This is a genomic window from Arthrobacter sp. 10N44_2 (assembly GCF_056394385.1).
In genome coordinates this window covers 115,344-173,014 of the sequence record NZ_JBFTHT010000003.1, presented here as the reverse complement: position 1 = coordinate 173,014, position 57,671 = coordinate 115,344, and the positions used below count along the sequence as shown (strand labels likewise).

At 63.8% G+C, this 57,671-nt stretch carries 51 protein-coding genes, 1 other RNA gene, 1 pseudogene and 1 riboswitch (2 of these 54 cut by a window edge); of the genes and pseudogenes, 26 read left to right on the top strand and 27 right to left on the bottom strand.

Annotated features, from left to right (window positions below; translation table 11 throughout):
• Positions 1–843, bottom strand: partial view of a hemolysin family protein gene (locus tag AC1DBX_RS05300; RefSeq protein ID WP_476856718.1) — the 5' portion only. Its footprint begins 495 nt before the window's first position; only the first 843 of its 1,338 coding nucleotides appear in the window; its start codon is at positions 841–843; its stop codon lies off the left edge, out of view.
• A gap of 318 nt (positions 844–1,161) precedes the next feature.
• The gene (locus tag AC1DBX_RS05295; protein WP_476931226.1) at positions 1,162–2,640 is read right to left on the bottom strand and encodes a GuaB1 family IMP dehydrogenase-related protein; all 1,479 of its coding nucleotides are present in this window, start codon (positions 2,638–2,640) and stop codon (positions 1,162–1,164) included.
• A gap of 353 nt (positions 2,641–2,993) precedes the next feature.
• Between AC1DBX_RS05295 and AC1DBX_RS05290 the strand changes: the two genes are divergently transcribed.
• The 5 genes from AC1DBX_RS05290 (at position 2,994) to AC1DBX_RS05270 (ending at position 9,313) form a co-directional block, all read left to right on the top strand.
• Entirely contained in the window at positions 2,994–6,797 is a 3,804-nt protein-coding gene (locus tag AC1DBX_RS05290; RefSeq protein ID WP_476931225.1) for a multifunctional oxoglutarate decarboxylase/oxoglutarate dehydrogenase thiamine pyrophosphate-binding subunit/dihydrolipoyllysine-residue succinyltransferase subunit, read from the top strand.
• A gap of 112 nt (positions 6,798–6,909) precedes the next feature.
• The gene (locus AC1DBX_RS05285) at positions 6,910–7,509 is read left to right on the top strand and encodes a GDSL-type esterase/lipase family protein (RefSeq protein ID WP_079553040.1); all 600 of its coding nucleotides are present in this window, start codon (positions 6,910–6,912) and stop codon (positions 7,507–7,509) included.
• A 149-nt stretch (positions 7,510–7,658) separates the two neighbouring features.
• The gene (locus AC1DBX_RS05280; protein WP_230011482.1) at positions 7,659–8,486 is read left to right on the top strand and encodes a DUF4097 family beta strand repeat-containing protein; all 828 of its coding nucleotides are present in this window, start codon (positions 7,659–7,661) and stop codon (positions 8,484–8,486) included.
• A complete protein-coding gene (locus AC1DBX_RS05275; protein ID WP_476848820.1) occupies positions 8,486–9,124 on the top strand; it encodes a PadR family transcriptional regulator in 639 nt (212 codons plus the stop codon). Before AC1DBX_RS05280 ends, AC1DBX_RS05275 begins: the two co-directional genes overlap by 1 nt.
• Positions 9,125–9,238: 114 nt before the next feature.
• Positions 9,239–9,313 carry a 50S ribosomal protein bL37 gene (locus AC1DBX_RS05270; protein ID WP_104061284.1) on the top strand — a complete coding sequence of 25 codons (75 nt, stop codon included), beginning with the start codon at positions 9,239–9,241 and terminating at the stop codon, positions 9,311–9,313.
• Between the two features lie 77 nt (positions 9,314–9,390).
• On the opposite strand, the gene rsrA is transcribed toward AC1DBX_RS05270, so the two are convergent.
• Positions 9,391–9,651 (bottom strand): mycothiol system anti-sigma-R factor, encoded by a 261-nt coding sequence (gene rsrA / locus AC1DBX_RS05265; RefSeq protein ID WP_018775287.1) that lies wholly within the window; start codon positions 9,649–9,651, stop codon positions 9,391–9,393.
• Positions 9,648–10,400: a sigma-70 family RNA polymerase sigma factor gene (locus AC1DBX_RS05260; RefSeq protein ID WP_476871299.1), complete on the bottom strand. Its 753-nt coding sequence runs from the start codon at positions 10,398–10,400 to the stop codon at positions 9,648–9,650. The genes rsrA and AC1DBX_RS05260 overlap by 4 nt, the downstream gene beginning before the upstream one ends.
• A gap of 248 nt (positions 10,401–10,648) precedes the next feature.
• On the opposite strand from AC1DBX_RS05260, the gene AC1DBX_RS05255 reads away from it, so the two are divergent.
• From AC1DBX_RS05255 to AC1DBX_RS05190, 14 genes are all read left to right on the top strand, one after another.
• Positions 10,649–11,197 carry a DoxX family protein gene (locus AC1DBX_RS05255; protein WP_028277492.1) on the top strand — a complete coding sequence of 183 codons (549 nt, stop codon included), beginning with the start codon at positions 10,649–10,651 and terminating at the stop codon, positions 11,195–11,197.
• Between the two features lie 7 nt (positions 11,198–11,204).
• Positions 11,205–12,626: a 3-phosphoshikimate 1-carboxyvinyltransferase gene (gene aroA, locus AC1DBX_RS05250; RefSeq protein WP_476931224.1), complete on the top strand. Its 1,422-nt coding sequence runs from the start codon at positions 11,205–11,207 to the stop codon at positions 12,624–12,626.
• A complete protein-coding gene (gene rsgA, locus AC1DBX_RS05245) occupies positions 12,610–13,725 on the top strand; it encodes a ribosome small subunit-dependent GTPase A (protein WP_223916089.1) in 1,116 nt (371 codons plus the stop codon). Before aroA ends, rsgA begins: the two co-directional genes overlap by 17 nt.
• 76 nt (positions 13,726–13,801) lie before the next feature.
• Complete coding sequence (gene hisN / locus AC1DBX_RS05240) at positions 13,802–14,632, top strand: histidinol-phosphatase (RefSeq protein WP_028277489.1); 831 nt, start codon at positions 13,802–13,804, stop codon at positions 14,630–14,632.
• A gap of 77 nt (positions 14,633–14,709) precedes the next feature.
• Positions 14,710–14,823, top strand: a riboswitch (SAM riboswitch).
• A 34-nt stretch (positions 14,824–14,857) separates the two neighbouring features.
• Positions 14,858–16,297 (top strand): aminotransferase class V-fold PLP-dependent enzyme, encoded by a 1,440-nt coding sequence (locus tag AC1DBX_RS05235; RefSeq protein WP_476858858.1) that lies wholly within the window; start codon positions 14,858–14,860, stop codon positions 16,295–16,297.
• 80 nt (positions 16,298–16,377) lie between these two features.
• Positions 16,378–17,172 (top strand): class I SAM-dependent methyltransferase, encoded by a 795-nt coding sequence (locus AC1DBX_RS05230; RefSeq protein WP_476931223.1) that lies wholly within the window; start codon positions 16,378–16,380, stop codon positions 17,170–17,172.
• A 167-nt stretch (positions 17,173–17,339) separates the two neighbouring features.
• The gene (locus tag AC1DBX_RS05225) at positions 17,340–18,626 is read left to right on the top strand and encodes an Nramp family divalent metal transporter (protein WP_476848814.1); all 1,287 of its coding nucleotides are present in this window, start codon (positions 17,340–17,342) and stop codon (positions 18,624–18,626) included.
• Positions 18,627–18,642: 16 nt separating this feature from the next.
• Complete coding sequence (locus tag AC1DBX_RS05220; RefSeq protein WP_079553023.1) at positions 18,643–19,356, top strand: metal-dependent transcriptional regulator; 714 nt, start codon at positions 18,643–18,645, stop codon at positions 19,354–19,356.
• Positions 19,357–19,806 (top strand): fluoride efflux transporter FluC, encoded by a 450-nt coding sequence (locus AC1DBX_RS05215; RefSeq protein ID WP_476931222.1) that lies wholly within the window; start codon positions 19,357–19,359, stop codon positions 19,804–19,806.
• Positions 19,806–20,174 (top strand): fluoride efflux transporter FluC, encoded by a 369-nt coding sequence (locus AC1DBX_RS05210; protein WP_476931284.1) that lies wholly within the window; start codon positions 19,806–19,808, stop codon positions 20,172–20,174. Before AC1DBX_RS05215 ends, AC1DBX_RS05210 begins: the two co-directional genes overlap by 1 nt.
• Before the next feature lie 87 nt (positions 20,175–20,261).
• A complete protein-coding gene (locus AC1DBX_RS05205) occupies positions 20,262–20,633 on the top strand; it encodes a hypothetical protein (RefSeq protein ID WP_223916096.1) in 372 nt (123 codons plus the stop codon).
• Between the two features lie 47 nt (positions 20,634–20,680).
• Positions 20,681–20,815 carry a hypothetical protein gene (locus tag AC1DBX_RS05200; protein WP_018775274.1) on the top strand — a complete coding sequence of 45 codons (135 nt, stop codon included), beginning with the start codon at positions 20,681–20,683 and terminating at the stop codon, positions 20,813–20,815.
• Between the two features lie 300 nt (positions 20,816–21,115).
• Positions 21,116–21,580, top strand: a complete 465-nt coding sequence (locus AC1DBX_RS05195) for a DUF6325 family protein (RefSeq protein ID WP_223916098.1) — start codon at positions 21,116–21,118, stop codon at positions 21,578–21,580.
• A gap of 39 nt (positions 21,581–21,619) precedes the next feature.
• The gene (locus AC1DBX_RS05190; RefSeq protein ID WP_230007703.1) at positions 21,620–21,964 is read left to right on the top strand and encodes an SHOCT domain-containing protein; all 345 of its coding nucleotides are present in this window, start codon (positions 21,620–21,622) and stop codon (positions 21,962–21,964) included.
• A 142-nt stretch (positions 21,965–22,106) separates the two neighbouring features.
• Here AC1DBX_RS05190 and ssrA read toward each other — a convergent pair.
• The 9 genes from ssrA to AC1DBX_RS05145 form a co-directional block, all read right to left on the bottom strand.
• Positions 22,107–22,475, bottom strand: a transfer-messenger RNA (tmRNA) gene (gene ssrA / locus AC1DBX_RS05185).
• A 111-nt stretch (positions 22,476–22,586) separates the two neighbouring features.
• On the bottom strand, positions 22,587–23,057 hold the full coding sequence (gene smpB, locus AC1DBX_RS05180) for an SsrA-binding protein SmpB (RefSeq protein ID WP_026266743.1): 471 nt from the start codon (positions 23,055–23,057) through the stop codon (positions 22,587–22,589).
• Between the two features lie 116 nt (positions 23,058–23,173).
• A complete protein-coding gene (locus AC1DBX_RS05175) occupies positions 23,174–24,577 on the bottom strand; it encodes a peptidoglycan DD-metalloendopeptidase family protein (protein ID WP_476931283.1) in 1,404 nt (467 codons plus the stop codon).
• A gap of 26 nt (positions 24,578–24,603) precedes the next feature.
• Positions 24,604–25,518: a permease-like cell division protein FtsX gene (ftsX, locus tag AC1DBX_RS05170; protein WP_028276034.1), complete on the bottom strand. Its 915-nt coding sequence runs from the start codon at positions 25,516–25,518 to the stop codon at positions 24,604–24,606.
• Positions 25,515–26,336 carry a cell division ATP-binding protein FtsE gene (gene ftsE, locus AC1DBX_RS05165; RefSeq protein WP_043435207.1) on the bottom strand — a complete coding sequence of 274 codons (822 nt, stop codon included), beginning with the start codon at positions 26,334–26,336 and terminating at the stop codon, positions 25,515–25,517. Before ftsE ends, ftsX begins: the two co-directional genes overlap by 4 nt.
• A 193-nt stretch (positions 26,337–26,529) precedes the next feature.
• Positions 26,530–27,645, bottom strand: a complete 1,116-nt coding sequence (prfB, locus tag AC1DBX_RS05160) for a peptide chain release factor 2 (RefSeq protein ID WP_223916104.1) — start codon at positions 27,643–27,645, stop codon at positions 26,530–26,532.
• Between the two features lie 160 nt (positions 27,646–27,805).
• Positions 27,806–28,219, bottom strand: a complete 414-nt coding sequence (locus tag AC1DBX_RS05155) for a pilus assembly protein TadG-related protein (protein ID WP_476856708.1) — start codon at positions 28,217–28,219, stop codon at positions 27,806–27,808.
• Between the two features lie 35 nt (positions 28,220–28,254).
• Complete coding sequence (locus AC1DBX_RS05150; RefSeq protein ID WP_476856707.1) at positions 28,255–28,707, bottom strand: hypothetical protein; 453 nt, start codon at positions 28,705–28,707, stop codon at positions 28,255–28,257.
• On the bottom strand, positions 28,688–29,113 hold the full coding sequence (locus AC1DBX_RS05145) for a TadE family protein (RefSeq protein WP_476856706.1): 426 nt from the start codon (positions 29,111–29,113) through the stop codon (positions 28,688–28,690). Before AC1DBX_RS05145 ends, AC1DBX_RS05150 begins: the two co-directional genes overlap by 20 nt.
• Positions 29,114–29,255: 142 nt before the next feature.
• Between AC1DBX_RS05145 and AC1DBX_RS05140 the strand changes: the two genes are divergently transcribed.
• The 3 genes from AC1DBX_RS05140 (at position 29,256) to AC1DBX_RS05130 (ending at position 33,255) form a co-directional block, all read left to right on the top strand.
• On the top strand, positions 29,256–30,881 hold the full coding sequence (locus AC1DBX_RS05140; RefSeq protein WP_476931221.1) for a recombinase family protein: 1,626 nt from the start codon (positions 29,256–29,258) through the stop codon (positions 30,879–30,881).
• 481 nt (positions 30,882–31,362) lie between these two features.
• Positions 31,363–32,751, top strand: coding sequence for an AAA family ATPase (locus AC1DBX_RS05135; RefSeq protein ID WP_476931220.1), 1,389 nt, complete (start codon positions 31,363–31,365; stop codon positions 32,749–32,751).
• Between the two features lie 174 nt (positions 32,752–32,925).
• Positions 32,926–33,255 carry a hypothetical protein gene (locus AC1DBX_RS05130; protein WP_476931219.1) on the top strand — a complete coding sequence of 110 codons (330 nt, stop codon included), beginning with the start codon at positions 32,926–32,928 and terminating at the stop codon, positions 33,253–33,255.
• Between the two features lie 627 nt (positions 33,256–33,882).
• Here AC1DBX_RS05130 and AC1DBX_RS05125 read toward each other — a convergent pair.
• The 3 genes from AC1DBX_RS05125 to AC1DBX_RS05115 form a co-directional block, all read right to left on the bottom strand.
• The gene (locus AC1DBX_RS05125; RefSeq protein WP_476931218.1) at positions 33,883–34,434 is read right to left on the bottom strand and encodes a recombinase family protein; all 552 of its coding nucleotides are present in this window, start codon (positions 34,432–34,434) and stop codon (positions 33,883–33,885) included.
• Between the two features lie 193 nt (positions 34,435–34,627).
• Complete coding sequence (locus tag AC1DBX_RS05120) at positions 34,628–36,097, bottom strand: hypothetical protein (RefSeq protein ID WP_476931217.1); 1,470 nt, start codon at positions 36,095–36,097, stop codon at positions 34,628–34,630.
• Between the two features lie 60 nt (positions 36,098–36,157).
• Positions 36,158–40,915 carry a DEAD/DEAH box helicase gene (locus AC1DBX_RS05115; RefSeq protein ID WP_476931216.1) on the bottom strand — a complete coding sequence of 1,586 codons (4,758 nt, stop codon included), beginning with the start codon at positions 40,913–40,915 and terminating at the stop codon, positions 36,158–36,160.
• Between the two features lie 485 nt (positions 40,916–41,400).
• Here AC1DBX_RS05115 and AC1DBX_RS05110 point away from each other — a divergent pair, with 485 nt between their 5' ends.
• From AC1DBX_RS05110 to AC1DBX_RS05100, 3 genes are all read left to right on the top strand, one after another.
• Complete coding sequence (locus AC1DBX_RS05110) at positions 41,401–41,925, top strand: putative zinc finger protein (protein WP_476931215.1); 525 nt, start codon at positions 41,401–41,403, stop codon at positions 41,923–41,925.
• A 148-nt stretch (positions 41,926–42,073) separates the two neighbouring features.
• On the top strand, positions 42,074–42,772 hold the full coding sequence (locus AC1DBX_RS05105) for a Helicase associated domain protein (RefSeq protein WP_476931214.1): 699 nt from the start codon (positions 42,074–42,076) through the stop codon (positions 42,770–42,772).
• A complete protein-coding gene (locus AC1DBX_RS05100) occupies positions 42,756–42,995 on the top strand; it encodes an excisionase family DNA-binding protein (protein ID WP_476931213.1) in 240 nt (79 codons plus the stop codon). The genes AC1DBX_RS05105 and AC1DBX_RS05100 overlap by 17 nt, the downstream gene beginning before the upstream one ends.
• A 175-nt stretch (positions 42,996–43,170) precedes the next feature.
• Here AC1DBX_RS05100 and AC1DBX_RS05095 read toward each other — a convergent pair whose 3' ends face one another.
• From AC1DBX_RS05095 to AC1DBX_RS05060, 8 genes and pseudogenes are all read right to left on the bottom strand, one after another.
• Positions 43,171–44,343, bottom strand: a complete 1,173-nt coding sequence (locus tag AC1DBX_RS05095) for a hypothetical protein (protein ID WP_476931212.1) — start codon at positions 44,341–44,343, stop codon at positions 43,171–43,173.
• Positions 44,344–44,594: 251 nt separating this feature from the next.
• Positions 44,595–45,455 carry a hypothetical protein gene (locus AC1DBX_RS05090; RefSeq protein WP_476931211.1) on the bottom strand — a complete coding sequence of 287 codons (861 nt, stop codon included), beginning with the start codon at positions 45,453–45,455 and terminating at the stop codon, positions 44,595–44,597.
• A gap of 92 nt (positions 45,456–45,547) precedes the next feature.
• A pseudogene (locus AC1DBX_RS05085) lies at positions 45,548–45,683 on the bottom strand (type II secretion system F family protein); the annotation flags it as partial.
• Between the two features lie 92 nt (positions 45,684–45,775).
• The gene (locus AC1DBX_RS05080) at positions 45,776–46,876 is read right to left on the bottom strand and encodes a hypothetical protein (RefSeq protein ID WP_476931210.1); all 1,101 of its coding nucleotides are present in this window, start codon (positions 46,874–46,876) and stop codon (positions 45,776–45,778) included.
• A gap of 140 nt (positions 46,877–47,016) precedes the next feature.
• Positions 47,017–47,673, bottom strand: coding sequence for a hypothetical protein (locus tag AC1DBX_RS05075; protein WP_476931209.1), 657 nt, complete (start codon positions 47,671–47,673; stop codon positions 47,017–47,019).
• Positions 47,674–48,819: 1,146 nt separating this feature from the next.
• Positions 48,820–49,761 (bottom strand): type II secretion system F family protein, encoded by a 942-nt coding sequence (locus AC1DBX_RS05070; RefSeq protein WP_476887400.1) that lies wholly within the window; start codon positions 49,759–49,761, stop codon positions 48,820–48,822.
• Positions 49,758–50,612: a type II secretion system F family protein gene (locus AC1DBX_RS05065; protein WP_476931208.1), complete on the bottom strand. Its 855-nt coding sequence runs from the start codon at positions 50,610–50,612 to the stop codon at positions 49,758–49,760. Before AC1DBX_RS05065 ends, AC1DBX_RS05070 begins: the two co-directional genes overlap by 4 nt.
• Positions 50,612–51,835 carry a TadA family conjugal transfer-associated ATPase gene (locus tag AC1DBX_RS05060; RefSeq protein WP_026266742.1) on the bottom strand — a complete coding sequence of 408 codons (1,224 nt, stop codon included), beginning with the start codon at positions 51,833–51,835 and terminating at the stop codon, positions 50,612–50,614. The genes AC1DBX_RS05065 and AC1DBX_RS05060 overlap by 1 nt, the downstream gene beginning before the upstream one ends.
• Before the next feature lie 291 nt (positions 51,836–52,126).
• Between AC1DBX_RS05060 and AC1DBX_RS05055 the strand changes: the two genes are divergently transcribed.
• Entirely contained in the window at positions 52,127–54,613 is a 2,487-nt protein-coding gene (locus AC1DBX_RS05055) for a lysozyme (protein WP_476931207.1), read from the top strand.
• A 95-nt stretch (positions 54,614–54,708) separates the two neighbouring features.
• On the opposite strand, the gene AC1DBX_RS05050 is transcribed toward AC1DBX_RS05055, so the two are convergent.
• The 3 genes in view from AC1DBX_RS05050 to AC1DBX_RS05040 are tightly spaced (at most 31 nt apart) and all read right to left on the bottom strand, a layout consistent with a single transcriptional unit that may run on beyond the window.
• The gene (locus AC1DBX_RS05050) at positions 54,709–56,118 is read right to left on the bottom strand and encodes a sugar nucleotide-binding protein (RefSeq protein WP_476931206.1); all 1,410 of its coding nucleotides are present in this window, start codon (positions 56,116–56,118) and stop codon (positions 54,709–54,711) included.
• A gap of 3 nt (positions 56,119–56,121) precedes the next feature.
• Positions 56,122–57,120: a dTDP-glucose 4,6-dehydratase gene (gene rfbB / locus AC1DBX_RS05045; RefSeq protein WP_243181211.1), complete on the bottom strand. Its 999-nt coding sequence runs from the start codon at positions 57,118–57,120 to the stop codon at positions 56,122–56,124.
• Positions 57,121–57,151: 31 nt separating this feature from the next.
• Positions 57,152–57,671, bottom strand: the 3' portion of a protein-coding gene (locus AC1DBX_RS05040; protein ID WP_476931205.1) for a glycosyltransferase family 2 protein. Its footprint extends 236 nt past the window's final position; only the last 520 of its 756 coding nucleotides appear in the window; its start codon lies beyond the right edge, outside the window; it ends in the stop codon at positions 57,152–57,154.

The window sequence follows — 57,671 nt, the reverse complement described above, 5'->3', positions numbered from 1 at the left end:
CTGCAGCTTGGCGCGGCGGTCCGCGGGCACGGCAATGGCCTTCTTGATGTGGACCACGCCGCGGATGTCATCGGAGGACTCGCCGATCACGGGGAACCGGGAGTATCCGGTGCGCTTGGCGGCCTCGACGATATCCGAGACCGGCTGGTCGGCGTCGATGGTCTCCACGCGGATGCGGGGGGTCATGACGTCCGCGGCGGTCCGCCCGGAGAACTTCAGGGTTCGGGCGATGAAGTTGGCCGTTCCGGCGTCGAGGGTGCCCATGGCCGCGGAGCGGCGCACAAGCGAGGCCAGCTCGGCCGGGGTGCGGGCGCCGGAGATTTCTTCCTTGGCCTCCAGGCCGAAGACGTTGAGGACCTTGTTGGAGAAGCCGTTGAGCACCACGATGGCGGGCTTGAAGATGGCGGTGAACACCAGCTGGGGCCGGGCCACGGCCTTGCCGATCGGGAACGACAGCGCAATGGCCATGTTCTTGGGCACCAGCTCGCCGATCACCATGGAGAGCAGGGTGGCCACCGCCATTGCCAGGACCAGGGACAGCGAGGCAGCCGCCGCGGGCGGGACGCCGAGCGCGGTGAGCGGGCCTTCGAGCAGCTTGCCCACGGACGGTTCCATGACATAGCCGGTCAGCAGCGTGGTCATGGTGATGCCCAGCTGGCAGCTGGAAAGCTGGGTGGAGAGTGACTTGAGACATCTGAGCAACGGCTCGGCGGCGGTGTCGCCGGTGTCAACGGCGCGCTGCACGGTGGCCTGGTCCAGGGCGACCAGGGAAAATTCCACGGCGACAAAGAAGCCGGTGCCGAGGATGAGCAGGAGGCCTGCTGCGAGGAGTAGCCATTCCATGTCAGCGGCCTGCTTCCGCAGCAGCGCATGGCATGTGCCGCGTCAGGGGACGCAAATGCGGGAAAGCCCGGCCTGGCGGAGGATGGTCGGTGGCGGCCGACCCTGTTTCCTGGATAGCTCCGGAATGGCGTGCGGCCGGAGAGTGATGGGCGCGTGAACGGGGTTTGCCGGCTCTGCGGGTGGACTGGGCGGGAACGGTTTCCGTACTCCGCTGACAGCCCCCAGGCCGGCACCTAGATTTACTGTCCATAAGAATTTCAGTCTACAGGAGCAACCGCTGCCAGCCCCGGACCGCCCGCGTCACCGGCCGCGCCGGGTTCACCAGCTCTGCGGGACGGGCCGGCCCTCCTCGTACCCGGCCGCCGACTGGATGCCTGCCACGGCGCGTTCCCGGAAAGCGGCGAGATCGGCAGCGCCGGCGTAGCTCATGGAACTGCGCAGGCCCGCGGTGATCATGTCCAGCAGGTCCTCAACGCCGGGCCGGGCCGCATCGACGTACATGCGGGAGGTGGAGATGCCCTCCTCGAAGAGGGCCTTGCGGTCCTTTTCGAAGGCGCCCTCGCGTTGGTTGCGGTTCTGCACCGCCCGGGCGGACGCCATGCCGAAGCTCTCCTTGTACTGCCGGCCCGAGGCGTCGAGCTGCAGGTCCCCGGGGCTCTCGTGAGTACCGGCAAACCAGGAGCCGATCATGACCTGGCTGGCCCCGGCGGCCAGGGCCAGGGCGACGTCGCGCGGGTAGCGGACCCCGCCGTCGGCCCATACCCGGCCGCCGGCTTCCCGGGCCGCGGCGGAGCATTCCAGGACGGCACTGAACTGGGGGCGGCCCACGGCCGTCATCATGCGCGTGGTGCACATGGCGCCGGGGCCCACCCCGACCTTGACGATGTCCGCCCCGGCCTCGATGAGCTCACGTGTGGCGTCGCCGGTGACGACGTTGCCGGCGACGACCGGCACGCCGGGGTTGAGACCCTTCACGGCGGCGAGGGCGTCGAACATTTTCTGCTGGTGCCCGTGTGCGGTGTCGAGGACCAACACGTTGACGCCGGCCGCCAGCAATTCGGCGGCCCGCCCGGCCACGTCACCGTTGATTCCGACGGCGGCAGCGACCTTCAGCCTGCCGTCGTCGTCCAGGGACGGCCTGTAGAGCGTGGAGCGCAGGGCGCCCTTACGGGTGAGCACGCCGGCCAGGACCCCGCCCTGCTGCACCGGCGCGTAGTCGGTTCCGGCGGCGTCCATCGCTTCAAAGGCGCGGCGGAGGGCCTGCGCAGCATCGGCCGCCGACCCGCCCCCAAACAATCCACCGGCGAGCGGTCCGGCGTCGAGCACCAGCGGCTGGTGGCGGATGACGGAGGCCAGTGACGCGAAACGGTCCTGGCCCTCGCAGTCGGCGGCCCGGACAACACCGGTGACCGCGCCGGAGTCGTCCACCACCACAACGGCCCCGTGCGGCCGCTTGCCCATCAGGTGGAGGGCATCAATGACGGTGTCCGTGGGCGCGAGCGTGACGGGGGTTTCCAGGACCGGGTGGCGTCCCTTGATCCAGGCCGTGACGTCACGGATGACGTCGAGCGGGACGTCCTGCGGCAGGACTCCAAGGCCGCCGCGGCGGGCCATGGTCTCGGCCATCCGCTTCCCCGTGACCGCCGTCATGTTCGCCGCCACCAGCGGGATCGCGGAGCCGGTCCCGTCGTCGGCCGCGAGGTCGACGTCCAGGCGGGAGGTGACATCGGACCGGGAAGGGACCAGGAAGAGGTCCGAGTAGGTCAGATCGGTGGTGGGCTCATTCAGGAAACGCACTGCTGCTCCTTTGCTGGCACCCGCAGCTGGCACCGTCGGCGACAAACGGGTTCTTACTGCATTCTAGGGCGGTTTCCGGCGGGGCCGGCACCGGGGCCGGCACCCCGTCCGGCCTCGCGCAGGGCACCGCATGTGGGCCGCATCCGGGGCCGATTCTGCAACTCTTCTTCGCCGCAATTCGGCGGCTGCCGGGGCGGATCATGATTTGGGTCACGCTTATTGGCGGTTTGGCAAGAATCCTCACTAGACTGGCATGGGTCTGGGTTCACTGGACGCAGAGACTGGCTCAATCGTTGTGCCGAGGCACCGTGGAAGCCAGAGGGAATCAAACTCACGGAAGAGGCGTATTTCAAGTGCCAGAGCAGCCTAGCCACCGTCTACCAGAGGAATTTGGCGGAAACGAGTGGCTCGTTGACGAACTGTATGAGCGTTACCAGCAGGACAAGAACACGGTCGACTCCAAGTGGTGGCCCCTGTTCGAATCCTTTGAAGCTAGTGACGCCTCTCCCGCCAACGGAACGTCCGGCACCGCGACAGCTGTGCATCCTGCCACCCGTGAACTTCCCGTTGTAGCGCCCGCCGCCGCTCCGGCAGCACCTGCTCCCGCCGCCCCCGCAGCTCCCGCCGCCACGGCTGCGCCCGCACCGGCTGCGCCCGCCGCCAAGAAAGCCCCGGCCACCGTCGCCCGGGACGGCTCCAAGACTTCCGACGCCGGCCCCGGCACCGCGCCGATCCCGGCGCAGCTGCCCAAGAACCTCAAGGCCCCGACGGCTCCCGAAGAAGACGTCGTCTCGGTCCTGCGCGGCCCGGCCAAGGCGATCGCCTCGAACATGGTCACCAGCCTGGAAGTGCCGACAGCCACGAGCGTCCGCGCCATCCCGGCGAAGCTCCTGATCGACAACCGCGTGGTCATCAACTCCAACCTGGCCCGCGCCCGCGGTGGCAAGGTCTCCTTCACGCACCTGATCGGCTACGCCGTCATCCGCGCCCTGTCCCAGTTCCCGTCGATGAACGTCTACTACGACGAAATCGACGGCAAGCCGGTGGCTGTCCAGCCGGCGCACGTGAACTTCGGCATCGCGATCGACATGCCCAAGCCCGACGGCACCCGCCTGCTCATGGTCCCGAACATCAAGAAGGCGGAGACCCTCAACTTCTCCGAGTTCTGGCACACCTACGAGGACCTGATCAAGCGTGCCCGCAACGGCAAGCTGACCGCGGACGACCACTCCGGCACCACCGTGTCCCTGACCAACCCCGGCGGCATCGGCACCGTCCACTCGGTCCCGCGTCTGTCCAAGGGCCAGGCCGCCATCATCGGCGTCGGCGCACTGGACTACCCGGCCGAGTTCCAGGGTGCCAGCGAGAAGATCATCGCGCAGAACGCGATCAGCAAGGTCCTCACGCTGACCTCCACCTATGACCACCGCGTCATCCAGGGTGCCGGCAGCGGCGAGTTCCTCAAGCTCGTGCACCAGCTGCTGCTGGGCGCGCAGAACTTCTACGACGAGATCTTCGAGTCCCTGCGTATCCCCTACGAGCCCGTGCGCTGGAGCCCCGACCTGCAGGTGGACCCGGCCGACGAGATCAACAAGGTCGCCCGGATCCAGCAGCTGATCCACGCCTACCGCGTGCGCGGCCACCTCATGGCGGACACCGATCCGCTCGAGTACGTCCAGCGCAAGCACCCGGACCTCGACGTCCTGACCTACGGCCTGACCCTGTGGGACCTGGACCGCGAGTGGCCCACCGGCGGCTTCGGCGGCAGGCCGATGCTCAAGTTCCGCGACATCCTCGGCGTCCTCCGTGATGCCTACTGCCGCACCGCCGGCATCGAATACATGCACATCCAGGACCCGGCCGAGCGCAAGTGGTTCCAGGACCAGCTGGAGCACCCGTACTCGAAGCCGAGCCGCGACGAGCAGCTGCGCATCGTCTCCAAGCTCAACGCCGCCGAGGCCTTCGAGACCTTCCTGCAGACGAAGTTCGTCGGCCAGAAGCGCTTCTCGCTCGAGGGCGGCGAGTCCCTGATCCCGCTGCTGGACGCGATCATCTCCGACGCCGCCGACGACGAACTCGACGAAGTGGCGATCGGCATGGCCCACCGCGGCCGGCTCAACGTGCTGACCAACATCGCGGGCAAGACCTACGCGCAGGTCTTCCGCGAATTCGAAGGCACCCAGGACCCGCGCTCCGTGCAGGGCTCCGGTGACGTCAAGTACCACCTGGGCACCGAGGGCACCTTCACCTCGGACAACGGCAAGGAGACCAAGGTCTACCTCGCCGCGAACCCGTCCCACCTCGAGGCCGTCGATTCCGTCCTCGAAGGGATCGTCCGTGCCAAGCAGGACCGCCTGGACCAGGGCGAGGCGTTTCCCGTGCTGCCGATCATGGTGCACGGCGACGCCGCCTTCGCGGGCCAGGGCGTGGTCGCGGAAACGCTCAACCTCTCCCAGCTGCGCGGGTACCGCACCGGCGGCACCATCCACATCGTGGTCAACAACCAGGTCGGCTTCACCACCGCACCGTCGTCCTCGCGTTCCTCCACGTACTCCACGGACGTCGCCAAGATGATCCAGGCACCGGTGTTCCACGTGAACGGCGACGACCCGGAGGCCGTGGTCCGCATCGGGCAGCTTGCCTACGAGTTCCGCCAGCGTTTCCACAAGGACGTTGTCATCGACATGGTCTGCTACCGCCGTCGCGGCCACAACGAGGGCGATGACCCCTCGATGACCCAGCCGCTGATGTACAACCTGATCGAGGCCAAGCGCTCGGTCCGCAAGCTGTACACCGAATCACTGATCGGCCGCGGTGACATCACCGAGGAAGAAGCCGAGCAGCTGCTGCGGGACTACCAGGAACGCCTGGAACGCGTCTTCGCGGAAACCCACGCCGCCCAGACGTCCCCGATCCCGATCATCACGGCCGATTCGGCCGCGGTGTCGGACCTTGAACGCCCCATGGCCCAGCAGTCCGATTCCGGCGTCAGCGCGCCGGTATCCACCGCGATCTCCGCGGAGACCCTGGCCCGCATCGGCAAGGCCCACACCGATATCCCGGACGGCTTCACCGTCCACGCCAAGCTCAAGCAGCTGCTGGAGAAGCGTGAGGCGATGTCCCGTGAAGGCGGCATCGACTGGGGCTTCGGTGAACTGGCCGCGTTCGGTTCGCTCATCATGGAAGGCGTCCCCGTTCGGCTTGCCGGCCAGGACTCGCGCCGCGGCACCTTCGTGCAGCGCCACGCCGTCTTCCACGACCGCGCCAACGGCGACGAATGGCTTCCGCTGTCCCACCTCTCGGACGACCAGGCGAAGCTGTGGATCTACGATTCGCTGCTCTCCGAATACGCCGCCATGGGCTTCGAATACGGGTACTCGGTGGAACGCCCGGATGCGTTGGTGCTCTGGGAAGCGCAGTTCGGTGACTTCGTCAACGGCGCGCAGACCATCATCGATGAGTTCATCTCCTCGGCCGAGCAGAAATGGGGCCAGCGGTCCTCGCTGGTTCTCATGCTGCCGCACGGCTACGAGGGCCAGGGTCCGGACCACTCCTCCGCCCGCATCGAGCGCTTCCTGCAGATGTGCGCCGAAGAGAACATGATCGTGGCCAACCCCACGACGTCGGCCTCGCACTTCCACCTGCTGCGCCGCCAGGCGTACAGCAGGCCGCGCAAGCCGCTCATCATCTTCACGCCCAAGCAGCTGCTCCGCCTCAAGGCCGCAGCGTCCTCCGTGGAGGACTTCACCAGTGGCTCGTTCCGCCCGGTCATTCCGGAACACGCGCAGCTGCAGGCCGACGCCGTCGAACGCGTGCTGCTGGTCTCCGGGCGCCTGTACTACGATCTGCTGTCCACCCGGCAGAAGACCGAGAACAAGACCACGGCGATCGTCCGCGTCGAGCAGCTGTACCCGCTGCCGGCCGACGAGATCGCAGCGGAGCTGGCCAAGTACCCGAACGCCGAAGTGGTCTGGGCGCAGGACGAACCGGCGAACCAGGGTCCGTGGCCGTTCATCGGCCTGAACCTGCCGGACGCCCTGGACCGCCGGGTCCGCCTCATCTCCCGCCCCGCCTCGGCCTCCACCGCGGCAGGGTCGATGAAGCGTCACGCGGCAGAACAGGACGCCCTGCTCAAGCAGGCATTCGCTCGTAAATAGCGGCATTGCTGCCCGGCCGGAGACTGAAACAACAACACTCCGGCCGGGCGGTTCTGTTTAATGGACTATTAGTGGTCAGCTTGATGGACAGCGTTGAAGTGAAGAGGTAGTCGTGGAAGATCGGAAGCTGCGGATCGCAGCCGTTGGGGACGAGCTGTTGGCTGGGCTTGGTGATCCGCGCGCCTTGGGCTGGCTGGGCCGGGTCCTGGCCCGCACGCCGCAGGACAGCGTCGCCCTGGAGTGCTACTCCCTGCCATGCCCCGAAGAGGGCACCGAGGGCATTGCGGCCCGCTGGCTCGAGGAGGCGGGCCGACGATTCGGCAACCACCACGAAAACCGCCTGGTGATCGGCCTGTCAGGACGCGACATTGAGTTCGGCCTGTCCACGGCCCGCAGCCGCCTGAACCTGGCCAACATCCTGGACTCCGCCTCCCAGAACAAGATCGAGGTCTTCGTCGTGGGCCCGCCGCCCACGCTTGACCCCGCACAGAACCGCAGGCTCGGCGAGCTCAACACCGCCTTCGCCGACGTCACGACGCGCCGGAAGCACCTCTATGTCGACACGTTCTCGCCGCTGCTGAACCACGAGCAGTGGCGCCAGGACCTCGCGGCCAACGGCGGCACGCCCGGCCAGGCCGGCTATGGCCTCATGGCCTGGCTCGTGCTGCACCGCGGCTGGTTCCAGTGGCTGGGCCTGGACACCCCGGAATAGGCGGGCAAGCAGGCAACCGGCCGCGTCGGGATCCCACCTCCAGGGATGTCGCGATATATCTTGACCTGCCGGCAAGCGCGATATATCGTGACTTCATAGTCGAGATATATCGTTAGTTGCCTCAGCCCTTTCGCCTTTCCGGAGGAACCATGTCAGAGAACACGTGGACCGTGACCGGCCCGCAGACCATCGACGTCGACGGCGTCCACTCCCTCAAACTCGGGATTGTCCGCGGCCGCTTCGACATCGTCACCCATGACGAGGACGTTGCCAGGATCGAGGTCTCGGAAATCGAAGGCGACCCGCTGTCGGTTTCGATCGTCAACGGCCGCCTGGAAGTCCGCCACCAACTGCACGGCCCGCAGGGCTGGTTCAAGAACCTGATGAGCACCGTCAACAACGGCAGCAGCAACTCGGTGGTCATCAGCATCGCTCTGCCGGCCGGCGTCGAGGTCGAGGCCGGGACGGTGAGCGGCGACGGCATGGTTTCCGGGCTCAGCGGCCACACCCGGCTCAACACCGTCTCGGGATCCGTGCTGGCCGACGGCACCGCCGGGAACCTGTCCGTCAACACGGTCAGCGGCGAGGTGATTGCCCGCAACCACCGCGGAGTGCTGACCGCCAAGAGCGTTTCCGGCGAAGTGACGGCCTCGGGCGAATTCAGCAACATCCGGGCGAACACCGTCAGCGGCGACCTGAGCTTCGACCTGCACGGCTTCACCCATGACTTTGGCGCCAATTCGGTCTCCGGCGACGTCACCATCCGGCTGCCGCACGACGTCGGGGTGGACATCGTGGCCAAGTCCGCCAGCGGCGCGGTGGTCATCGATGACACGAGGTACGCCCAGCCCGGCGGCACGGTGCAGACCATCGCGGGTCCGGACGCCAAGCTGATGCTGGTCCGGACCAACTCGGTCTCGGGAAAGACATCGCTCTTCCACGGCCAGCCCAGCCCGGACACCGAAACGGCCCTCTGATGCCTCCCGTCTTCGCCCACGGGGCGCTGCGGCTGTACCTGCTCGCCCTGCTTGAATCGGGCCCCAAGCACGGCTACGAGCTGATCAAGGCGCTCAGCGAGCGTTTCGGCGGCACGTACTCCCCCAGCGCCGGAACCATCTACCCGCGCCTGGGCAAGCTTGAAGAGGAAGGGCTCGTCGCCACCCGCACGGAAGGCCGCCGCACCAACTACAGCATCACTCCGGCCGGCCTCACGGAACTGAACCGCCGGCGGGACGAACTCGCCGGCGTCGAGAACGACATCTCGGCGTCGGTCCGCCGGCTCGCCGACAACCTGCGCCAGGACATCCGCGTCAACATGCGCGGCCTCCGGGCCGACCTTGCGGCCACGGCCGAGGCGGCCCGGACCTCGGCCCGCGCCGCCGGTTCTGCCGGCGGGACGGGCACTGCCGGCGCCGCGGGAAGCCCGTGGTACTCCCCGGAGGGCGAACGGCGGCTGAAGGAAGCGGAAATGCTGGTGCAGGCGTTCCGCGACGACATGCGGGTGGAACTGCGGCGTCATGCCGGGAGCCGTCCGGTCACCGCCGTCACGCTCGAAACGGTCAGGACCGTGCTGGACCAGGCCCGGATCTCGATCCGAAATTCGTTGGAGGGCTGAGGCCGGGACCGACCGGCCGCGGCGCGTAGCACGGGCCTCCGGTTCGCGGCGGGTGCCGCGATGTGGGAGACTTGAGGGCAGCTCTTTTGAGTACCAAGATTAAGGAGGCCAGCTATGAGCAAACGTGCACGTAAACGTCGTGACCGTAAGCGTGGCGGCGCGAACCACGGTAAGCGCCCCAACGCCTAAGCAAAGCTTGGAATGACAGCTTTAGACGAATGACCCCGGAATCCTCACGGATTCCGGGGTCATTCGTTTATGTCGGCTCAGGCTTCCACAGTCCGGATCGAGTGAATCCGGTCCAGGATGGAGTTCTTGAGGTTTTCCGGAGCTGCTTCGGTACACGAACGCTTGACCATCACGCGGATGACACATTCGAGGTCGTACTGCTCCAGGCACTCCGGGCAACTGTCCAGGTGGTCCTTGATCTCTGCGATGTCTGCACGCGTGAGCGCACCATCCAGATATTCATAGATACGTTGCATCCGGGCGTCATCGCAATCGCCCAGTCCCTGGCAGTCGCTCATTTCCTGTTCTCCTGTTTGTTGCTGTCGGCCGCGGCGCTTGACTCGGTGGCGGCCCTGAATCCTCGTTCGGCGGCATAGTCCCCCAGCATGTCCCGCAGCATCTTCCGGCCGCGGTGCAGCCGCGACATGACGGTCCCGATGGGGGTGTTCATGATGTCCGAAATTTCCTTGTACGCGAAACCCTCGACGTCGGCGAAGTACACGGCCAGCCGGAATTCCTCCGGAATCGACTGGAGGGCGCGCTTCACATCCGAGTCGGGCAGGTGGTCAAGGGCCTCAGCCTCCGCCGAGCGCAGTCCCGAGGACGTATGCGACTCGGCGCGGGCCAGCTGCCAGTCCTCAATGGTGTCCGAATTCGACTGCAGCGGCTCGCGCTGACGCTTCCGGTACAGGTTGATGTACGTGTTGGTGAGGATGCGGTACAGCCAGGCCTTCAGATTAGTTCCGGGCTTGTACTGGTGGAACGCGGAAAACGCCTTCGTATACGCCTCCTGGACCAGGTCCTCGGCGTCGGAGGGGTTCCGGGCCATCCTCATGGCCGCCGAATACAGCTGGTCCACGTACTGCATGGCGTCACGCTCAAAGCGCGCCCGGCGCTCTTCCGCGGACTCGGTGGAGACATCAAGGGGCTTCCCGTCCACCTCGGTCTCCAAAGCGGCGGGCGTGCCGGCATCAGGTGTCTTGGTGGGCGTGGCGTCGTTTCCGGCAACCTCGTGCATGGCCGCAACGGCCGGGTCCATGGTGCTCATTGCGTTCAAGTCTACTGTCACCTTCCGCCGGGCACCCGGAACCGCCGGAAGCGCGAGGGTCCATGATTGACCGGAACCGGCTTCCGGTTCCGCCCTGTCTTTGACCAGAGTCAAATCTCCGCCTTCGTTAGCCTGCTGGGATCTGCCTTTCACAACCACGTCCTGCGGGCAAATATTCCGCAAAAGTGCAAGACTAGAACCGGTTCTCCCGCAGTGAAGCCGCTGTTCGTCCATCCAGGAGGAAATTCATGTCGTTTGTCCGCTTTCTCGCCCGGCCCATGCTCGCCTCCAGTTTCGTCCTCGCCGGCATGGACAAGCTCAAGAACGCGGATGACACTGCGGCCCAGCTGTCCCCCCTGTTGCGCCGTGCGGCCGACGCCTTGCCGTTCCAGCCAAATGAAAAAGTCGTGGCACGCGTGATCGGCGGCACCCAGATCGGTGCCGGCGTCTGCTTCGCCCTCGGCAAGTCCGCCCGGCTGGCGGCCACCCTGCTCGCCGTCATTTCGCTCCTGAACGGCTACGTCGAATGGCGCAGCGCGGACATCTCCTCGAAGGAAGCCCGCGACGCCCGCCGCAAACAGCTCCTGAAAAACGTCTCCCTCACCGGCGGCGTGCTCCTCGCCGCGGTCGATACCGCCGGCAAGCCCAGCCTGGCCTGGCGCGCCGGGCACCTGGCCGCCGATGCCAAGAAGAGCGCCGGACACCTCGCCGCCGATGCCCGCAAGACCACCAACAAGCAGCTGAAGAAGGCCGACAAAGTCGTCCGCAAGGCCGTAGACCACTCTGCCGGGGCCTAAGACGGTAATGACTGGCACCACCCCCTCTTCTGCCGCTGCCCCGTCCCACCCTGCCGGCGCCCATGCAGCCGGTCCCCATGCAGCCGACGCCGGTCCGCACTGGCCCGCCCCCTTCGCCGCCCGGCCGGTCGATGCCACTGTCACCGTTCCCGGCTCCAAGTCCCTGACCAACCGGTACCTCGTGCTCGCCGCCCTCGCGGACGGACCTTCCCGGCTGCGGGCTCCCCTGCACTCCCGGGATTCCGCACTGATGATTGAGGCCCTGCGGCAGTTGGGGGCCACCGTCGCGGAAGTGCCCGGCGACGGCGCCTTCGGCCCCGACCTGGAAATCGTCCCGATCAGCATGGACACCGCGGCGGCTGACACGGCGATCGACTGCGGCCTGGCCGGCACGGTCATGCGCTTTGTCCCGCCGGTGGCCGCACTGCGCCGCGGTGAGTCCCTTTTCGACGGCGACCCACACGCCCGCAAACGCCCGATGGGCACCATTATCGAGGCCCTCGCCGGCCTGGGTGTGGCAGTCACCGCACCCGACGGCGGTCCGGCGTCGTCGTTGCCGTTCACGGTGCACGGCTCGGGCGAGGTGCGCGGCGGCCACCTGGTCATCGATGCCAGCGCTTCGTCCCAGTTCGTTTCCGCCCTGCTGCTGGCCGGGGCGCGCTTCACCGAGGGACTCCACCTGGAGCACGTCGGCAAGCCCGTGCCGAGCCTGGACCACATCAACATGACCGTGGCCGTGCTGCGCGGCGTGGGCGTGGCGGTCGACGACTCGGTGCCGAACCACTGGGTTGTCTCCCCCGGCCCGATCCGCGCCTTCGACGTCCGGATCGAGCAGGACCTCTCGAACGCCGGACCCTTCCTCGCGGCGGCCCTGGCCACCGGCGGCACCGTGCGGATCCCGAACTGGCCTGCGGAAACCACCCAGGTGGGTGATCTCTGGCGCGGAATCCTGACCGCTATGGGCGCCACGGTGACGGTTGACGGCGGCACCCTGACCGTCAGCGGAGGCCCGGAGATCAAGGGCGGCGACTTCGACGAAACCAGCGAACTCGCCCCCACCGTTGCCGCGCTGTGCGCCCTCGCCACCGGCCCCTCACGGCTGGGCGGCATCGCCCACCTCCGCGGCCATGAAACGGACCGGCTCGCCGCCCTCGTCGCCGAAATCAACCGCCTCGGCGGGGACGCCGAAGAAACCCCCGACGGCCTCATCATCCGCCCGGCCGCGCTGCACGGCGGCGTCGTGCACAGCTACGCGGACCACCGCATGGCAACCGCCGGCGCCATCCTCGGCCTTGCCGTAGCCGGCGTGGAAGTCGAGGACATCGCAACCACGGCCAAGACCATGCCCGATTTCCCGCAACTCTGGGAAGCGATGCTGGCCCAAGGACCCGCCGCAGATGAGGACACCGCCGGTGGCACGCAGCACTGATTCCTGGGACGAGTCCGACGTCCGGATCCGGCCGAACAAGAAGGGCACACGGCCCCGCACCAAGGACCGGCCCAGCTACGACGACGCCGTCACCGGACGCATCATCACCGTTGACCGCGGCCGCTACACCGCCGTCGTCGGCGAGGGGACCGCGGACGAACGCAAGATCATCGCGGCCCGGGCCCGGGAACTGCGCCGCAACCCGGTGGTTGCCGGCGACTTCGTCTCCCTGGTCGGGGATGTCACCGGCGAGCCCGACACTCTGGCGCGGCTGGTCAGGATCCAGGACCGCAAGACGCTGCTGCGCCGCAGCGCCGACGACACGGACCCGATCGAACGTGCCGTCGTGGCCAACGCCGACCAGCTGGTGGTGGTGGTCGCCGCTGCCAACCCCGAGCCGCGGACCGGTTTCATCGACCGCGCGCTGGTGGCCGCGTACGACGCCGGCATTGAGCCGCTGCTGCTCGTCACCAAGGCCGACGTCAAGGATCCCGCCGAGCTGCTGTCCAACTACCAGCACCTCGACTTCCCCGTCATCATCTCCAAGACCGCCGACTCCGCCGCTTCCGGCATCGACGCCCGCTCCGACGACGGGCTCTCCGCCCGGCTCGACAAGGACGCGGTATCCCAGCTGCGCGACTACCTCGACGGCAAGGTCACCGTGATGCTGGGCCATTCCGGCGTCGGCAAGTCCACCATGGTCAACGCCCTGACCGGGGCCGAGCGGGCCACGGGAGGCGTGAACGCGGTAACCGGCCGCGGCCGCCACACGTCCTCCTCCGCACTGGCGCTCAAAGTCAACGATGCCCCTGCCGGCAGCTGGATCATCGATACCCCCGGCATCCGGTCCTTCGGCCTGGCCCACGTGGACCCGGACCGGATCCTGCGTTCCTTCCCGGACCTGGAACCGGGCACCGATGATTGCGAACGCGGCTGCAAGCATGACTCCACCGCCGTCAACTGCGGCGTCGACAAGTGGGTTGCGGCCGGGCACGCGGGGCCCTCGGGACCGGCCAGGCTCGCGTCCCTGCGCCGGCTGCTGGGCACGGACCCGCGGATGGAAGCGCAGGAAACCAAGGAACTGGGCACCGTCTCCTAGCCGGACCGGCAGCGGGGCGGCGGCGCCGAGCCGCGGCCTCCCGCCCGGCGGCCCGGTTTGACGGTAGTTTGGAACCATGAGCCAACCCGCTTCGAGCTATAACGATGACCTGCGCCTTGCCCATGTACTGGCAGATTCGGTCGATTCCCAGACCATGAGCCGCTTCAAGGCGCTCGACCTTCGGATCGAGACGAAGCCCGACCTCACACCCGTCACCGATGCCGACAAGTCCGCGGAAGAGGCCATCCGCGGCCAGCTCTCCCGGTCACGTCCGCGTGACGCGGTCCTGGGCGAAGAGTTCGGCAGCTCGGGCCACGGTTCCCGCCGGTGGATCATCGACCCGATCGACGGCACGAAGAACTTTGTCCGCGGCGTCCCGGTCTGGGCCACCCTGATCGCCCTCGTCGATGAGGGCGAGCCGGTGGTCGGCGTCGTCAGCGCGCCGGCACTGGGCAAGCGCTGGTGGGCCGCCAAGGGTGCAGGCGCCTACACGGGCCGCTCGCTCGCCGCCGCCACACGGTTGAAGGTATCCAACGTCTCCAATCTCGAGGACGCCTCGCTGTCCTACTCCAGCCTTGGCGGCTGGAAGGAACGCGGGAACCTGGATGAGTTCCTGGGCCTGACCGAGGAAGTGTGGCGGACCCGCGCCTACGGTGACTTCTGGTCGTACTGCCTCGTGGCCGAGGGCGCCGTGGACATCGCCTGCGAACCCGAGCTGAATCTCTACGACATGGCCGCCCTGGTGCCGATCGTGACCGAGGCCGGCGGCCGCTTCACCTCGCTCGAAGGCGAGGACGGCCCCTTCGGCGGCAACGCCCTGGCCACCAATTCGATCCTGCACTCGGAAGTCCTCAAGCGGCTCAACCCCGGACTCGACGACCTCTTTCAGGCCCACCCGAACAACTGATCCGCGCCCGTAATATTCCGCTTCACAATCGGCGGCCGCCTTTTCCCCGGCTGCGCCGATGTCCTACGCTCGATGCAGGTCACGAGTGCCAGCGCTAAACCCCGGTTTGCTGGCCGGCAACCCTCCAGTCGCGGTGGGGTGCCCCGGGTGACGACCTGGCCGGTCCGGAACGGACCCGGCAAGCGCGGATTCCCACGGTGTGGGGTCCTGTTCGAGTGAGGTCCCATGACAACTGCCATTTTCCCCGTTGCCCCTGAATTCCATGCACGGCTTGCCCTCGCGGCCCGCCCGCTGGCAGCCGTCACCGGGGCCGAAATCCAGGCCCCGCTGATCACCGGCGGCCACGCGCGCTACGCCAACCTCGACTACGGCGCCTCCGCCCCGGCCCTGTCCGTGGTCTCGGCCTACCTGAACGAAATCCTGCCGTACTACGCAAGCGTGCACCGCGGCGCCGGCTACGCATCACAGATCAGCACCTCCGTCTACGAGAACGCCCGGGACATCGTGCGGGACTTCGTGGGCGGCCGGCCCGGCGATTCCGTGATCTTCACGCGCAACACCACCGATTCCCTGAACCTGCTGGCCGGCTGCCTGCCGCTGCGCGACGGGCGGCCCGCGGGCGAGGTCCTCTACCTCGACATCGAACACCACGCCAACCTCCTGCCCTGGCAGAATGTCCCGCACCGCAGCGTCGTGGCCGCCGCCACCCTCGCGGCCACCGTGGACCGCCTGCGCGACGAACTCGCCCGCGGCGGCGTCAGCCTGTTGGCCGTCACCGGCGCCTCCAACGTCACCGGAGAGATCCTCCCGATCCGGACCCTGGCCGCACTGGCGCACGAATACGGCGCCAGGATCGTTGTCGACGCCGCGCAGCTCGCCCCGCACCGGCGGATCAATATCGCCGCGGACGACGTCGATTACCTCGCCTTCTCGGGACACAAGCTGTACGCCCCGTTCGGCGCCGGCGTGCTGGTGGGGCGGACGGACTGGCTCGACGCCGGCACCCCGCACCTGGCCGGCGGCGGCGCGGTCCGCGATGCCCGGCTCGACTCCGTCAGCTGGACCACGGGACCTGCCCGGCACGAGGGCGGCTCGCCGAACGTCCTCGGCGCGGCGGCCCTCGCCCGCGCCACCCAGGTCATTGCGGCCCTGGACCCGGAGCAGTGGCAGGCCCACGAGGACGCCATCCGGTCCTTCCTCGTCGAGGGCCTCCAGGGCATCGAGGGAGTAACCGTGCACCGGATCTTTGCCGATTCGGCTTCCGATTCTTCCTCCGCTTCTTCCACTGGAGGCGATCAGCCGGACACCGGCACGATCGGCGTCGTGAACTTTTCCGTGGAAGGCTACGACGCCGGACTGGTGGCCGCCTACCTGTCGGCCGAACACGGCATTGGCCTGCGCGACGGCCGCTTCTGCGCCCACCCGCTGCTCAAGCGGCTCGGCCTGCCCGCCGGCTCCCTGCGGGCCAGCTTCGGCCTCGGCTCACGGCTGGAGGACGCCGAACGCCTGCTGGCCGGCCTGCAGCAGCTGCGGCAGAACGGACTCGGCTGGGATTACGTGGTGGACGCCGGCCGCTGGGTGCCGGCCAACGATACCCGCAGCTATCCCCACTGGGCGCCGAACACCCCGGGCACCGCCGGCGCTGCGCCCTGCACCCTCGACTAGGCAGGATCGGGGCCCGGCGCGGGTGCGGTAAATTCGAAAGGTATCTGAAACCAGCAGGACCTTCCCGAAGGAGATCGCACGTGGCAAGTGCCGGCCCCAGGCTCCACAGCGGAGTCAAGCCGCACAGCGGACCGAAACTGCACAGCGAGCGGCGCCAGGAACTCGGACAAAGCTTCCAGGACGGCGGGGAGCACTACGAGCGCGTCCGCCCCGGCTATCCGCAGGAGTCAGCCGACTGGCTGGTCCCGGCGGGAGCCAGGGACGCCGCGGACATTGGCGCGGGCACCGGGAAGTTCACCTCCCTTTTGGCGGAACGCGGACTGGGCACGGTGGCCGTGGACCCCTCTGCCGACATGCTCGGGCAGTTGCGCCGGACCCTGCCGGACGTCACCGCCATCGAGGGCAGCGCCGAGGACACCGGTCTCGAGCCGGAGTCCTTTGACCTGGTCACGGTCGCCCAGGCGTGGCACTGGTGCGACCCCGGCCTGGCAAGCGCCGAGATTGCCCGGATCCTGCGGCCGCACGGCGTGCTGGGTCTGATCTGGAACCAGCTGGACACCAGCGTGCCCTGGGTGCACCGGCTCTCCCGGATCATGCACGCCGGGGACGTCCACAAACCACACTTCCGTCCGGCCGTGGGCCCCGAGTTCACCGGGCTGGAGAGCCACCTGACGCGCTGGGAGGATTCCGTCACGACGGAGGACATCCAGGAGCTGGCCAAGTCCCGCAGCTACTATCTCGCGGCATCGGACTCCACCCGGGCCAAGGTCACCGCCAACCTCGTCTGGTACCTGCACGAGCACCTGGGACACATGCCGGGCGAGGTGCTCCGGCTGCCCTACCTGACCCAGACGTGGCGGGCCTTCCGGGCCTGATGCACGCTCACCCCGGATTCCCCCGGATTGCACGCAGCGCCCGCCGGGCTTATTGTTTCGGTATGCCTAATAAATTCTTATAGGCACACGAAACTTTGACACCGGCTGTTTTCCGGCCGGCGCCGATCATCGCGTCAACGCCGACGCGCCAATCACAGGAGCTGGCAGTGCTGGAGCTAACGGGACACGGGCAACCGGCGCAGGACGCCCCCACTTACAAACACCCGGGGGCCCGGAGGGCGCTGATCGGCCTGTTGGGACCGGCCTTCGTGGCGTCGATCGCCTACGTGGACCCCGGAAACGTGGCCGCCAACCTGACCGCCGGAGCGCAGTACGGCTATCTGCTGGTGTGGGTCCTCGTGGCCGCCAACGTCATGGCCGTCCTCGTCCAGTACCAGTCCGCCAAGCTCGGGATCGTCACGGGCAAGAGCCTTCCCGAAATCCTTGGTGAACGGCTCAAGCCGTTCTGGCGCCGCGCCTTCTGGGTGCAGGCCGAAGTTGTCGCCGCCGCCACCGATCTCGCGGAGGTGGTGGGCGGCGCAATCGCCCTGTACCTGCTTTTCGGCCTGCCCCTCCCCCTTGGCGCCGTGATTGTCGGCGCCGTGTCGATGCTCCTGCTCGCGGTCCAGGCCCGGCAGAAACAGCGGCCGTTCGAATTCATCATCATGTTCCTGCTCGGCATCATCACAGTCGGCTTCCTGGCCGGGCTGTTCATCAGCCCGCCCGATCCGGGGGCCGCCCTGGCCGGGCTGATGCCCGGTTTCCAGGGCCCGGACACCGTCCTGTTGGCCGCCAGCATGCTCGGGGCCACCGTCATGCCGCACGCCATCTACGTCCACTCGGCCCTGTCACGGGACCGGCACCGGCCGGACGAACACCTGCATGTTCCCCCGGCGGCCATCGCGCGCCTGGTCCGGGCCACTCGGTTCGACGTCGTGGCCGCCCTCGCGATCGCCGGACTGGTCAACATCGGCATGCTGCTCCTGGCCGCCTCCACCCTCGGCGGCGAAGAAGGCACGGACACGATCGAGGGCGCGCACGCCGCCATCACCGCCAATCTCGGCCCGATCGTCGGCGTGATCTTCGCGGTCGGGCTGCTCGCCTCCGGCCTGGCATCGACCTCGGTGGGCTGCTATGCCGGCGGCACCATCATGCAGGGCCTGCTCAAGATCCGGATCCCCGTCATGGCCCGGCGCGTCGTGACCCTCATCCCCGCCGTCGTGCTGCTGGCGGTGGGCTTCGACCCCACTTGGGCGCTCGTCCTGAGCCAGGTGGTCCTCAGCTTCGGGATTCCCTTTGTCCTGGTCCCGCTGGTGGTGCTGACCAGCAACAAAGCCCTGATGGGCCGGTTCGCCGACGGCCCGGCCCTCCGAGTCGCCGCCATCATCAGCGTGGTGCTCGTAGTGGCTCTCAACCTGGTGCTGCTGTGGCTCACTTTCTCCGGAAGCAGCTGACGGTAGGCTTAGGTCTGTGAAGACCAGTACGCCCTCCTCCTCGATCGAGGACTACGTCAAGGTCATCTATTCGTTCACCGAGTGGCAGCGCAAGCCCATCACCTCCACGCAGCTGGCGCAGCGCCTGGGCGTCGCCAACTCCTCGGTTTCGGAAATGGTCCGCAAGCTCAAGGACCAGGGCCTCGTGGACCACAAGCCCTACAGCGCCGTCACGCTCACCAGCGATGGCGTCCGGCTCGCCCTGTCCATGGTCCGGCGGCACCGGCTGATCGAGACTTTCCTCGTCCGCGAGCTGGGGTACCGCTGGGACGAGGTCCATGACGAAGCCGAACTCCTGGAACACGCCGTCTCGGACACCTTTATTGAACGCATGGCGGCCAAGCTGGGGAACCCCACCCGGGACCCGCACGGCGATCCCATTCCGGCAGCCGACGGCTCGGTGCTGATGCCCGCCGCCCACCGCCTGAGCGAACTCGACGACGGCCACACCGGCCGGATCACCCGGATCAGCGACGAGAACCCGGAGCTCCTGCGCTATCTCGCCGCAGAGGACATCGACCTCGACGCCGAAGTGGAGGTGGTGGGCCGGCGTCCCTTCGGTGGCCCCATGGTAGTGCGGATCGGTTCCGCCGCGGCACCGCGCGAATTCGATTTCGCCGACGAGGTCGCCTCGGCCCTCTGGGTCCACAGCGATGCCGGGCACGCCGGCTGCAGCGTCACGGAGAGCTGAGTGAAAGGTGTGCTGGACGAGCGCCGGGCCGTGCCGCGCCCCGGCGTGCCGGGGTGGAAGGCCTGGTCCGCCGTCGCCGTCGGCGGGCTGATCGGAACCGAGCTGCGTTTCGGCGCCGGCCTGATTTTTCCCGAAAGCGCCGGCGCGGTGCCGTGGACCACGTTGGCGATCAATGTCTCGGGGAGTTTCGTTCTGGCCACCCTGACCACCCTCTGGATCGCGCGGCCGCAGACGGCTTTCTGGCTGCGGGCCGGCATCGGCCCCGGCCTCCTGGGTTCCTTCACCACCTTTTCGGCGCTGGTGATCGCCATTGACCAGCAGATCCGCGGCGGCTTCCATGCCACGTGGCTGGCCTACCTCGGGCTCTCGCTCGTCCTGGGCCTCGGGGCGGCGGCGGCCGGCTGGAAAACCGGCAAGGCGATTGCAGACCTCCGCGGCGGTGCCCAATGATGACCGCGCTCGTGGTCGGGGCGTGCGGGGTGGCGGGAGCACTCCTGCGGTTCGCCGTCGACTCCTGGTTTGCGCACCATCAGGGCTCCCGACCGCACTTGCCCTGGGCGACGTTCACGGTCAACGTCGCCGGATCCTTCATCATCGGTTGGTCCGTCGGCCTGACCGGCCACCTGGAGCTGGGCACCGACTGGCACGCCGCGATCGCAACCGGTCTCGCCGGCGGCCTGACCACCTTCAGCTCATGGACCACCGCGACGGTCCGCCTGGTCAGCGAAGAGCGGTACCGGGCGGCGGCGCTCACCATCGGCGCGAACCTGCTCGTGGGGCTCGCGGCCGCCGCGCTTGGGCTTGCCCTCGCGGGCTGAAAACCTTAGCCCGCCGCCGGTGTGTCGAGGGTAACACCGGGGCGCCCTGGTGGCTTCGGGCCGCCGTCGTTCCCGTATCGTTGAAGGATGGTTACCCGACGTGAAGCAGCCCAGACCCTCGACATTCCCCTGGAAATGGCGCACCGTCACGGCATCCCGCCCCGGCTGTCCGAGGCCGAGCTGGGCGAGCTGCTGGACAACCCGCCGGCGTGGCTGGTCCAGTCCAAGGCAAACCGCACCGGCAAGCGGCCCGTCTGGGTCCAGCTCACCTGTGCCGTCTGCGGATTCTCCGAAGCGGCCCGGCCCAAAAAATGGTGGCCAGAGTTCACTTACGTCTGCTGCGCGCACCACGAGGCACGCGAGATCCCGGTGCTCGGGCCCGGGCTCGTGCGCAGTGTGTACGACGGCGTCGGCAGCCGTTTCGCAGGGATCGTGGACGCCGCCGTTCCCGAGGCGTAGCTTAAAAGACGGGGCTACCCCTGGCCCCTGCCGTGAGGGAGAGCACCATGCCTGACAAGACGCCGCACCAGAGCGTGTCGAAGAAGTCGGTTAAAACCATCAAGGAAAAACGGGCAGAGAAAAAGGCGAAACACATCGTTGATGCCCACACCGACCCAGTGGCACACATCAAGAAGCGCTGAAAAATCGAGAGGCCGGAAGCCGTTGCTTCCGGCCTCTTGTCGTGTTGCCCTGACACGTCCCGGCGGGCTGGTGGCTCACCCGAAATGGATGATGTGACAATCTCACGTTGGCGGTTGAGTGGTCTTGGGATCCGACCGAGAGGTCCTATTCCGGGGCATGTCCGCGACGCAGTTCCAACCGTTGAGCGGCGCGGGGCCCATCGGAATCATTCGACGCGGGTGGTGACGGCCCGGGGGGGACCGCCCACACTAAGACCAGTGCGCCAGACAGCGTGCTCGACACAGACCGGAGGAATACCAGTGACAACCACACCGGAGACTGAGGCCCACGGGCCGGTCGACTTCGTACTCCTGGAGTTCCCCGTATCGGGACTGACGGGACGGGCGAGTGAGGAACTCGTTAAGCTCGTCGAGCAGGGCGTGATCCGCCTCTTCGATCTCCTCGTCGTCATGAAGAATGACGACGGATCTGTCGAGGTGCTCGAACTCACCGACCCAGGCGGTCCCGCGGCGGGGTTCTCCTACTTCGAGGGGGCCCGGACCGGGCTTTTGGGCGACGATGACATCGCCGAGGCCTCGGCCGCGCTGCTCCCCGGGACGGTGGCCGCGCTGATCGTCTACGAGAACACCTGGGCGGCACCGTTCGTGGCGGCCGTTCGGGACAGCGGGGGCGAACTCATCGCGAGCACGCGGATCCCTGCTCCGGACGTGATGGAAGCACTTGATGCACTTGACGCCGCCGCACCTCCGGTTGCCGACGCCTGAGACCTGACGCAGAACAAGAGATGTGAGAGGAAGAGAATTATGGGACTTCTTAGGGGTGTGGCACGGACGGCAGTCGTTGCCGGAACGGCTAGTGCAGTCAGCGGCCGGGTCCAGCGCCGCCAGGCCAACAAGTTTGCCGAGAAGGACGCCGCGACCGCGGCCAAGCAGCAGGAGGCCTACGATTCGCAGATGGCCCAGCAGGAACCACCGCCGCAGGCCTACCAGCAGCCGGTCTACCAGCAGCCACCACCCCCTCCCCCGGCTGCCGGCGGCATCTCAAACGAAGCCCTCGAACAGCTCAAGCAGCTCGGGGCGCTGAAGGATCAAGGGATTCTCACGGAACAAGAGTTTGGCGTCCAGAAGGCGAAGATCCTCGGCATGTAGTGCCAAGCAACTGGAAGGAGGAGGGAAGTGTCGGTAGACGCTTCCCTCCTCTTTGGCCTTAAGCACAAAACTCCCCGCCGACCGAGGCCGGCGGGGAGTTTTGTGAACCCAATACGGGGTGGAGCGCCGTTGCCGGGCCCCTATGTGGAGATGGGGGGAATTGAACCCCCGTCCGATGTCGTGTTGTCAGGGCTTCTCCGGGCGCAGTTTGCGTCGGATTTTCTCGGCCCCAGCCATGCTGCAAACAGCTGGCTGATCCGGGCCCAGTCATCTAAGAGTCCCGTTTACCCCGATGACGGAGGTAAACAGCAGTGGCTATCTAAATGACGCCAGGATCCGGGGCAATAGCAACCTCGGGCTGACGGACTGTCTTACTGCTTAGGCAGCGAGAGCGAAGTCAGTGCGTTTTGATTCGGCACTTATTGGTTTGCAGACAGCGTTTACGAGATAATTCTGCATCCTCGGCCCGCTTCACCTGTCGCGACTAACATCGTCGAAACCGATCATCCCCGTATTTTTTTATCAAACCCGGACCGGATACTTTCGGATCCTTCCCAGACTACTAAGCATAACGCACCGCCTCCGGGAAACATTCCCGGCGACCGTGACAGCCTGCGGCGCGCTAGCGGCGGTTGCGTTCGCGCATGACGCGCTGGGCCTCGCGCTTGTCCTGCTGTTCGCGCAGCGTCTGGCGCTTGTCGTATTCCTTCTTGCCGCGGGCGACGCCGATTTCGACCTTCGCGCGGCCGTCCACGAAGTACAGCTGCAGCGGCACGATCGTGAAGCCCGACTCGCGGATTTTGTGCGAGATCTTCGTGAGCTCTTCGCGGTGCAGCAGCAGCTTGCGGCGGCGGCGTGCGGCGTGGTTCGTCCAGCTCCCCTGGTGATACTCGGGGATGTGGATGCCCTCCATCCACAGCTCGTCGTTGTAGAACGTGCAGAAGCCGTCCACCATCGAGGCATGGCCCTCGCGCAGGGACTTCACTTCCGTGCCCATCAGCGCGATGCCGGCCTCATAGGTGTCAAGGACGTGGTAGTCGTGCCGGGCCTTGCGGTTGGTGGCCACTACCTTACGGCCACTTTCTTTGGGCACGGTAGGACTCCTCGGTTTGTTGGTGGTTCACTCCGGCCAGGTGGTGCGGAGTCTTTCCAGTTTACGGCAGTGCGCCCGCCTCAGCGGATGGCCCGGGCCGGACCGCCCGGGCCGGACTACAGCAGGTTCATCGGGTCCACGGCCCGGCCGTTGAGCCAGGTCTCGAAGTGCGAGTGGCAGCCGGTGGAGTTGCCGGTGGTGCCTGAATAGGCGATCAGCTGCCCCTGGTTGACGTGCTGGCCGACCGAGACCGCCACGGAAGTGTTGTGGTAGTAAATCGTGGTCAGCGAGTTGCCCTGGACCACCCCGTGGGAGATCTTCACGTTGTTGCCGCCGCCGTCGTTGGCCCAGCCGGCCGAGAAGACGGTGCCGGCAGCCGCGGCGTAGACGGGCGTGCCGCAGGCGGCACCGAAATCGATGCCGGTGTGCATGTAGCCGCCCTGGCCGTAGAAGTCGATGGTGCCCGGCGGCGTCGCCCGCCAGCCGAACCCGGAGGTGATCGGAATATTGCCGGGGAACGGGTGCTGCAGCCCGAAGGCCGACGGCGAGCCCTGGGCCGGCGGGACATACGGCTGGACCGCCTGTCCCTGCGCCCGGGCCGCGGCCGCCGCGGCCTCGGCAATGCGCCGCTGCTCGGCCAGCCAGGCCTCACGCAGCTTCCGGTCGCGTTCGGCGATCTCGGCGGCGACGGCGTCCTGCTGGGCCTTGACCTGGGCGAGCTGGTTCTGGATGCCGGGCTTGGCGGCCTGGAGTTGGGCGTCGAGCCGGGTGGTGTCGGCGATCAGCTTGTCCACGGCGGCCTTCTTGGCTGCGGCCTCGTCCCGGGCGGTCTTTTCCCGGGCCAGTGCGGCGTCGGCTTTGGCCTTGAGGTCGGTGATTTCAGCCTCGACGGCGGCCAGCCGGGCCTGCGCGTTGACGTTGGTGGCGCTCTGCTGGGTGAGCTTGTCCATCGCGGAGTTCTGGCTGCGCAGGGCCTGGTCCGCGAGGTCGATGGTGTCCGTCAGGCTGCTGCCCTGGTTCGAGCCGAAGAACAGGGACAGATTGGACGGGACGCCGCCGGACTTGTAGGCCTGCGTGGCGATCTGCCCGATCAGTTTCCGGGTGTCCGCGATCTTCTGTTTGTCGGCTTCCAGCTGCTGCGTGATTTTTGCCTTGTTCTGCTGCGCCAGGTCCACGCGGGCCGCGAGGGCCTGCACTTCCTGGACCGCTCCGGCCACCCGGCCCTGGGCGTCCGTGAGCGCCTGCTGGGCGCCGGGGAGCTGGCCCTGGTACAGGACCAGGTCTGCCGCAGCCTGGGCGATCTTGCCGTCCACGAATTCGAGGGAGTGCTGGACCCGGGCCGCCTCCTCGCGCAGCGCGGCCTGCTGGTCCTCAAGGTCGTCGGCGAATGCCGCCGGACTCGAGGCCCCCATGGTCCCGGCCAGGACCAGCGCCAGGGTGGCGCTGATCATCCGGCTGCGGCGCCCCACCAGGCGGAGCCGGAGGGATTGCCGGAGGGGGCGGCGGGCCATCGGTGTCATAAGCATTCCCTTTTCGTTGCGCAAAGCTAGACCCGCAAGTACCGGCGGAGGGTCAGCAGGGAGGAAATTCCGGCCAGGACAACGCCCAGGCCAATCAGGGCAGGTACCAGGATCAGGGTCTGCCCGGGCGAGATAAACGCGGTGTCCGGATACTGCTTGGACAGGACGCCTTCGAGGAAGAAGCGGGCCACGGCCCACAGGGTGCCGGACGCCAGGGCGGCACCGATCACCGCGGCGATCACGCCTTCGAGGATGAACGGGAGCTGGATGACCATCTTGGACGCGCCCACCAGGCGCATGATGCCTGTTTCCCGGCGGCGGCTGAACGCGGAGAGCCGGATGGTGGTTGCGATCAGCAGGATGGCGCAGATGATCATGACGCCGGCAATGCTCACGGCCACCAGGGACGCGGCGTTCATGGCCGAGAACAGCCGCTCCAACAGCTGCCGCTGGTCGATCACGGTTTCCACCCCGGCCTGGGAGGAGAAGGTCTCGCTGATGATTTCGTACTTCTCCGGGTCCTTCATGTTGATCCGGAAGGACGCCGGCAGCTGGTCCGGGGTCACGGAGTCAACGATCGGGGAATTGGAGAACTGTTCCTTGAAGTGCTTGTAGGCGTCGTCCTTGGACTCGTACTGGAAGTCGTTGACGTACTGCGCCACCGCGGGCGATTTCAGCAGCGTGCGCAGGTTGTCCTCCTGCTCCGGCGTCGCCGGACCGGTGGCGCAGCCGGGCGCCGTCGAACCGTCACTGCAGAGGAAGATGGCCACCTGGACTTTGTCGTACCAGTAGCCCTTCATCTGGTTGATCTGCAGCTGCAGCATGCCGGCAGCGCCGACGAAGGTCAGCGACACGAAGGTCACCAGGATCACGGAGATCACCATGGACAGGTTGCGGCGCAGGCCGCTGCCGATCTCGCCCAGGACGAATGCAAGCCTCACGCCTGGCCCTCCCCTGCGGTGCGGAACTCGGCGCGGGCTTCGGCGCGCGAGCCGGCCCGGGGCGGGATAACCTGCGGCTGTTCGTCCCGTCCGCTGGCATCGCGCAGGCGGCGCGACTGGCCCACGACGGGAATCATGGAGGTGTAGAGGGCCTTGGCCTCGTCGCGGATCACGACCCCGTTCTTCAGTTCCACCACCCGTTTGCGCATTTCGTTGACGATGTCGTCGTCGTGCGTGGCCATCACCACGGTGGTGCCGTTCTGGTTGATCTTGTCCAGCACGCCCATGATGCCCATCGACGTGGTGGGGTCCAGGTTTCCGGTCGGCTCGTCGGCCAGCAGGATGCCGGGGCGGTTCACGACGGCGCGGGCGATCGCCACGCGCTGCTGCTCGCCGCCGGAGAGTTCGTGCGGGAGACGGTTTTCTTTGCCTTCCAGGCCGACGGTCTTCAGGACCTCGGGGACCGTGTCGCGGATGACGCTGCGGCTCTTGCCGATGACCTGCATGGCGAAGGCGACGTTGGCGAAGACGGTCTTCTGCGGCAGCAGGCGGAAGTCCTGGAAGACGACGCCGATCCCGCGGCGCAGGCGCGGCACGCGCCAACTGGAGATGTTCGCGACGTTCTGGCCGGCCACGTAGACGGCGCCGGAGGAGGCGCGGTCCTCTTTGAGGACCAGGCGCAGGAAGGTCGATTTGCCGGAGCCGGAGGCGCCGACGAGGAAGGCGAATTCGCCACGGTCGATCTCAAGGTTGATCGAATCCAGCGCCGGCCGCGCCTTCTGGTCATAGACCTTGGTGACATTTTCGAAACGGATCATGGCCCTTAGTACCCTGCAGGACATGGCCGCGGGGGCCCGGTTCTGCTGCCGGCGCAAGGGCTTTCGTTTGGGGGAAGTAGAGCTCCGGCCCCTCGACTATACGCACGGGTAACGGCGGAACCGCCGGAACGGCGGGGCGTGTCGCGCGATTGTCAGGGACCTCCCAGTGGAGGCGCCCGGCCCGGCGCCGGGCCTACTTCTCGGCGTTGCGGTTGTCCGTCCGCCAGCGGATGCCGGCGTCGATGAAGTCGTCGATTTCGCCGTCGAACACGGCCGAGGTGTTGCCGACCTCGTGCTCGGTGCGGAGGTCCTTGACCATCTGGTACGGGTTCAGGACGTAGGAGCGCATCTGGTCGCCCCATGAGGCTTTGACGTCGCCGGCGAACGCCTTCTTCTCGGCGTCCTCCTGTTCCTTCTTCAGCAGCAGGAGCCGGGACTGCAGCACGCGCAGGGCGGCGGCGCGGTTCTGCAGCTGCGATTTTTCATTCTGCATCGACACCACGGTGCCGGTGGGGATGTGGGTCAGGCGCACCGCGGAGTCGGTGGTGTTGACCGACTGGCCGCCGGGGCCGGAGGAACGGAAGACGTCCACGCGGATCTCGTTGTCCGGGATGTCGATCGAGTCCGTCTGCTCGATCAGCGGGATCACTTCCACGGCCGCGAATGAGGTCTGGCGGCGGCCCTGGTTGTCGAACGGGCTGATCCGGACCAGGCGGTGGGTGCCGGCCTCGACGCTGAGGGTGCCGAAGGCGTACGGCGCCTTGACCTCGAACGTGGCGGACTTCAGCCCGGCTTCTTCGGCATAGGAGGTATCCATGATGGTGGTCGGGTAGCCATGGCGTTCGGCCCAGCGCAGGTACATGCGCAGCAGCATTTCGGCGAAGTCCGCCGCGTCCACGCCACCGGCGCCCGCGCGGATGGTCACCACGGCTTCGCGCTCGTCGAACTCGCCGGAGAGCAGGGTGACGACTTCAAGGTCGGCCAGCGCCTTGCGGACCGATTCGAGTTCCGCGGCGGCGTCGGCCATGGAGTCGGCGTCGTCCTCGTCCTGGCCGAGCTCCACGAGGACCTCGAGGTCGTCGATCCTGGCCACGAGCTTGTTGAGCCGCTCAAGCTCGGTCTGCTTGTGCGAGAGCTTCGAGGTGATGACCTGCGCCGCGGCGGGGTCGTCCCAAAGATTGGGTTCACCGGCCCGCTCGCTGAGCTCGGCGATGTCTTCCTTGAGCGCCTCGACGTTCGAGACGTTCTCGATGGACGTGTAGGTGGCCCGCAGTGCGCGGATTTCAGCGGGAAAATCAATGTTTGCCATGGTTTTTTAAGCCTACGCTATGTGTCCTAGCCGCCCGACCCTGCCGGTTTCCCTATCACTTCGGGTTGCCCGATAGATGGTTGCCCTGTCACTTTGGGTTGCCCGACGGCCTGGTTGGCAGCATCTACTGACAGGGCAACCGGAGTGGTGGGCCAGCAACTCAGCGGCTGAGGCGGGACCGCGCCGTGGACGTCGCCTCGATCCGGATGCCGTCCGGCACCAGGAAGTTCACCACCGGCGGGTGGACGGCTGCACTCAACACCACGACGGCGGTGGCGCCGTCCGGGCTGCCCGTCGAGGACGCCACGGCCAGGGCGCTGAAGCGGTCGAACGCGCCGTTGCGGCCCAGATAGTCGACGGCGGCGCTGCGGACCCTCGCCCCGCTGAGGACGGCGGACGGTGTGCCGCCGGCGTTGCCCAGCTGGCCGAGGGTGAAACTGTCCGCGGCCGCCACCGAGGCACCGTCCGCGAGGGAGAGCAGCTTCTTGTGTTCGAGGTAGACGCTGGAGGCCGCCATCACGACGGTGGCGACCAGCAGGGCAATCAGCACGAAGCCGATGCTCAGCACCAGCACCTGCCCCTCCTGCGGGCGGGGCCCGGGCCGGCCCCTCACCGGAACCTGCCCACCAGCTGGGTTGCCGACGCGCTGAGCTGGCTCGCGTTCAGATGCAGTGCGTCGCTGAACGGCACAAACGGCAGGGGCACGGTGAGGCGGACGGTGACTGTCACCGCCGAGCCGGGAGCCAGACAGTCGGCAGGTTCGCAGCGGGTGTCGACGGTGGCGTTTTCCGCCGGCTGGCCGTAATCGGCGAGCGCCAGCAGCACGGCTTGCTCTGCCGCTGCCCGGCCGCTGGCCGCGTCCGGCTGGGCCACGTAGACCTTGGCGGCCTGGTCGGCGGCGCCCACGACTGCGAACGAGCCGCCCTGGATCTGGCCCACGGTGATGATGAAGTACACCAGGGGCACCATCAGCAGCGCGGACAGGAAGACGAACTCGACCACGGCACTCCCCTGTTCCGGTGAGGCGCCGTGCTCCGGCCGTTCACCGCTGGATGGCCGCATGGCCCTTCACCTCCAAGAGCGCCCGGGGACCGATGAAGCCGATGACCGGCAGGGGTGCCCGGACGGTCACCTCGAGTGTGCGGATGCCCTGGAACGTCGATTCGCTTGTCCCCACGTCCCGCGCGAAATCCGGGTTGAGCGCCGCGGTGATCAGCTGGACAGTCCGTTCCTTGGCGTCCCCGTCGTTGCGGTCGGCCAACGTGCCGTATCTGGCGCCCGAGGCGGCGGCGTCGATCAGCGTATTCCGGACGTGAAGTACCAGGGTGAGCTGGACGATCGCGAGGAAGAGCAAGGTGAGCAACGCACCGATCAGCACGAAGTCCACCACTGCAGCGCCCCGCTCTACGCCCTTGCGGTTTTCCCCGCTTTCGATCTGGCGCCCGGTCCCCCCGCCCTGGGCTGCCATCGCCTACTGTCCGACCTTGTCCATGGCCTGGTTGAAGAGTCCCTCAAGCGCAGGACCGGCGAGCGCGAGCAGGGCGGCCACGAGGACTGCCGACATGAGGGTGATCATGACCCAGCACGGAATGTTTAGATACTCTTGTGGCATGACCAGGACCATTGCCGCGATATACGCCCGAATCTCTCAGGACAAGTACAAGGGCGAAGACCAAGAGGGCCTCAACGTCGAAGAGCAGATTGAGGCGTGCAAGACCTTCATTGCCTCCAAGGACTGGTCGGTTGGGACTGTGTATAGGGACGACTCCATCAGTGCCACAAGTGGCGCTATCCGTCCCGACTTCGAAAAGATGCTCAGGGAGGTTCCTCCGGTAGTTGTGTACTGGAAGCAATCACGGCTTGAGCGCGGAAACGCCAATGACCTTGAGCGCTTCCTGATGTTGGGTTGTGAGGGCTACGGGATCGACGGAACACGCGCCACGATGGAGAATGCATCTGGCGAACTCATCACCAAAATGATGTCCAGCTTCTACAAGTTCGAGCAGCGCGTGAAGGCTGAGAACCAGAAGCAGGCCAATCTTCGCATTGCCAAGGCCGGTAGGTATCGAGGTAGCATCAGGCCCTTCGGCCAGGAGCGTACCGGCGAATGGGTGACGGCTGAAGCAGAGGAAGTAAGGAAAGCAGCCAAGCTGATTGCCGCAGGAAAGCAGTCCTTCTTCAAGACGGCGGAACTCTGGAACGCTGCCGGTCTACTGACACCGGCAACGGGCAAGCAGGGTGGCAAGCAGTGGACTTCCGGAACTGTCCGCAACTTTTTCACGCGTCCGCGGCTCATCGGCTTCCAGGACTATCAAGGCACACTGTATCTACTCAAGGACTGGACGCCACTACTTGAGAAAGAAACCTTTGAGCAGATTCAAACCCTGATCGAGAGCAAGCGCACCGGCAAGCCCGGAGTGTCGACCACGCGATCTGACATGCACCTTCTGACCAATATTGCCCGGTGCATCCACGATGACGAAGATACCGGGAAATGTGGCCGAGGCATGAACTCCGGTCAACGCGGAGGGGCAGGAAGTCCCAGGACTTACCGCTGCCCCACCGTGAAGCATCAGACGGTTACAGCGCCGCCTCTGGAGGATGCGGTTAGTCTTCACGCGCTTGACCTGCTGATGCAGCATGAGGACGCCAGGAAGGAAGTAGAGGAAGCGTCCCGGGCTTTGGCCGCGCTAATGAGTGAGAAGCGCACGATTGAAGCCGCGCAGGTGCAATGGCTGAAAGAGGCCGGAGAGGCCGGAACGCCAATTGTTGCTATTACTGGCCGAGAGAACGCGCACGCCAAGCAGATCAGCGCAATGAATGATGAAATCCTGAAGCTGAATCAGGATATGAAGGTATCCATCTTCCAGTTGCCTGATGGACCGGTTGAGCTTGGCAAGACGACCGACAGGAACCTTCACGGCTGGCGCTCCGTCTCCATGGAGCAGCGCCGCGACCTGCTCAAGACGCTCTTCGAGAAAATCACCATTCAAAGGGCTGGACAAGGCAAGAGGTTCGATGCCGCGCTGATCAACTACACGTACACTCCCCTAGGCCGGAAGCTGGCTGACCGTTGGGCTGATGCCGAAACGGAGTTCCAGACCATCAGTGCCGGTACGAGCGAGATCCGAAGTATCAGGCCTTGGGAGCACCCAGGAGAGTATTACCAGGGCGACGACGGCGCGTGGCGCCCAGTGGGAGATGAGAACGAAGGGATTTTTCCGAGCAGAACCTAGACTGCAGGGTTCGCAAGTACGTTAAATGGATCCCTATCCCACAGTTGCCCTATCCCCGAGCGAACGCCGGCCTTCGAACTTCATCTTGTCTGCTTCTGAGAAATTTGTGGCCCGTCAGCTTGACTCAGCGCCACAGCTTGACTATTATTCTCCCAGATGATAGAATAGTGTCTTGGTCTTCCCCCTGAATCCCTTGGATTCAGGGGGTTTGTCCGTTCCGGGGGACTACTTAAGACTATGTAAGTTGCCCGCGTGCCAAGAACCCGCGATAAGTGCCAAGCGGAAAAGTGTCAGCCAGCTGCCAGGACTCCGCGGCACTGCAAGTAGTCGCACCAGAAATATGGGTCACCTGCTCGTCCGAGGAGTCAGCCGTCTGAGTCCAGAGGCAAGGCCAGGGCCAAGTAAAACACCGATTGACCAAGTTAAAGACGACAAACGAAACGAGATCGAATGACCTCACAAAACCTAAGAAGGAACCACAATGAACACTCCCGACCTAACCGCATCTAACGAAGCCGCCAAGCTGTCCCTCATGGAAGACCTGAGGAACCGCAGCAACAGCAGAATCGGAACCAAAGTCCTCTGGTCCATGAACGGATTCGATATCCCGACCGTGGAGACCATGGACGAAGTACACAGCCTTGGTGATCAGGGACTTCCGTCCCACATCAAGAACAGCACCACTGGCTTCCTCGACTTCGGTCCGGAGCTTCTGTGGAACGAAGCAAAAGAAGCCAAAGCAGAACTCATCCGAGAGTTCGAAGCATCAGTCGTAGAGCGCGAAGCAGTGGAAGACCGCGCACGCAACCGTCTCAAGTCTGTTCAGGACATGCTCAGGACTCCGGAGATTGATTGGCTTGTGCAAGACAAGATCCACCGCTCCGGCCTCTGCCAGATCTTCGGCGCTTCCTACGCAGGCAAGACACTTCTCGTGCTGGATCTCGTGATGAGCTGGTGCGCCGGCCTTCCCGAGTGGCAGGGATACAAGCTCAACAACAACGGTGAGCCGCAGCAGGCCGTCTACGTGGCCGCTGAAGGTGGAGCTGCCCTTTCCGTCCACGTGGATGCTTGGCTCAAGTACCACTCCGATGTGGACGCTTCCCGCCTTGCAGGACTGGTCTTCCTTGACGGTGGAGACGGACACCACATGTTCCTAGGCATCGGCAAAGATCAGCCGGAAGTTGAGGATTCGTGGATGAGGCTTGTACGTGAAATCAACGAAGCTGACATCACGCCTACGCTCATAGTCTTTGACACTCAGATTGACCTCGCTCCTGGCATCGATGAGAACTCCAACACAGACATGGTTGGTGTGCTCCGTGAAGTCAAGCGTCTTGGTGACTCCCTAGGCTTCATGGCTATCGTGGTCCACCACACCGGCCACGATGGAAACAAGGCGCGTGGTGCTTCCGGAATGATGGGCAAGTGCGACGTTCAGGCCAAGCTCACCACCATCGGAGAGAAATCCGGTAAGGCAAAGCTCGAATGGACGAAGGTCAAGGGGCGCGCCGTTCCTCAGGACACCGTCAGCTACCACATTCAGGGATACACGGAGCTTCCGGATCTCAACTCCGAAGGTGCTGTCTGCGTTCCGATCGGCAAGATGGAAGTTGCTATCTCCGAGTTCTCAGCCAAGCAGCCTGACCCTGAAACCATCCGTCAGTTCATGCTTGCTGTCTCCGAGAAGCCGCTCTCCCGTCGCCAACTGGCCGCTGTGGTCAAGCTCGACAGGAACACCAAGGCATTCAAGGATGCCCTTGAGTGGTTGATCTACTCCGAGATGCTTCAGGAAACCGGCGAAGGCCGCACCAAGCTCATCTCCCTTGCTCCCTTTGCAGTCGTTCCGGAAGATCCGGCAATCAACTCTTAACTCTCACTCACTGGTTGGCTGGTTGGTTGGATTCATACCCAACCAACCAGCCAACCATTAATCGGGTATGTGAGTTGGATGGTTGGTTTGGTTGGGGGGGCTTTAGCCCCAACCAATAACCAATCCAGACAACCACCGTTACACAACAAACTATCTAATTAGAAAGCAGTAATCATGGAAGCAAGCAACATCGAAACCAGCCCGACACTGATCTACGGGGATGACAAGCCCGAAGTTCTCTACGACAAGGAATCCTTGACCAGAACAGACCTAATCACCTACCCGACATCGCTGGACGGATTCAGCTACGACAAGGTATGGGATGGGGAAAGGTGCCTGATCACCGGACTTCACCCGGAGACCGAATTGCCCGTCATCCTTGAACCAGCCGACGCCAAACGTCACAAGCCGATGGAAAGCACCCGCCGAGGGCCGATCTACACAGCCGAAGACATTGACCTCAAGTGCTCAGAGATGGACTACGAGAACTCGTGGTATCGCTGAGGACCGAGCAAGCGATTGAACTGCTACGACTGGCACTGACTAAATTCATTGCCCTAGACAGCTCAAACGGGTGAAGACAGCCAGACACCACGCCCGCAATTATGGGAAGCCCTCAGCGCTGCACAAGCCAAGGTTCCATGAGTGAAAGGTTCCACAATCGATGAGTTCCGGGAGTGATACTTCCAGGAATGATACTTTCAGAGACGACTGTTCCAAGAACAGGTGGGGAACGCGGTTCACAACTCGGTATATTAGGAAATACCGTCGTGAGGACGGCGAGCGCCCAAGTGCTGCCCTTTCCTAAGCGGGTCCCGATGTTTCCGCAATAGACCCGCAGGTATCCCTTGAGGCCTTGCGCGGAGTCCGCAATGACTAATTGGGCGTGATTGCCCTCGAGTGGGACCGGCTTGCACCCCAATTACAAAAATTTTCTAACACGGGGCTAGTTACAGAAACTTTTTACGCGAATTACAAAATTGCGAGCCCGTCTTACAAAATTTCGATGCGAGAGCCCCCGGCGCTTGCGCAGCGTCAACCCGGCGTGCCGCCCCAGTCCAGTACTGGGGCGGCACGCACACAGCTCTGATGCCCGCTTGTAATATCAGGTTGGGTTCACCGAGTCCAAGCCTAGCTGGCCAGGTACCGGTAGATGGTCGCCCGTGAGACTCCCAGCATTTTGCCTATGTCACTGGCATTGAGCCCCTTGGCTTTGAGTGCAACAGCTCGAGTAGCGGCTGCGTCGTCGATTTTCCGGGGACGACCGCCGTGGCGGTTGTTCTTGGCAGCCACCGCCAGCCCTGCGCGCGTCCGTTCCACAATGGTGTCTCGCTCCAGCTGGGCAAAAGCGGCCATGATCGTCAACATGGCGGTTCCCATGGGCCCATTGGTATCAAGCCCTTCGGTTAGCGAGCGGAACCCGACCTCGCGCTTTCGCAGTTCCTCTACGACCTCAAGGACATGGTGGGTGTTTCGCCCCAGCCGGTCCAACTTCCAGACGGTGAGGACATCACCGGCCTCCAGGCGATCCAGCACCCTCGTAAGCTCTGGACGCTCTGTCGCGCTGCCGCTCACTCCCTGGTCCGCGTAAGTCCTAACCGCGCCGGCCTCCTTCAGGGCAGAGAGCTGCAGATCGAGATTCTGCTCGACTGTCGAGACTCTCGCGTATCCAACGACTGCCACATTCGCCCCTATCTAGAAATGCCGTATCAAACAGTGTTATGAGACTAACTGTTTTGAGACGGCATTTCAAGATTACAAAAATGCCTAGAACAGCGGAGACAGCGGTGTTCCTAGTGCCCGGCACGGGCGTCTTAAAAAACGATCGTATTTGAGACAAGATGTCACCAACGCATTGCCACAGGCTTAGACCGAGTTATGGCGCAATGGGGACTGCGTCCTTGAGTTCGCGCTCATGTGGCAACAGGACGGGACATCTAAGATTCAACCAAACACCGTTGCCTCGTTTGTCAACGCTAATATCGACGACGTCTGCTCCAAGAACCGGACTTATGCGTCCATCAGGAGTTCGAACCTGCACGGCGCGTACAGTCTGAAGCAGATCCCTAAGCGTTCCTACGGGTAGCAGGGGCGCTTGGCCCTTGTGCCCTGGACAATCAAATTTACGCTCAGTGCCGGTGATTTCCCACTGATTACCGGGCGTATCCAAATCCAGCGTCAGCACGTCCCCGGCAACTTTGGCATCAGTGGCTGCAGCAACATCCAGACCATCCCAATATACGAGAGCACCCCGAAGTCCTTCTATGGGTTGGGAGGCCAAAGTCGCTAGGTCAGCTGCGATGGTTTTGCATGCCTCCATCCAGAGATTCTGCACGTAATCAGAAATCGCCGATTCCCCTCCAAAGAGTCTGATTGCAGAGTCGGGGATGTCGATCATCTGCTGAAGGTTGCGCCGGACGGCCTCCGGATTTCGATCGACGATATCAACCGACGACACATTGCCCGCTTCAAGCGCTGATGCAATGAGCCCGGCTGTTGACAGGTCGGTAAGTGGAAGAGAGTAACCCATCAGTACAACCTTCGATGATTCGCGAAGGGCTCCATGTGCGCTCGACCAGATCTCCCGCGTGACAGGGTTACCGTAATAACTCGATTTCAGGGCAGACGGCGGCACAATAAAAGTCTCGCGACCAGGGTGCCGCCAACTCCTTTCTGCCTCCGTCATTGGCTTGGCAGCTGTGTAGGATCCCGGAAGACGCCCCCGTTGGATGGTGGCGCCGGAGTTGTCGCCGGCGGTCCAAAACCAGTTCAGTGAACCGTGTAGCTTGTGAAGTTGAAAGGTTTCCCACGGCGCGCGCCCTTCCATCTCTCCAATTGATTCTGGCTTTGATGCAGCTGGCACAAATCGCAACACTGACGCCCACGGCATTTTCCCATGCGAGTCCCAGGGTGGCAGTCGGTAGGTGTCTACGGTGCATTCGACGAGGCAGTCGTAATTAAAAGTGATGACAGGTGAGCGCCCGACATGCCAAACGTAAATAAGCTGTCGAAGCCACAACGGCGCAGCACTCGACAGGACACGTGACTGTCGTTCATTGAGGCTTTCAGCGATCAAAGGTACGGCGCCGGCGAAAATTGCCCTTGCCGAGAGGTTCTCTGCAGAACTGCGATAAGGCTGATCCTCAGCCCGTCGTGACAGCCACACCTCGAAATTCGGACGGGCATCTCCCCCGGGCCCGACTGCCTTGCCTAGGACTTCTGGATCTCGCGCGACGCAGTCGGCCCCAAGTTCGTCTGTAATCGGCATCTGTGTGCTGATCGCTTTCGAAAAGCCGGCCCCCAAGATATAGGTCGTCTGTTGGTCGGAGTACGTCAAGTCCTTCATCAGCGTTTTCCTCTTGAAGTCGTACGTGCGGCAGTGTGTGGCGGACAGGCTGTGGACGTCCTACTCCAAAATCTCCAAAACAGGGAGTGCCGTAATTATTCGGTTGGTCTCCACCGAAACCCTGACAGTTCGTTTGATGAGGTCCAGGATGTAGCGCGCGTTGCCGACTTCGCGGCAATAGTCATTGGGGTCGTTGGTGATCTGTGAGTCCTTGTGCGTGGTGACCTGGTAGCGGTCGATAATCCACTCCAACGCCGATTTGCCGTTCACTTGGTAATCCAAGGCATCGTCTGGAATGCCAGCGAGCGTGATCCGCGAGTTATAAATGATGCGTGAGCGGTCTTTGCGGGCGCCGAAAGACAGCTTGCTCACCCTGTAGAAGTCGTAGAGGTCGCCGGTGGGTTCGCCCTGAACGATCTCCTCAAGTGGGTAGGGCTCTACAGTCTCATAGTTGAGGTGGAGGTCTGCCAGTGCTCGTCCAGCCTCACTGAAACCCCAAAAGTCCTTTACTTTGGGGACGCGCGGAAGCATCTTCATCAAATCAGCCTTGTACGCCTCTTTGTACGTGGGGCTGTGCAAAAGGCCGTATGCGTAGTAGAAGATGTCCTCCTTGCTGAGCTTCGACTCCTCATAAAATCCTCGGAACGTGGACAGCGTCGCGCCGGTGATGTTGTCTTTGCGCCGGTACCCCTCAACCACATCTTCTGCATCGGCGAAGAGGTCATCCTGAACTTCTTCGGAAACCGGTTCGTAGGTGTAGAGACTGAAGCACTGCGAATCACCGTTTAGATGGAAGTCCGGAAGCACGTCTGAAATGAGGACATCCGCAGCCTTCCGCCTGTCCGCATTGATAACGAAGGCCAAGTTGGGATGAACTGATGTGGGAAACAGTTTCGGCAGCTGGCCTCCACGCTCAATGAGCGCTGGATCGAAATAGACTCTCTGCTTGCAGAACGGCCTGTACAAGCCCGTCCTCACGCGATTTGCAGCGAACTCCAGCGGTTGTCCCTTCCTGAATCGCTGCAACAGCCCAGGACTCCAGCCAATCTGCGTTGGCTCCATCGTCGGAGGATCAGCCCGGCGGCTCCTCTCCCCCTCGTACGTCGCAATTAAGACTTTCACTTGACCTTCTACAGCCCCGGAAGAAAAGCCGTACACCCAGTCGTCCCTGTTGGATTTCAGGCCTCCGGAGTAGTTTTCAAACATGGCATGAGTTCCCGGCTTGCCTTTGGAGAGTTTGTCCCCCAGCGGCTGGAACGAGAGGTAGCTTTCATCGCGGATATTGATCCAGTCGCCTTGCTCATTGGGCCTAAGTGTTTCCCAATCTGTTCCCTCAATTGAGCGTTCCAGCCGCAGTAGATCCAGTTTCTGCTCGCGGGGGACGTAGTCGCCAATATCCCGGTACTCAATCACAGCTGGACCACTGTGAGCAGGGTTTTTGATCAGGATGGCAATAGCTACCGGGGTCATGATTGGGAAGACATTGCCGCCCTCCCTCTTTGCCGCATCGCCACTCCGCCCACGAATTCCACCACGGAGGTTGTAAACGAAGACCCGGCTAAACTCTGCGGCAAAGGTTTTGCGGATGCCGTCAGCGGTGTTGCTGTCAATGAAGCTCCCGTTAGAGACGAAGGCGATCACACCCTCGCCCTTGATACGGTTGGACGCCCAGCGTATGCCGCGTATGTACGAGTCAAAGAGACTGTTCTTCAAAGTTGCCGTCGACACCTTTGCGTACGAACTGGAAATCGAGGCATCTAATACAGGGTACTTCTGGTTCTGGTTGTTGTCGTTGGCACTCGACTGGCCCGCAGAGTACGGCGGGTTCATGACGATGACGGTGATATCGGCTTTCTTTTGCCGCCGTACGCGCTCGGAGTTCTCAGGGAAAAACTCGCTGGATTCAATTTGCCCGTCGGATTCGTTGAGCTGGAATGTGTCGGTCAAGGCAATCCCGTCGAATGGGACATAGCCACGATCGAGGCCATGCCTCTCTGATTCCTCCGCAAACACGGTCTCGATGTTGATAGCGGCGATGTAGTAGCTCAGCAGTACGATCTCGTTGGCAAAGATTTCTTGGGTGTACTTGCGGTGCAGGTCTTCGGGTTTGATCAGCCCGGACTGCAGCAGCCGGGTGACGAACGTGCCGGTGCCCACGAAGGGCTCAAGAATAGAGACTCCTTCGTCTGAAAGAGACTTGCCGAACTCTAGCCGGAGGGCCGCGTCTGCGGACCGGAGGATGTAATCGACTACAGGGACCGGAGTGAACACGATGCCGAGCCGGTCAGCGACCCTGGGGAAAGCGTTGCGGAAGAAGTTGTCGTAGAGCTCCAGAATTATCTTCTGCTTCGCCGCGGCGTTGTCGATGGCCTTCACCCGGTTGCGGACGGAGTCGTAGAATTTCTCCAGGCCGGCCCGTTCCTTCTCGAAGGCGGAGTGGTCGTCTAACTGGTTGAGGATGCTCTGCATTGCCAGCGACACCGGATTGTGTTCCGTGAAGTTGGAGTTAGTGAACATGGCGTCGAACACGGGCTTGGTGACCAAATGCTGGGCAAGCATCTCCACAGCCTGGGCTTGGTCGATGTCTGGGTTCAGGTTCTCCCGTAGGCCCTGGATGAAGTCGTCGAAGGCCTTGCGGTGGGCGGTGTCGGCCTGTTCGAGCAGGTTGTTGATCAGGACGATGTGCTTGTTGGCGATGTCCGCGATGTCCTTGGACCAGTCTTCCCAGTACATCCGGTTGCCGCACTTGTCGACGATCTTGGCATAGACGGAGTCCTTCCAGTCGGCCACCGGAAACTGAAGCGTTGGCTGAACGAAGTTCGGATCTTCTGGTTCGTCCGGATCGGGCGTGGGCCGAGGGTCAATCAAGGTCTTCTTTTTCGGTTTCAGGTCCACAGTCTCTATAACTATCGACTCGGGGGCGTTGTGGTTCAGCTCGATATGGTTAATCGCGGCGTCCATGCGCTCGTCGTGCGCTCGCAGGGCCTGTAGGACTTGCCAGACGACCTTGTAGCGGGTGTTGTCCTTCAGGGCTTCGGAGGTGGACAGGCCCTCCGGGATAGCGATGGGCAGCACGATGTAACCAAACTGTTTGCCCTTTGCGATGCGCATTACCCGTCCGACAGCTTGGATCACGTCCACCATGGAGTTCCGCGGGTTCAGGAACAAGACCGCATCCAGCGAAGGCACGTCGACGCCTTCGGTCAGGCACCGGGCGTTGGTAAGGATCCGGCAAGTGGGCTGGCCGCCGTCGTGGTTGAAGTCCTCCTTGAGCCAGTCCAGGCGTTCGGCACGGGCGACAGCGTTGAAGCCGCCATCGATGTGCTTGACCTGGACCTTGAGGTCGTCGGTGAGGTCGTCATTGTCCAGGTTCGTCAGATGCACTCGTACAAGGTCCTCAAACTCGGACTCGACCAGCTTGGACGATTTGATGTCGCGGTTGAATGCGACCGCTCGCTGCATCGGGGCAAGGTCGTTGCCGAAAGAAGCTTCATGCATTCCGGAGCGGCGCTTTGCCAGGCCATTCCAGCACCCGATCAGCTTGGCGACGTCGTCGATATTCAACTCCATGTTGGAGTCGGCGAGCTGGTCCTGGAAGGAGGAAACCACCTGGGTCTCCTCGACGCCCAAGACCAGGACTTTGTAATCGGCCAGAAGCTTCTTGGTGACGGCTTCACCGAATCCGATCCGGTAGAACACCGGCCCGTACATGGTCTCGTCATCCATAGAGCACAGGATGGCGTCCTTCTCCATGGCCGCGTTCTTAGTGTCGTCGTTAAAGAGGCGCGGCGTTGCCGTCATATACAGCCGCTTGCCGCCGGCAATGACGTCATTGCGGTGGACTTTCACGAAGTGCGATTCCTCGGTGCCGACCAAGGTTGCTCCGGTGGTGCGGTGGGCTTCATCGCAGATGATGAGGTCGAAGTCGGGCAGGCCCGCCTTCTGGGCCTCGGCGACGGCTTCGATGGACTGGTAGGTCGAGAAGACCACCGTCATGCCCTCGTCCAGTTCCTTCTTTCCCATCGCTTCGACGAGAGTCTTTCCGTCCGTCGTGGCCGGGATCTGCAGGTCATGGATTGCCACGTCTGTCAGGTCCGAATTCTTCTGACGCCCGACCTTCACGTCCGAGCAGACCGCGTAGGCGTGCATCGGCTGCTCGGTCTCGTCGGACCATTCCTTCAGCGACTGGGACATCAGCGCCAGGGACGGGACCAGGAAGAGAATGCGGGCGTGACCTTCCATCTCGGCGAAGCGTTCGGCAACTTTGAGCGCTGTGAAGGTCTTGCCGGTGCCGCAGGCCATGATCAGCTTGCCGCGGTTGTTGTCAATGAAGCCCTTCATAGTGGCGGTCACGGCGTCGTGCTGGTGCGGACGGAGCTGCTTCTTGTCGTGCAGCTTGGGAGCCGTGGATGGATCGGTCAGCTCATAGGTCGACCAGTCAATGTTGGAATGCCGGAAATCGGAGAGGCCGATGCGCTGGACCGGTATGTGTTGGTTGTCCAACATTTCCTCGGCGTTCTGGGTCCACTTCGACGTGGTGGACACGATGAGCCGGTGAGAAAACGGCTCCTTGCCGGAGGCAGAGATAAACGAGTCGATGTCGTGCTTCTGCATGGTGTGCGTGTCGGCATAGAACTTGCACTGGATTGCCGTGATCCCGCCATCCGCGCGCTCTGCCACCAGGTCGATACCCGTGTCCGGCTTCCCGTTCCGACCCGGCCAGTCACGCCATAGCCAAACGTTGGTGTACTGGGGCGCCTGGACTCCGTCGTGCTTCAGATATTGCTCGATCAGCTGCTCAAAGTAGTTGCCCTTCATCCTCTCTGAGTCCGCAAGACCTCGGTAAGAGGAAAGAAGTGCATCAAACGTTGTAGCCACAGAAGCCCCCGAGAACTCGTAATGAAAACCGGCTGGCCCAAGTCCAGCCCTCCGATCATATGTCCCTGTGACACCGAGTCCGCGACGGCAGGCCTACAAGTAGCGCTCCGGGGACAAGCCTTACGCAGTGCGGCGCAAAGGTGATTTTATGTCCCCCAAGGTAGTCCCGTCCCAATATCGGGCGTCGCAGTCAGGTTCACTTGCGGGGAGCACTGGAAGCCGCGTAAAGGCCTGCAAATGAGGGCGGGCAGCGGATACCGCCAGAGCGATAGGAGAGCCTTAGATGTTAACCTAGGGCTCTCTGCTGGCACGTCACGCCCCGGTCTAGGCGTGCGGGTGCGGCATGGATGCAGATGCTCGGACGAGTATGCTCGCGCAGCTGACGCCGCCCGTGCGCTCGCAGGAGCGACCCCAAGGAGCAGACAATGAACGAAAATGGCAGGGAGATCCAAAGGCTCCATTCGATTCTCGCCCAAATCCACGAGGACTGGGTTGAAGAGATGCAGTCAAAGGTTCCCTACAACCCTGACCGTCACTCTCCTGGCTCGGACTACGGCATGCACCACGTGGACATGGACGCGACTTGGGAGCAAGAGCAGGTTCTGCAAGTCAGACAAGCCCCTATTTTGCGGAGAATAGCGGAGCTCCGGGAAGTGCCACCAGAAGACGAGGGAGAACTTCTGGACCAGGCATCTATATCGATGGAGTTCCATGTGGCACGGAACGGTGACTCCGTTCAGATGCTGGTCAAGCACGACTTCAATGTCGGGCTTCTCAGCTACCGAAAAGGCGGGGAGTGGATTCCCGTCAAGCCGGGTGACGAGCTTCCGGCTCTGGATGACGCGGACCTCTTTCAGGTCATCGGAGGCGCCACAGAGATTTGGGACGAAAAGGAAGAGGGCGAGCTAACGCTATCCGACTTCCGAAGCGTTGCCCTCGACGAGATCTAGTACAAGGAGCGGTACAAATGCGGACCCCTTGAGCGCTGACCCAAGGGCTCTTAAATCGTTGGCATTTCAGTGTGAGGGTCCGCCTTCTGCCGCCTAGATGCGCAATAGGGGACTCCACAACAGGTGCCGGTCGGCATAGTCTCTGTTCATGAGTATTGGGGGCGTGTGTGGACCGGGAGAGTCCCGCCATCCGGAGTGGGATTTCATGTACCGCAAGGGGCTCACTGTCGGGCAGATCGCCGAGCTCTGTGGTGCGGTGCCCCAGACCGTGAGCAGGCACATACGGGGCCAACGGGAACTCAATCCTGATATGAACGCCGAACATGTGGCCATGTGTCCTCCGCCGAAGAAACGTCTAATTCCAGCCTCCTGGGCGGGGAACATCGACGCCCTGCATAAGATTCGTACATCCGAGGGCCGGTACCCCACCACTAGCGATCCGGACCCGCAAAGACGCCGGTTAGGTTCTTGGCTTTCGGTCCAGCGACGTGCTAACCGTCAAGGCGGCCTGTCACAAGACAAAGTTGCAGCGCTGCAGACGCTGGCGGGTTGGACGCGCAACCAGCGGGTAGTCGAAGAAGGACGGCGCTGGCAGGAGCGACTCCAAGAGCTACGTGCCTTCCATCAGCACGAACTTCGCTGGCCCCGCCACCGAAATTTCAAAACCGAGGCTGAGCACATCGTCGGAGTGTGGCTTCACGGCCAGCGACAGAAAGCACTCAAAGGAGTGCTCGCTGCGAACGAGCTACAGGCCCTGAACGGGACCGTACCTGGCTGGAATACGTGGAAGTCCGGGCGGGCGCGTCGACGTGGTGCCGTAAAGGGGATTGATGAATACGCAACGTGACGACTTGCCGCGATTCCTCACCGTTGAGCAAGTCGCGGAGGAACTCAACGTCGGAGTTCCACAGATCAGAGCCCTGCTCAAGGCTGGGGAGCTACGCGGTATTCAGGTTGGCGGCAAGAACCTTTGGCGCATCGGACGCATAGACGTCGAGGACTATATCGAGGCGGCTTACGAGCAAACGGCGCGAAGAATCGCAACAGACGATGTCAACCACACTCCCTGAGACTGACGCACCTCCAGGAGGCGCCTGAAGGCCCCTTGCGGCCTCCAGCTGCCAACTACCGCCTAACCTGCCCTCGCCAAATTCCAACGCCTTAGGATTTAATCAGAGGCGTGCGGAGGGGGAACTTCCCTGTGAGGACCAGCTCTCTGTGTAGATCGCGCCGGGGTCGGCTCCCTTAGAACCCGGTGAATTCGGCCCAATCTTCCGTGTCTTCTAGTCCTGCTGCACCTCCCCGATTGATGGTCAGCCAGGGACTGGAATCATTGTCTTCGGCGCCCCATCCAAAAGCCACTTCAACCTCACCGCGCTTCAGTTCCCGGCCAAAAGTGGACACCAAGACCGTAGGTTTGTCCCGCCTCTTCAAGAATTCGGCCCTTAGGACATCATTAACACAGGCGTCGCGGAACGAGTACCCGATGACCAACCAGTGGTCAGTACTGGCAAGGCTGTCCTGAAAAGAGTCGTAACAGATATTGAAAGGGAACTTCTCAACGTGACGGGCTTTGTCCCGCTGGTTGGCAAGCACTACTGTCGGCCGCCAGTCAGCTTCACCGCTCCTTAACTCCTGCCACAACCTTGGGCTTCGGACTGCCTCCACGGGCAACTTGAAGTGCCTTTTATGACCGTCAACTTCGTGCCAGTATGTCAGCGACCCATGGAGTTGGAGGAGCCGGACTCTGTGTGCAGGGTCGTTTAGGAAGTTGGCCCGTGTCCGGAGGGCATACCCCGTGTATCTTTCCTCGTAGTCAGGATCTTGCGGATCGGTGACCCTGATGCCCACTTTCCCGTACCCCAAGCCCATGTCCGTCATCGGAGCTTTTGTTGCCAACAGCGCAGCCAACAAAAGGGTGTCGTAGTTTAGGTTGCCAATCGTCACCGTGCCGTCGAATTGGTCAGAGATGGCTTCCACGAGGGAATGCAAGCCGGAGTCCCTTTCGAGATCAGCCCGTGAGCGTTCCATGACGACTTCCAGCACGTAGCTGATTCCCATGTCTCGCACGCGTTGGCTAAAAGCGGATACTTCCCTTATCGAACTGATCAGTGTCGCTGAAGGGTCTTCTTCGACCAGGTCCGCCAGCTTGCCGAGTTCATCCAAAGTCAGCGCCTGCGAGTCGAATGCTCCGACGAGCTTTTCAAAGTCACCATCAGCCACTTCACCTTCGGAGAGCGCTCTGCGGGCTATCTCCTTCATGGCGTGGACTACTTGATCTCCGTTGTCCGATGCCCCTTGCATGCGGCCGATCATTTCCTCTGTAATCGTCGCGAGATTTAACCTCGAACGGAAGGCGATACTGAGGCCGTTACCCACAAGAACGGAGGCGTCCCGGCGGAAGGTTTCTTCTGGCATTTGTCCCCCAAATTGTTGCCCCAACTCTACCAATTGGGGCAGACAGTCAGGCTAAGCGGGCTGCCGTTACGGAATGCCATCCGCTGTTGCGCAGTTCGCTACATGTTGGGGTGTCTGCCCTCGGGGCTTCACAGCGCTGGGAAGGACAGCGATAGTCCCGCTTGACCCACAACTAGTCGGGGAGGAATCCGGGTACGCGGCCTACCCGGCAGGCCGCAAGCGGGAAGCGTGCCAATAGGGACGGCCGTATTTCAGCTCCCCTCATTGGATGATGGCTGTTTGCGAGGACTATCCAGTGACACCAGAATATCGTGGATAATATCGTCCCGGACTATTTTGTTGAACTTGACTTCGTCTTCGTGAGCTGTTTTAAAAATTATCTTGTGGATGTCATCTGCAATCACCCAAAGTGCTCGCTCTTGTTGTTGTTTGCTGTCGGGATTAAGCTCGACATCGGCATCAAAGGGCTCGTCGCCAGTCGCACCAACGCTAAACGTATATGAAGTAACACCTGAGACTCGGCCCGGCCTCTGGGTTGGGTGAAATCGAAAGTGAAGGAGTTTGCCGATTTCAGCCCAGAAGTACTGACCGTCGTCCCCACTGTATTCTTCGGCACTCCAAGTTATGGAGCCCGCGGCAGTCATGTCCCTTGCCGCGCGGAGAATCTTCTCATCCTGGGAGTAGAGGAAGAAACCATCGTCGCCCAGTTCTCCCCATTTATCACGAAGCTCATCTTGCTTCTCGGGGTCCTCAACCGTTGGGTCAGTCAGGTACTCCATCACCGCGGCGAATGCCCGCTCACGGGGAAGATCCCTAATTTGCTTCTTGGCAGCCTCGAACAAACCGCTAAAATTAATGCCTTCTGCGTTCTTCTTGACCGTGACCCTCTTTCGCTCCTCGAAAGGCTCACCGGCGGTTTGCTTTATAAGGCACAGTTCGTAAGAATAATTAGCTTTGTACCCCCAGATGTTCAATGTCGTACTGTCGTCGATTGATGTCCCGAAGCTAAGCGTATTAGCAGGGCCTTCGTCGGTTTTGGACCACAATAGGTCCCGGGACTGTGTCCGCGAGACCACCTTGTCCACGAGAAGCTTCCAGATGTCCGCGTCCATACCCAAGTCCTTTTGACGGTTGTGAAAATTTACCTCATCGTACTTGTTGTACCCGGCTACCGTGACCGGGCAGCCGGCGCATTACTGAAACCCTTCGTGGTGTCCCTGGCGTCCTGCGCCTGCGCCCTCAGCACGTCGTCCAGTGACGTACCGCGTTCGACGGCCACGATCATTCCGTCCCCGAATCGGATCAGCGGGGCCGAGATCCGTCCGCGCTGAGACCTCCTGCCCCTGCCCACTTGTGGCTCACAGGGCGCGAACAAAAACGAACCCCCGCCAGCACCGAGGGCTGACGGGGGATTTCCTTTGTTTGCCGGCGGCTAGCCGTTTATCCAGCGGAACGAACAGCCTGATGCCGTAAAACCGGCAGCCGTAGCAGGAATTCGAATGGTGAACTGAGGTGCGACAGAGATGAAATTGTTCTGCAAGATATTCCCTGAGGCGTCAGAAATTTCCCAATAGCAGTCTTCAACTTTGGCGCCCTGTGACTGCCAGGTGCCAGGCTGAACATCAGTCCCAACCAAGTACTTCCCGGGTCCAACCATCCTTCCCTCGGCTTGGTCGGCGCTCTGCGCCTCTCCCTCGGTTGCGTTGGCCTCGATCTGTGCCCGTTTGGGATGATCCGGGCAAAGTTTCATGGCGGCGCGCGCCTCCCGCGCCTGGGCGTCACTCAAAGGACTGTCAACGTAGTGCCCAGCAGTCACGGCACAAATGCTATGGAGATAGACGGGCGACTCATGCTTGGCTTCGTTGCCGTAAGCCGCGACTGCCAGTTCCTTTTCCATGGCCGAGGGCACCCCTCTCGAAAGGGTGACAGTGCAGAGGTCTAGCGCCTTCCCGGACGCCCACGCTTCCTTGTAGCTCGAGAACTTGAGGCTGTACTCCGCATCACTTTTGCAAGTGAATGCGTATGAGGCTCCGGCTAAAGTGGCAGAAGGAGAAGGAGAAGGAGACGGAGACGGCGTCGACTTCGATGAGTCCTTGATCAGTGGGGGGCAGCGGTCCAGAAGCTCAGACCCCCCGGTCTTGAAACTCTCCACCTTGATGTTGAAGCTCGTCCCAGTCGCCGCCAAGAGGCCTACAAAGGTCTCGTTTACAGAATCGACGAGTTTTTTCGTCTCCGCGTTGGCGCTTGATGAGATCTTTTCCAGGTCCTTCGAGACGGCTTCCACCTTAGAAGTGAGTTCTTTTGAGACGGCATCGTCACTGTCTGTCAGTTCTTTCATTACCTCCACAGCGACGAAAAGCGGACCGTTCTCGTTGGCACCAAATAGCTCAACACAGGTCTCAGTCTCCGAAACGACCTTTGTCGACGGAAGATTAGCGGGCGTGGCGGTTGCCGATCCAGCGCTGGGCGAAGCGTTACCGCAGGCTGAAAGAGAAAGTGCAGCCGCAACCAAGAGCGGCAGAAGTCGTTTCACAAGTATTTCCCCCGAGATTGAACAATATGATGGGATCCTACAGCCTCCAATGGCGCCGCCCTGCCTGCGAATCTGCGGGTTGCGAGAAGCACGAGGCCCCGCCGCAATTGTCAGCAGCGGGGGCCCCGACGTGGCGCTGTCTATTTGGCGGGGTAAGCCCATTCCCAGCCGGTGGTCATGAAGCCCTGCTTGTGGACGAGGACGCCGGTTGGGGTCGGCACGTCAAAGACAATCTTTCCGGTCGCCTTTTCGGCCGGGCCGAGAGCCGACGGGAACCTCTCTGCCTCTGAAAGGCACATGTACGATTCAAGCGACGCCACATCGCCGTTGAAGGTCGTTCCGTTCTCGGCGATCGCTTTCCATCCGTACCCCGCGAGTCCGAACTGAGGGTTGACGGACTCCGCAAGCTCAGGCATCGTTTCCATCGACACGTCCAGGACAACGAAATGCCCGTTCTTTGAAGGCATAGCCGCGGTGTTCGTGCAGGCCGGGTCAACCTGAATCGAGTTGATGACGAAGCTCGCCACCGTCTTGTCCTTGTCCGTGACCCCTGCGCCTTCGCCTGGTTTCTTGATTATGTTGCCCCGGGACGATTTGGCCCCTGCAGCAGCACTGGCGGACGCGCTAGGGCTAGCTGCTTCAGTTTGCGTGGATGTGGCGGGAGCAACTGTCGGCGCAGTCGGTGAACTTGCAGCGCCGCCACAGCCAGCCAGAAGGATCAGAAGGAGCGCCATCGCTCCGAGAGTCATAGTTTTCATCTTGTCCCAGTTATCAATGCGAGTGAGTTCGCTCAGCATAAGTGAGGGGTACGACGCTAAAGGCAAAGCGAGCCAAGGCGAACCGTCACATCCCAGTAACACGTGGAGTACCAGTTCACCGAGCGCCAGGGTTGCTCGCTCCCGCGAGCCGTGCCTTCAGCCACATATGCGCCCCTCGCAGGCTGGACATTGGTAGGGCAACGCCTACTCTTTTGTCATGGATTCGGGGGCACATTCGGCCCAGCGAGTCACGCCACCCTGAGCGGGATCTCATGTACCGCAAGGGGCTCACTGTCGGGCAGATCGCCGAGCTCTGCGGTCCGGTACCCCAGACCGTGAGCAGGCCAGCGAGCACTGGATCCTCAAATGCAGGTCGAGTACGCTGCCATGAAGTGTCGCCGATAGGTTCTGTCGTCGGCGGCGAGGCGTTTATTGCCTCATCAACTGTGGGCTGGGTGAAAGGCCGAAATCACGTGCGATTGGCGCGCCTGACAATCCACGCGGCGCCCTTCGTAAACGAGTACCACTTCGTCCGCTGGATATCACCCGAGATGCAGGATCTGGCTCTTGCTAAGGCGGGGCCGAAGGTGGAAACCATAATGGCCGAGAAGGTGAGGGAAATTCCGATGCTGTGGGAGGTCGCACCGTCGCCAGCGCTCAAATGACCCACCCTCCGCGCCGGAAGTCACACCCCCAGGCGTCCAACCGGCAGCCCAGCGGAAGAAGTACGTTGCAGGACATTACCAGCAATCAAGGTGACTACAGTATCTAAATATCCTGGCTCAGCCAGGGACGTCCCCGCGTTGGGGATGGGCGGTTCCCACCCCAGAGTGGTCCCCCGCCCGCGCTTGCGACGGAGCAGACCACCAGGTCAACATGCTGAGCGCGCAGGCCGCCAATGCCGCCCGGGTTCCGAAGTTCTTCACCGTGTCCTCTTTCCTGGTTCTCTGGTTCTCTGGTTTTCTGTTTTCTGTTTTTCTGTTTTTCTGTTTTTCCGGAGTCCTGTTTTTGGATCTGATGGTTCGTGACGTGTCGCCGGCAGATCGTGCACCGTGTGCCCCAGGCTGGCCGGCCAGCTGCAGGGCGTCCTTCGTATCCTGTTCCCTCCTCGTATGACTTTTCTTGAGTCCTGCCCGGGCCGGCCGGTGGGCAGCCGCCGGCTGTCCGTCGTCGTTCGCCAGGTTCCTATAGTCCGAGACTGATGGCGGCCAGACCGGGGAAGACGGCGAAGATGACCGTGAGCGGCAGGACGCCAAAGACAAGCGGCACCATCATGCCGATTTCCTTCTTGCCGGCGGACTCCATGAGCTCCCTCTTGGCTGTGTCCCGGACATCCTGTGCCTGCGCCCGGAGGACGTCGGCGAGGGGTGTTCCACGTTCGACGGCCACGATCATCCCGTCCACGAAACGGAGCAGCGGCCCTTGATCGGTCCTGGACGAGAACTCGTGGAGGGCTTCCACGAGGGGCTTGCCGGACCTGGTCTCGGCGAGGACACGGCCGAATTCCTGCGAGAGCTCACCCCGCGCGCTGCGGCAGACCCGGTCCAGGGCACCGGTGGCACTTTCGCCGGCGCTGACGGCCAGGGCCATGAGTTCGGCGATGCTCGGAAACTCCGCCATCATCCGCGCCTCCCGTTTCTTGATGTGCGCGCCCAACAGGTAGTCCCGGAGCAGGAACCCGCCGACGGCGCTTCCCACGACGGCCACGACGGCGACGAACGGGCTGAAGCGGCCGATCGAGCCGGCGAGCGCCACAACGCCGACGGCGAGGACGAATCCGCCGGCCGCCCAGAGGAGTTGCTCAGCCCGGAAGTCCACGGCTGTTTTGGCGCTGCCGGCGCGGGCGAGCCTGCGGTTTAACGCCGTCGCGCCAAGGTTGATCCGGCCCAGGGACCTGGCACCGTCCCGGAACGCCGGGCGGAGGATCCGTTCGAGCGGCCCAAACGGTGTGACATTCCGCGGGGCGGTGCGCAAGAGCCGGGATTCGAGGCTGTGGGTTCTCAGCTGCGGTTCGATACGTTCGACGAACGTCGTTGGACGCATGAAGGGGAGCCGGACGAGGAACAGCCACAGGCCCGCCCCGAGCACGGCCCCGCACACCGTGGCGCCGGCCATCAGGCCGGTCATCGGAGGACCCGCTGTTCTTCCGGCAGCGCCCCGATACGCAGCATGATGGCATAAGACAGCAGTGAGACGGCAAGGCCACCCAAAAGGACGGCAGCGCCGAGCGGGGTGTTGTACGCCATCACAGCCTCAGGACGGCTGGCCAGCAACACCAGGACAATCCAGGGCGCAGCGACGGCCAGGCGTGCGGCGTTGACGGTCCAGGATTGCCTTGCCTCCAGCTCACTCCGGGTCCTGGCACTTTCCCGCAGGAACTCCGCGAGGGTGCCCAGCAGCCTCCCGAGGTCCGAACCGCCCACCTCCCGGGTGAGCCGGAGGGCCTCGACGATCCGGTCCGCCACGGGATCGGCCAGACGGTCCTTGAGCCGTGTGAGTGAGGGATCGAATTGGCCTCCCGACCGGTAGTCGGAGCCAAAGTCCACAAACACGTGGCGAAGCTCCACGGGGCCCTTGTCGCCCAGCTGGATAAGGGCCTCCGGCAGCGACAGGCCGGCCCTGATGGCTGAGCGCAAATGGTCAACGACGTCGGGCCAGAGCTGGCGGAGGACAGCCGTGCGCTTTCTGGCGCGCCACCGGACCATCGCCATCGGCAGCCAGCCGCCGAACAGGCCAAAACATGCCGAGATCGGCCAAGACCCGGTAACCGCGAAGAACGCGAGCGTTGTGAAGGCCCCGAGTCCAAGGCACGAGGCGAGCAGCCCTGCCGCGCTGACCTTTTCGATGCCCGCCGACCGCAGGAGGTCCTCAAGCCGGCTGGTCCGGGGCCTGCGCCGCACGCTCTCAGGCTTCTCCCATGCGGACCACCAGATCAGCAGGAGGCCGGCGCCGCCCAGCATCCCGACCAGCGGCGCCATCACCGCTGCTCCAGCAGCGCAGCGACGTCGTACCCGGAGCGGGCAAACTTTTCCGCGGCGGGCATGGAGTTGGCCTTGGGCAGAAGCTGCCCGTCCGACATCGTGAACACCATGGATGACTCGATGATCCCGTTTTCCACCCGGCGGCCCAGGGACAGGATCTCGGTGACCTGTCGGCGCCCGCTGGCGTGCCTGCTGCAATGGACCACCAGATCGATGCAGGACGCGACGGTGGGCACTACGAACGCGCTGGAGATGTTGTCGCCGGCGAGCAGCGGCAGCGTGCAGATTTTTGTCACGGCATCATGGGCGGAGTTCGCATGCACGGTGCACATCCCGGGAAGTCCGGAATTCAAAGCGATGAGCATGTCCAGGCTTTCGGCCTCCCGGACTTCCCCGACCACCAGCCGGTCCGGCCGCATGCGCAGGGCCTCCTTGACCAGGCGGCGCAGCGGAATCTCCCCTTGCCCCTCCAGGTTCGGCTGACGGCACTGAAGGCCGACGACGTCGCGGAGCGGCAGCTGCAGTTCAAAGATTTCCTCCACAGTGATGACCCGTTCGCGGGTGCCGATGCTGGCGGCGAGGCAGTTGAGCATGGTGGTTTTGCCCGCCTGCGTGGCGCCCGAGACCAGGATGTTGAGGCCGCTGGCGACGGCCGCGCCGAGGAACCTGGCCGCCTGCGGGGTGAGCGTTCCCAGCTCCACCAGGTGCTCGAGCCGGCTGGCTTTGACGACGAACTTGCGGATGTTGATGGCCCAGTGACGCCGGGTGACGTCCGGGATCACGACGTGCAGCCTGGAGCCGTCCGGGAGCGCCGCATCCACGAACGGTGAGGACATGTCCAGGCGCCGGCCTGAGCTCTTCAGCATCCGTTCCACAAGGTCCCGGACCTGCTGGTCCGTCAGCGAAACGGAGGTCAGTTCCGATTCGCCGTTGCGCGCCACGTAGATTTCATTCGGCGCGTTGAGCCAGATTTCCTCGATGCCCGGATCGTCCAGGAGCGGCTGGAGCGCACCAAAGCCCGCCACAGCGTCGAAGACGAATCTCCGGGCTGACTCCAACGGGCCCAGCGGGGGCAGCGGCGCCAGGAGGGCCCGTTCGTCGTAGTCGCTGACAGCCGCTTCGACCAGGCGCCGGACTTCGCCGGACTCCCGCAGGGGGTCAAGGCCCCGCCGGCGGATCAGCTCACGGACCTCGTCCTCAACAATGCGTACAGCCTCCACCTGGACCCCCATATGACTGCCGCCCCTGTGCCGGCGCGATGGGTTTAAAACTAGGGGCGGGCAACCGGCCCGGCAAGGGGTGCCGTGGGTGCATGTGGATAACCACCTGGTTTCAACATGACAACTTTCACTTTGGTAACACTTGAATCACTGGTCTCAGATGTCGGCCGATGTTAGGGTGAGCGCGTTAAGTCAGACATTCTCTCAGCCCGGCCAGCTCTCTTCGTAGCCCCTCGGGCGCGAGACCGTGTGGCGCGGCTCCCACAGCGTGCCATTGCCCCGGAGCGGAACATGAAGCGCACCCTATATCCCCCCACCAGCCACCGATGCCGTCGGGCAGGGGCCATTCTCCTCGCCGCCACCCTGCTGGCCATCACCGGCGTTCCGTCGCCGGCAACCGCCGTCGAGCAGCCGGCCACGCCCCCGGCGTCTGCCACGCCGTCTGCCAGCCCGTCGCCGACGGTCACGAGCACCGCGGCGGCGCCATCCGCAACGGCCCGCCCGGCCGCCCCGGCACCGACCCCGTCACCGGCACCGACCGCAACGCAGGCAGCGGCACAGTCCGCGGCGCCGCCGGGCGGCGTCAAGGACCGGGCGGCCATGGCCGCGGCTGTCGGCCCCGGTGGCGCCGAGATGGGCCAGCGCTCCGCCCGGGTCAGCGCTCCGTCGCCACTTCTGAAGGCGACCACCGAGTCCGCCGCCATTGAATCGCTTACCACGCAGGGCACGTGGTCGCCGTCGTACGGGGTCAAAGGCCTGGACGTCAGCGGCCACCAGACCAGCGTGAACTGGCAGAGCCAGTGGAACATGGGGGCCCGCTTCGCCTACGTCAAGGCCAGCGAAGGCAACTACTTCACCAATGATTCCTTCGGCGCCCAGTACGACGGCGCCCGCAGCGTCGGGATGATCCGGGGCGCCTACCACTTCGCGATCCCGAACTGGTCCTCGGGAGCCGACCAGGCACGCTTCTTCGTCCAGAACGGCGGCGGCTGGAGTGCCGACGGCCGGACCATGCCCCCGGTCCTCGACTTCGAGTTCAACCCCTACGCCGGCCGCACCATCAACGGCTTCTACTTCGGCAACACCTGCTACGGCATGTCCCCCTCGCAGCTGACGTCCTGGGTGCGCGACTTCGGGAACACCATGCGGGCCCTCACGGGCCGCCTTCCCGTCATCTACACCAACACGTCGTGGTGGAACCAGTGCACGGCCAACGCGGCGGGTTTCGGCGACTACCCGCTGTGGGTCGCGTCCTACCCGCTCTCCGCCACGGACAACGCCGGGCCCGTCCCCTCCAGCTGGAGCGTTTTCAGCATGTGGCAATACAGCAGCACCGGGCCGTTCGTGGGTGACTCCAATATCTGGAACGGCGACTATGCCTCACTCCAGCGCTTCGCCGGGACGCCGCTGCCCACCGGCTCCTTCGACGACCTCTCCGTAACCCGCGACGGCGCCGCGGTCTCCCTGCGCGCCCGGGGCTGGTCGGCAGACCTGGCCAGGACATCGTCCTCGATCCAGACCCACATTTACGTGACTGATCCGTCCGGGACCACCAAGGGCTATGCCTGGCAGGCCAACCAGCCCCGGCCCGATGTTGACCAGGCCCTCGGTTACGGTCCGTTGCACGGCTTCGACGGCACGGTCCGGATCACGGCGTCGGGCACGTACAAGGTCTGTGCCTACGCCATCGGGTCCTTCGGCAACACACTCCTGGACTGCAAGTCGCTCCGGGCCACCGGGGTGGAGGCACCGACGGGGTCCTTCGACAGCTTCGGCCAGGTCCGCACGGCCGACAAGGTCACGCTGCAGCTCAAGGGCTGGGCAGCCGACCTCGCCAACCCCTCGGCTTCCAGCTACGCCGACGCCTACGTCACCGACCCGGCCGGGAAAACCACAGGGTACCGGATGAGCGCCAACGTCGCCCGGAAGGATGTCGCGGACGCGACCGGCTTGGGGCTGGCCCATGGCTTCGACTACCAGGTCAAAGCCACCGTTCCGGGATCGTACCGTGCGTGCGTCTACGGGATCGGGCGCAACGCCAACGTGCTGCTGTCCTGCAAGACCACAAACGTCGAGGCCAACCCCGCACCCTTCGGCTCCTACGATTCGGTGTCCCTCACCCAGGCGCCCAACGCCGCGAACTTCCAGGTGAGCGGATGGGCACTGGATCCGGTGCAGCCAGGCAAGAGCGTGCCCGTGCACGTCTACGTCCAGTCGCCCAACGGAACCAATCCCGGCTACGCCTTCACCGCGAACCGCCCGCGTCCGGACGTCAACGCCGCGCTGCAGACGGTCGGTGACCACGGTTTCCAGGTCTCGGTCCCGCTGACTGGTGCCGGGAAGTACACCGTGTGCGCCTATGCCATCGGCATCGCCCCGGTCACGGCCGGCAACACCCTGCTGGCCTGCAAGTCCATCAGCGCGGCCCCGACCCCCGCCACCATGGGTTACCTGGATGCGGCCTCGATCCAGGTCATCAGCGGCAAAGCCTCCATCAAGGCATCCGGCTGGACCCTGGATCCGTCCTTCCCGGCCTCATCGATCCCGGACCACGTCTACGTGACCTCGCCTGACGGGATCCGGAAGGGGTACGCCTTCATGGCCGACCAGAAGCGCCCGGACGTCAACCGGTCCCTCGACACGGTCGGCAACCACGGCTTCACGTCATCGGTCCCCATCACCCAGCGCGGCCAGTACCGGGTGTGCGCCTACGGCGTCGCGGTCTCGATGCTGAGCCTGAACAACTCCCTGCTGGGGTGCCAAACGCTCACCTATTAGCGGTCGTGGCTGACGCCGCACCACGCAAAAGAGACCGGCCCCCGCACATGCGGGGGCCGGTCTGCGTTCAGGTGCCCGGGGCGAAGACCGTTGAATCAGGAACCGAGGTAGTCGCTCAGCCGCTCCGCCGCGGAAGGAACGGTGAACCCGGTCGCCTTGATCTTGTCCAGGTTGAGGGCGCTGTTCAGCGGCCGCGGCGAGACGGCCTTGCCCTTGAAATACTCCTCGGTGCTCACACCGGTCACGGCCTCCCGCGGCTTGCCGGAGAGTTCGTAGACGTCCGCGGCGATGTCCGCCCAGGACTGCTGCTCGCCGTCGTTGCTGAGGTTGTAGACACCGTACTCGGCGCCCGATTCCAGCAGGTGCCGGATGCCGGCGGCGATGTCTTCGGTGAAGCTCAGCCGCCCGATCTGGTCATCAACCACCGACGGTTCGATGCCGCGCTCGGCCAGCGAGGCCATGGTGCGGACAAAGTTGTTGCCCTCACCGATCACCCAGCTGGTGCGCACAATGTAGTGCCGGGGCACCACACTGACGACGGCGTCGCCCGCGGCTTTGGTCTGGCCGTAGACGCCCAGCGGCGCCACCGGCTCCGATTCGTCGTGCGTGGCGCGCGTGCCGTCGAAGACATAGTCCGAGGACACGTGCACCAGGGTGAGGTCGTGTTCGACGGCGGTGCAGGCCAGCCGCGCCACGGCCGTGACGTTGACTGCCCAGGCGGCCGCGCGGCCCTCGGCCGACTCGGCGGCATCCACGGCGGTGTAGGCCGCGGCGTTGATGATCGTGGAGTAGTTCTTCCAGTTCCGTCCGGCGAAGGCGTCCTCGCTGTCGAGGTCAAAATCGTCCCGGCCGGCAAACTCAACGGACGGGTCGCCGTCGTACTGCCGGCGCAGCGCCTTGCCGAGCTGGCCGTTGGCGCCGACCACGAGGACCTTCTTCGGCGGCATCGGCGTGACGTCCGCCAGGCGCGGGTGCGCCTTGTCCTTGTCCGAGAGCTCGGCCCGGCCCAGCGGCACTGGCCAGCTGATGGCCGCGGTCTCGTCGGCGAGGTTCAGGAAGGTGTACTGGCCCTGGGCGTCGGCGGACCAGTGGTCGTTGACGAGGTAGGTGTAGGCGGTGTTGTCCTCCAGCGTCTGGAAGGCGTTCCCGACCCCGCGGGGAATGAAGATGGCCTGGCTGGGGTCCATCTCGGCGGTGAACACGGCGCCGAAGGTCGGGCCTTCGCGCAGGTCCACCCAGGCGCCGAAAATCCTGCCGGTGGCCACGGAGATGAACTTGTCCCACGGCTCGGCATGGATGCCGCGGGTGGTGCCGGCGGATTCGTTGAACGAGATGTTGTTCTGCACCGGACGGAAGTCTGGCAGGCCAAGCGCCACCATCTTTTCCCGCTGCCAGTTCTCCTTGAACCAGCCCCGGTTGTCACCGTGGACCGGAAGGTCGTAGAGGACGACGCCGGGGATCGGGGTTTCGTGCGCTGTGAGCTTTTTCGAGAACTCGATCGACATAATCTACTGGCCTTGTTCCTTGTACTTGGCTTCCGTGGCGGCCTTCTGGGGCCGCCACCAGTCCTCGTTGTTCCGGTACCAGGCGATGGTGTCTTCGATGCCGGCCTCGAAGTTGGAGAACTGCGGCTTCCAGCCGAGTTCCTCGCGCAGCTTGGAGGAGTCGATGGCGTACCGCATGTCGTGGCCGGGCCGGTCCACCACGTGCTCGTACGCGTCCGGCGCCTGGCCCATGTGCTTGAGGATCAGCTCGACGACGTCCTTGTTGTTCTTCTCGCCGTCGGCGCCGATCAGGTAGGTCTCCCCGATCCGGCCCCCGGCGATGATCGCCAGGACAGCGGACGAGTGGTCGTTGGCGTGGATCCAGTCACGGACGTTCTCGCCCTTGCCGTACAGCTTGGGACGGATGCCGTCGATCACGTTGGTGATCTGGCGCGGGATGAACTTCTCCACATGCTGGTACGGACCGTAGTTGTTGGAGCAGTTGCTGATGGTTGCCTGCAGGCCGAAGGACCGCACCCAGGCGCGGACCAGCAGATCCGAGCCCGCTTTGGTGGAGGAATACGGGCTGGAGGGGTTGTAGGGCGTGCTCTCGGTGAACCGCTCCGGGTCATCGAGCTCGAGATCGCCGTAGACCTCGTCGGTGGAGATGTGGTGGAAGCGCTTGTTGTGCTTCCGCGCGGCCTCGATCAGGGTGTAGGTCCCGATGATGTTGGTGTCCAGGAACGGGCGCGGATCGTGCAGCGAGTTGTCGTTATGGGATTCCGCGGCGTAGTGCACCACGACGTCGGACCCGGCAACCAGGCGCTCCACCACGGCGGCGTCGCAGATGTCGCCCTGCACCAGCGTGAACCGGTCTGCAGGCAGGCCCGCCAGAGACTCCACATTGCCCGCGTAGGTGAGCTTGTCGAGGACCGTGACGTGGTGGTCGGTGTTCTCCAGTACGTAGTGGACGAAATTGGAGCCGATGAAGCCGGCGCCGCCGGTGACGAGAAGTTTCTGCATGAGGCCAGCTTACCGAAAGGCCGTCGCCGGCTCAGACCCGCCGGCGGATCCTCCGAAGGGCTTCGACCATAAGCCGGACCAGCATCACGCGGGCCGCGACGATCTTGGGCAGTGACCGCAGGCCGGCAGGCGTCTGGTTCGATTCGTGGATCCGGCGGTAAATGGTCGACTCGTCAAGGTGGGTTATCGATCCGGCGACATTGCCGCAGATGGCCAGCCAGAGATCGTGTGATTCCCGAACGTAAGCGGGAATCGGGGTGAAGTAGCGGTCAGCCTCCCGGCGGAAGGCCATGCCGCAGCCGTAGTACGCCCGGTACCCGATCAGGATGGCGAACAAGTTTGCCACGTGCCGCCGCGAGTCCGCGGACTTCAGCCGCGGAATCCAGGGCCGGTTTCCGCCGCCCAGCATGTCGAAATTGCTGGCGACCACCATAGAACCGGACAAGGCAGCGAGCATCAGCTCCAGCCGGCCCGGAATCCAGACATCGTCCTGGTCTGACAGGAACACGTACTCGCCCCGGCTCAGCCGGATCGCTTCCTCGAAGCTGCGC

Coding starts and splice junctions, on each gene's coding strand:
- AC1DBX_RS05280 (WP_230011482.1), top strand. CDS start 7,659: ATGTCAGAGAACACGTGGACCGTGACCGGCCCGCAGACCATCGACGTC.
- AC1DBX_RS05275 (WP_476848820.1), top strand. CDS start 8,486: ATGCCTCCCGTCTTCGCCCACGGGGCGCTGCGGCTGTACCTGCTCGCC.
- rsrA (WP_018775287.1), bottom strand. CDS start 9,651: ATGAGCGACTGCCAGGGACTGGGCGATTGCGATGACGCCCGGATGCAA.
- AC1DBX_RS05260 (WP_476871299.1), bottom strand. CDS start 10,400: ATGAGCACCATGGACCCGGCCGTTGCGGCCATGCACGAGGTTGCCGGA.
- AC1DBX_RS05255 (WP_028277492.1), top strand. CDS start 10,649: ATGTCGTTTGTCCGCTTTCTCGCCCGGCCCATGCTCGCCTCCAGTTTC.
- aroA (WP_476931224.1), top strand. CDS start 11,205: ATGACTGGCACCACCCCCTCTTCTGCCGCTGCCCCGTCCCACCCTGCC.
- hisN (WP_028277489.1), top strand. CDS start 13,802: ATGAGCCAACCCGCTTCGAGCTATAACGATGACCTGCGCCTTGCCCAT.
- AC1DBX_RS05235 (WP_476858858.1), top strand. CDS start 14,858: ATGACAACTGCCATTTTCCCCGTTGCCCCTGAATTCCATGCACGGCTT.
- AC1DBX_RS05210 (WP_476931284.1), top strand. CDS start 19,806: ATGACCGCGCTCGTGGTCGGGGCGTGCGGGGTGGCGGGAGCACTCCTG.
- AC1DBX_RS05205 (WP_223916096.1), top strand. CDS start 20,262: ATGGTTACCCGACGTGAAGCAGCCCAGACCCTCGACATTCCCCTGGAA.
- AC1DBX_RS05200 (WP_018775274.1), top strand. CDS start 20,681: ATGCCTGACAAGACGCCGCACCAGAGCGTGTCGAAGAAGTCGGTTAAA.
- AC1DBX_RS05190 (WP_230007703.1), top strand. CDS start 21,620: ATGGGACTTCTTAGGGGTGTGGCACGGACGGCAGTCGTTGCCGGAACG.
- AC1DBX_RS05175 (WP_476931283.1), bottom strand. CDS start 24,577: ATGACACCGATGGCCCGCCGCCCCCTCCGGCAATCCCTCCGGCTCCGC.
- ftsE (WP_043435207.1), bottom strand. CDS start 26,336: ATGATCCGTTTCGAAAATGTCACCAAGGTCTATGACCAGAAGGCGCGG.
- prfB (WP_223916104.1), bottom strand. CDS start 27,645: ATGGCAAACATTGATTTTCCCGCTGAAATCCGCGCACTGCGGGCCACC.
- AC1DBX_RS05150 (WP_476856707.1), bottom strand. CDS start 28,707: ATGCGGCCATCCAGCGGTGAACGGCCGGAGCACGGCGCCTCACCGGAA.
- AC1DBX_RS05145 (WP_476856706.1), bottom strand. CDS start 29,113: ATGGCAGCCCAGGGCGGGGGGACCGGGCGCCAGATCGAAAGCGGGGAA.
- AC1DBX_RS05140 (WP_476931221.1), top strand. CDS start 29,256: ATGACCAGGACCATTGCCGCGATATACGCCCGAATCTCTCAGGACAAG.
- AC1DBX_RS05135 (WP_476931220.1), top strand. CDS start 31,363: ATGAACACTCCCGACCTAACCGCATCTAACGAAGCCGCCAAGCTGTCC.
- AC1DBX_RS05130 (WP_476931219.1), top strand. CDS start 32,926: ATGGAAGCAAGCAACATCGAAACCAGCCCGACACTGATCTACGGGGAT.
- AC1DBX_RS05120 (WP_476931217.1), bottom strand. CDS start 36,097: ATGAAGGACTTGACGTACTCCGACCAACAGACGACCTATATCTTGGGG.
- AC1DBX_RS05115 (WP_476931216.1), bottom strand. CDS start 40,915: ATGAAGGGCAACTACTTTGAGCAGCTGATCGAGCAATATCTGAAGCAC.
- AC1DBX_RS05110 (WP_476931215.1), top strand. CDS start 41,401: ATGAACGAAAATGGCAGGGAGATCCAAAGGCTCCATTCGATTCTCGCC.
- AC1DBX_RS05105 (WP_476931214.1), top strand. CDS start 42,074: ATGAGTATTGGGGGCGTGTGTGGACCGGGAGAGTCCCGCCATCCGGAG.
- AC1DBX_RS05100 (WP_476931213.1), top strand. CDS start 42,756: ATGAATACGCAACGTGACGACTTGCCGCGATTCCTCACCGTTGAGCAA.
- AC1DBX_RS05095 (WP_476931212.1), bottom strand. CDS start 44,343: ATGCCAGAAGAAACCTTCCGCCGGGACGCCTCCGTTCTTGTGGGTAAC.
- AC1DBX_RS05090 (WP_476931211.1), bottom strand. CDS start 45,455: ATGGACGCGGACATCTGGAAGCTTCTCGTGGACAAGGTGGTCTCGCGG.
- AC1DBX_RS05075 (WP_476931209.1), bottom strand. CDS start 47,673: ATGCTGAGCGAACTCACTCGCATTGATAACTGGGACAAGATGAAAACT.
- AC1DBX_RS05070 (WP_476887400.1), bottom strand. CDS start 49,761: ATGACCGGCCTGATGGCCGGCGCCACGGTGTGCGGGGCCGTGCTCGGG.
- AC1DBX_RS05065 (WP_476931208.1), bottom strand. CDS start 50,612: ATGGCGCCGCTGGTCGGGATGCTGGGCGGCGCCGGCCTCCTGCTGATC.
- AC1DBX_RS05055 (WP_476931207.1), top strand. CDS start 52,127: ATGAAGCGCACCCTATATCCCCCCACCAGCCACCGATGCCGTCGGGCA.
- AC1DBX_RS05050 (WP_476931206.1), bottom strand. CDS start 56,118: ATGTCGATCGAGTTCTCGAAAAAGCTCACAGCGCACGAAACCCCGATC.
- rfbB (WP_243181211.1), bottom strand. CDS start 57,120: ATGCAGAAACTTCTCGTCACCGGCGGCGCCGGCTTCATCGGCTCCAAT.